At 72.5% G+C, this 55,393-nt stretch carries 53 protein-coding genes, 1 tRNA gene and 1 pseudogene (1 of these 55 cut by a window edge); 27 read left to right on the top strand and 28 right to left on the bottom strand.

Annotated features, from left to right (window positions below; all coding sequences use genetic code 11):
- Window positions 1–360 precede the first annotated feature (360 nt).
- Entirely contained in the window at window positions 361–918 is a 558-nt protein-coding gene (locus HCC30_RS24805; protein ID WP_169445009.1) for a class I SAM-dependent methyltransferase, read from the top strand.
- Window positions 919–1,119: 201 nt separating this feature from the next.
- Here HCC30_RS24805 and HCC30_RS24810 read toward each other — a convergent pair whose 3' ends face one another.
- Complete coding sequence (locus HCC30_RS24810; protein WP_169445010.1) at window positions 1,120–1,512, bottom strand: hypothetical protein; 393 nt, start codon at window positions 1,510–1,512, stop codon at window positions 1,120–1,122.
- A 51-nt stretch (window positions 1,513–1,563) separates the two neighbouring features.
- On the opposite strand from HCC30_RS24810, the gene HCC30_RS24815 reads away from it, so the two are divergent.
- From HCC30_RS24815 to HCC30_RS24825, 3 genes are all read left to right on the top strand, one after another.
- Complete coding sequence (locus tag HCC30_RS24815) at window positions 1,564–2,010, top strand: MarR family winged helix-turn-helix transcriptional regulator (protein WP_169445011.1); 447 nt, start codon at window positions 1,564–1,566, stop codon at window positions 2,008–2,010.
- Window positions 2,011–2,141: 131 nt separating this feature from the next.
- Entirely contained in the window at window positions 2,142–3,182 is a 1,041-nt protein-coding gene (locus HCC30_RS24820; protein WP_169445012.1) for a vWA domain-containing protein, read from the top strand.
- Between the two features lie 133 nt (window positions 3,183–3,315).
- Complete coding sequence (locus HCC30_RS24825) at window positions 3,316–3,993, top strand: ankyrin repeat domain-containing protein (protein ID WP_169445101.1); 678 nt, start codon at window positions 3,316–3,318, stop codon at window positions 3,991–3,993.
- Between the two features lie 88 nt (window positions 3,994–4,081).
- Here HCC30_RS24825 and HCC30_RS24830 read toward each other — a convergent pair whose 3' ends face one another.
- The gene (locus tag HCC30_RS24830; RefSeq protein WP_240979865.1) at window positions 4,082–4,981 is read right to left on the bottom strand and encodes a hypothetical protein; all 900 of its coding nucleotides are present in this window, start codon (window positions 4,979–4,981) and stop codon (window positions 4,082–4,084) included.
- A gap of 370 nt (window positions 4,982–5,351) precedes the next feature.
- On the opposite strand from HCC30_RS24830, the gene HCC30_RS24835 reads away from it, so the two are divergent.
- The 3 genes from HCC30_RS24835 (at window position 5,352) to HCC30_RS29230 (ending at window position 8,185) form a co-directional block, all read left to right on the top strand.
- Window positions 5,352–6,098, top strand: coding sequence for an FHA domain-containing protein (locus HCC30_RS24835; protein WP_169445013.1), 747 nt, complete (start codon window positions 5,352–5,354; stop codon window positions 6,096–6,098).
- Window positions 6,095–7,477 (top strand): protein kinase, encoded by a 1,383-nt coding sequence (locus tag HCC30_RS24840; RefSeq protein ID WP_169445014.1) that lies wholly within the window; start codon window positions 6,095–6,097, stop codon window positions 7,475–7,477. Before HCC30_RS24835 ends, HCC30_RS24840 begins: the two co-directional genes overlap by 4 nt.
- A 90-nt stretch (window positions 7,478–7,567) precedes the next feature.
- Window positions 7,568–8,185 carry a M23 family metallopeptidase gene (locus tag HCC30_RS29230; RefSeq protein ID WP_169445015.1) on the top strand — a complete coding sequence of 206 codons (618 nt, stop codon included), beginning with the start codon at window positions 7,568–7,570 and terminating at the stop codon, window positions 8,183–8,185.
- A 67-nt stretch (window positions 8,186–8,252) separates the two neighbouring features.
- On the opposite strand, the gene HCC30_RS24850 is transcribed toward HCC30_RS29230, so the two are convergent.
- The 5 genes from HCC30_RS24850 to HCC30_RS24870 form a co-directional block, all read right to left on the bottom strand.
- Complete coding sequence (locus HCC30_RS24850; protein WP_346776793.1) at window positions 8,253–9,746, bottom strand: helix-turn-helix domain-containing protein; 1,494 nt, start codon at window positions 9,744–9,746, stop codon at window positions 8,253–8,255.
- 246 nt (window positions 9,747–9,992) lie between these two features.
- Window positions 9,993–10,274: a transcriptional regulator gene (locus tag HCC30_RS24855; protein ID WP_169445104.1), complete on the bottom strand. Its 282-nt coding sequence runs from the start codon at window positions 10,272–10,274 to the stop codon at window positions 9,993–9,995.
- A gap of 20 nt (window positions 10,275–10,294) precedes the next feature.
- Window positions 10,295–10,792: a hypothetical protein gene (locus tag HCC30_RS24860; protein ID WP_169445016.1), complete on the bottom strand. Its 498-nt coding sequence runs from the start codon at window positions 10,790–10,792 to the stop codon at window positions 10,295–10,297.
- 498 nt (window positions 10,793–11,290) lie between these two features.
- Entirely contained in the window at window positions 11,291–11,572 is a 282-nt protein-coding gene (locus HCC30_RS24865; protein WP_169445017.1) for a peptidylprolyl isomerase, read from the bottom strand.
- A 246-nt stretch (window positions 11,573–11,818) separates the two neighbouring features.
- A complete protein-coding gene (locus HCC30_RS24870) occupies window positions 11,819–13,003 on the bottom strand; it encodes an MFS transporter (protein WP_169445018.1) in 1,185 nt (394 codons plus the stop codon).
- Window positions 13,004–13,093: 90 nt separating this feature from the next.
- Here HCC30_RS24870 and HCC30_RS24875 point away from each other — a divergent pair, with 90 nt between their 5' ends.
- Complete coding sequence (locus tag HCC30_RS24875; RefSeq protein ID WP_169445019.1) at window positions 13,094–13,552, top strand: helix-turn-helix domain-containing protein; 459 nt, start codon at window positions 13,094–13,096, stop codon at window positions 13,550–13,552.
- 198 nt (window positions 13,553–13,750) lie between these two features.
- Entirely contained in the window at window positions 13,751–14,101 is a 351-nt protein-coding gene (locus HCC30_RS24880) for a hypothetical protein (protein ID WP_169445020.1), read from the top strand.
- A gap of 85 nt (window positions 14,102–14,186) precedes the next feature.
- On the opposite strand, the gene HCC30_RS24885 is transcribed toward HCC30_RS24880, so the two are convergent.
- Complete coding sequence (locus HCC30_RS24885; protein ID WP_240979866.1) at window positions 14,187–14,504, bottom strand: hypothetical protein; 318 nt, start codon at window positions 14,502–14,504, stop codon at window positions 14,187–14,189.
- A gap of 197 nt (window positions 14,505–14,701) precedes the next feature.
- Between HCC30_RS24885 and HCC30_RS24890 the strand changes: the two genes are divergently transcribed.
- Complete coding sequence (locus tag HCC30_RS24890; RefSeq protein ID WP_169445021.1) at window positions 14,702–16,414, top strand: TIGR03086 family metal-binding protein; 1,713 nt, start codon at window positions 14,702–14,704, stop codon at window positions 16,412–16,414.
- Window positions 16,415–16,439: 25 nt separating this feature from the next.
- Here the strand turns inward: HCC30_RS24890 and HCC30_RS24895 are convergent, their stop codons facing one another.
- Both HCC30_RS24895 and HCC30_RS24900 read right to left on the bottom strand, forming a co-directional pair.
- The gene (locus tag HCC30_RS24895) at window positions 16,440–17,171 is read right to left on the bottom strand and encodes a dienelactone hydrolase family protein (RefSeq protein WP_169445022.1); all 732 of its coding nucleotides are present in this window, start codon (window positions 17,169–17,171) and stop codon (window positions 16,440–16,442) included.
- A 263-nt stretch (window positions 17,172–17,434) separates the two neighbouring features.
- A tRNA-Asn gene (locus HCC30_RS24900) sits at window positions 17,435–17,507 on the bottom strand.
- Window positions 17,508–17,697: 190 nt separating this feature from the next.
- Between HCC30_RS24900 and HCC30_RS24905 the strand changes: the two genes are divergently transcribed.
- Window positions 17,698–18,354 (top strand): class I SAM-dependent methyltransferase, encoded by a 657-nt coding sequence (locus HCC30_RS24905; protein WP_169445023.1) that lies wholly within the window; start codon window positions 17,698–17,700, stop codon window positions 18,352–18,354.
- A 13-nt stretch (window positions 18,355–18,367) separates the two neighbouring features.
- Here the strand turns inward: HCC30_RS24905 and HCC30_RS24910 are convergent, their stop codons facing one another.
- Genes HCC30_RS24910 through HCC30_RS24925 form a run of 4 tightly spaced genes read right to left on the bottom strand, consistent with a single transcriptional unit; the run spans window position 18,368 to window position 24,396 of the window.
- Window positions 18,368–18,835 (bottom strand): hypothetical protein, encoded by a 468-nt coding sequence (locus HCC30_RS24910; protein WP_169445024.1) that lies wholly within the window; start codon window positions 18,833–18,835, stop codon window positions 18,368–18,370.
- A 27-nt stretch (window positions 18,836–18,862) separates the two neighbouring features.
- Window positions 18,863–23,323 carry a DUF6531 domain-containing protein gene (locus HCC30_RS24915; protein ID WP_169445025.1) on the bottom strand — a complete coding sequence of 1,487 codons (4,461 nt, stop codon included), beginning with the start codon at window positions 23,321–23,323 and terminating at the stop codon, window positions 18,863–18,865.
- Window positions 23,324–23,348: 25 nt separating this feature from the next.
- Window positions 23,349–24,050 carry a hypothetical protein gene (locus HCC30_RS24920; RefSeq protein WP_240979867.1) on the bottom strand — a complete coding sequence of 234 codons (702 nt, stop codon included), beginning with the start codon at window positions 24,048–24,050 and terminating at the stop codon, window positions 23,349–23,351.
- Window positions 24,051–24,081: 31 nt separating this feature from the next.
- Entirely contained in the window at window positions 24,082–24,396 is a 315-nt protein-coding gene (locus HCC30_RS24925) for a hypothetical protein (protein WP_169445026.1), read from the bottom strand.
- 413 nt (window positions 24,397–24,809) lie between these two features.
- On the opposite strand from HCC30_RS24925, the gene HCC30_RS24930 reads away from it, so the two are divergent.
- The gene (locus tag HCC30_RS24930; RefSeq protein ID WP_169445027.1) at window positions 24,810–25,115 is read left to right on the top strand and encodes a hypothetical protein; all 306 of its coding nucleotides are present in this window, start codon (window positions 24,810–24,812) and stop codon (window positions 25,113–25,115) included.
- Window positions 25,116–25,189: 74 nt separating this feature from the next.
- On the opposite strand, the gene HCC30_RS24935 is transcribed toward HCC30_RS24930, so the two are convergent.
- Together HCC30_RS24935 and HCC30_RS24940 are read right to left on the bottom strand one after the other, a co-directional pair.
- Window positions 25,190–26,335, bottom strand: coding sequence for a DUF6596 domain-containing protein (locus HCC30_RS24935; RefSeq protein ID WP_169445028.1), 1,146 nt, complete (start codon window positions 26,333–26,335; stop codon window positions 25,190–25,192).
- A complete protein-coding gene (locus tag HCC30_RS24940; protein ID WP_169445029.1) occupies window positions 26,332–26,745 on the bottom strand; it encodes a YciI family protein in 414 nt (137 codons plus the stop codon). Before HCC30_RS24940 ends, HCC30_RS24935 begins: the two co-directional genes overlap by 4 nt.
- A 439-nt stretch (window positions 26,746–27,184) precedes the next feature.
- Between HCC30_RS24940 and HCC30_RS24945 the strand changes: the two genes are divergently transcribed.
- The 3 genes and pseudogenes from HCC30_RS24945 to HCC30_RS24955 all read left to right on the top strand — a co-directional run bounded on the left by HCC30_RS24945 (window position 27,185) and on the right by HCC30_RS24955 (window position 29,384).
- Window positions 27,185–27,535 carry a hypothetical protein gene (locus HCC30_RS24945; RefSeq protein WP_169445030.1) on the top strand — a complete coding sequence of 117 codons (351 nt, stop codon included), beginning with the start codon at window positions 27,185–27,187 and terminating at the stop codon, window positions 27,533–27,535.
- An 802-nt stretch (window positions 27,536–28,337) separates the two neighbouring features.
- Window positions 28,338–28,727 (top strand): annotated as a pseudogene (locus tag HCC30_RS28835) (cytochrome P450); the annotation flags it as partial.
- A gap of 186 nt (window positions 28,728–28,913) precedes the next feature.
- On the top strand, window positions 28,914–29,384 hold the full coding sequence (locus tag HCC30_RS24955) for a GNAT family N-acetyltransferase (RefSeq protein WP_169445106.1): 471 nt from the start codon (window positions 28,914–28,916) through the stop codon (window positions 29,382–29,384).
- A 12-nt stretch (window positions 29,385–29,396) separates the two neighbouring features.
- Here the strand turns inward: HCC30_RS24955 and HCC30_RS24960 are convergent, their stop codons facing one another.
- On the bottom strand, window positions 29,397–29,939 hold the full coding sequence (locus HCC30_RS24960; protein WP_169445031.1) for a hypothetical protein: 543 nt from the start codon (window positions 29,937–29,939) through the stop codon (window positions 29,397–29,399).
- Between the two features lie 453 nt (window positions 29,940–30,392).
- Between HCC30_RS24960 and HCC30_RS24965 the strand changes: the two genes are divergently transcribed.
- Window positions 30,393–31,307 carry a hypothetical protein gene (locus HCC30_RS24965; RefSeq protein WP_169445032.1) on the top strand — a complete coding sequence of 305 codons (915 nt, stop codon included), beginning with the start codon at window positions 30,393–30,395 and terminating at the stop codon, window positions 31,305–31,307.
- Between the two features lie 103 nt (window positions 31,308–31,410).
- Here the strand turns inward: HCC30_RS24965 and HCC30_RS24970 are convergent, their stop codons facing one another.
- A complete protein-coding gene (locus HCC30_RS24970) occupies window positions 31,411–31,812 on the bottom strand; it encodes a hypothetical protein (RefSeq protein WP_169445033.1) in 402 nt (133 codons plus the stop codon).
- 200 nt (window positions 31,813–32,012) lie between these two features.
- Between HCC30_RS24970 and HCC30_RS24975 the strand changes: the two genes are divergently transcribed.
- The 3 genes from HCC30_RS24975 (at window position 32,013) to HCC30_RS24985 (ending at window position 36,713) form a co-directional block, all read left to right on the top strand.
- Complete coding sequence (locus HCC30_RS24975; protein ID WP_346776794.1) at window positions 32,013–33,431, top strand: cellulase family glycosylhydrolase; 1,419 nt, start codon at window positions 32,013–32,015, stop codon at window positions 33,429–33,431.
- 116 nt (window positions 33,432–33,547) lie between these two features.
- On the top strand, window positions 33,548–35,212 hold the full coding sequence (locus HCC30_RS24980) for a tetratricopeptide repeat protein (RefSeq protein ID WP_169445034.1): 1,665 nt from the start codon (window positions 33,548–33,550) through the stop codon (window positions 35,210–35,212).
- Window positions 35,213–35,255: 43 nt separating this feature from the next.
- A complete protein-coding gene (locus HCC30_RS24985) occupies window positions 35,256–36,713 on the top strand; it encodes an MFS transporter (protein ID WP_169445035.1) in 1,458 nt (485 codons plus the stop codon).
- A 31-nt stretch (window positions 36,714–36,744) separates the two neighbouring features.
- Here HCC30_RS24985 and HCC30_RS24990 read toward each other — a convergent pair whose 3' ends face one another.
- Window positions 36,745–37,509, bottom strand: coding sequence for a type 1 glutamine amidotransferase (locus HCC30_RS24990; protein ID WP_346776795.1), 765 nt, complete (start codon window positions 37,507–37,509; stop codon window positions 36,745–36,747).
- Window positions 37,510–37,657: 148 nt separating this feature from the next.
- Here HCC30_RS24990 and HCC30_RS24995 point away from each other — a divergent pair, with 148 nt between their 5' ends.
- Complete coding sequence (locus HCC30_RS24995; protein ID WP_240979868.1) at window positions 37,658–38,623, top strand: TIGR03619 family F420-dependent LLM class oxidoreductase; 966 nt, start codon at window positions 37,658–37,660, stop codon at window positions 38,621–38,623.
- Window positions 38,624–38,839: 216 nt separating this feature from the next.
- Window positions 38,840–40,501 carry an amidohydrolase gene (locus HCC30_RS25000; RefSeq protein ID WP_169445110.1) on the top strand — a complete coding sequence of 554 codons (1,662 nt, stop codon included), beginning with the start codon at window positions 38,840–38,842 and terminating at the stop codon, window positions 40,499–40,501.
- An 8-nt stretch (window positions 40,502–40,509) separates the two neighbouring features.
- Here the strand turns inward: HCC30_RS25000 and HCC30_RS25005 are convergent, their stop codons facing one another.
- The 3 genes from HCC30_RS25005 to HCC30_RS25015 are packed head-to-tail and all read right to left on the bottom strand — an operon-like array spanning window position 40,510 to window position 43,327.
- Window positions 40,510–41,055 (bottom strand): GNAT family protein, encoded by a 546-nt coding sequence (locus HCC30_RS25005; RefSeq protein ID WP_169445036.1) that lies wholly within the window; start codon window positions 41,053–41,055, stop codon window positions 40,510–40,512.
- Window positions 41,056–41,102: 47 nt separating this feature from the next.
- Window positions 41,103–41,822, bottom strand: a complete 720-nt coding sequence (locus HCC30_RS25010; protein ID WP_169445037.1) for a gamma-glutamyl-gamma-aminobutyrate hydrolase family protein — start codon at window positions 41,820–41,822, stop codon at window positions 41,103–41,105.
- Complete coding sequence (locus HCC30_RS25015) at window positions 41,819–43,327, bottom strand: aldehyde dehydrogenase family protein (RefSeq protein WP_169445038.1); 1,509 nt, start codon at window positions 43,325–43,327, stop codon at window positions 41,819–41,821. The genes HCC30_RS25010 and HCC30_RS25015 overlap by 4 nt, the downstream gene beginning before the upstream one ends.
- Before the next feature lie 128 nt (window positions 43,328–43,455).
- Here HCC30_RS25015 and HCC30_RS25020 point away from each other — a divergent pair, with 128 nt between their 5' ends.
- The 5 genes from HCC30_RS25020 to HCC30_RS25040 are packed head-to-tail and all read left to right on the top strand — an operon-like array spanning window position 43,456 to window position 48,188.
- Complete coding sequence (locus HCC30_RS25020) at window positions 43,456–44,946, top strand: aldehyde dehydrogenase (protein WP_169445039.1); 1,491 nt, start codon at window positions 43,456–43,458, stop codon at window positions 44,944–44,946.
- Window positions 44,946–45,863 carry a 3,4-dihydroxyphenylacetate 2,3-dioxygenase gene (locus HCC30_RS25025; protein WP_169445040.1) on the top strand — a complete coding sequence of 306 codons (918 nt, stop codon included), beginning with the start codon at window positions 44,946–44,948 and terminating at the stop codon, window positions 45,861–45,863. Before HCC30_RS25020 ends, HCC30_RS25025 begins: the two co-directional genes overlap by 1 nt.
- A complete protein-coding gene (locus HCC30_RS25030; protein ID WP_169445041.1) occupies window positions 45,860–46,726 on the top strand; it encodes a fumarylacetoacetate hydrolase family protein in 867 nt (288 codons plus the stop codon). Before HCC30_RS25025 ends, HCC30_RS25030 begins: the two co-directional genes overlap by 4 nt.
- A 44-nt stretch (window positions 46,727–46,770) precedes the next feature.
- Window positions 46,771–46,959 (top strand): ferredoxin, encoded by a 189-nt coding sequence (locus HCC30_RS25035; RefSeq protein WP_169445042.1) that lies wholly within the window; start codon window positions 46,771–46,773, stop codon window positions 46,957–46,959.
- Between the two features lie 29 nt (window positions 46,960–46,988).
- Complete coding sequence (locus HCC30_RS25040) at window positions 46,989–48,188, top strand: FAD-dependent oxidoreductase (RefSeq protein WP_169445043.1); 1,200 nt, start codon at window positions 46,989–46,991, stop codon at window positions 48,186–48,188.
- A 237-nt stretch (window positions 48,189–48,425) separates the two neighbouring features.
- Here HCC30_RS25040 and HCC30_RS25045 read toward each other — a convergent pair whose 3' ends face one another.
- Window positions 48,426–48,998 (bottom strand): MarR family winged helix-turn-helix transcriptional regulator, encoded by a 573-nt coding sequence (locus HCC30_RS25045; RefSeq protein WP_169445044.1) that lies wholly within the window; start codon window positions 48,996–48,998, stop codon window positions 48,426–48,428.
- A 198-nt stretch (window positions 48,999–49,196) separates the two neighbouring features.
- On the opposite strand from HCC30_RS25045, the gene HCC30_RS25050 reads away from it, so the two are divergent.
- The gene (locus tag HCC30_RS25050; RefSeq protein ID WP_169445045.1) at window positions 49,197–50,681 is read left to right on the top strand and encodes an APC family permease; all 1,485 of its coding nucleotides are present in this window, start codon (window positions 49,197–49,199) and stop codon (window positions 50,679–50,681) included.
- 132 nt (window positions 50,682–50,813) lie between these two features.
- Here the strand turns inward: HCC30_RS25050 and HCC30_RS25055 are convergent, their stop codons facing one another.
- The 5 genes from HCC30_RS25055 to HCC30_RS25075 form a co-directional block, all read right to left on the bottom strand.
- Complete coding sequence (locus HCC30_RS25055) at window positions 50,814–51,626, bottom strand: class I SAM-dependent methyltransferase (protein ID WP_169445046.1); 813 nt, start codon at window positions 51,624–51,626, stop codon at window positions 50,814–50,816.
- Window positions 51,627–51,958: 332 nt separating this feature from the next.
- Complete coding sequence (locus tag HCC30_RS25060) at window positions 51,959–52,768, bottom strand: acetoacetate decarboxylase family protein (protein ID WP_169445047.1); 810 nt, start codon at window positions 52,766–52,768, stop codon at window positions 51,959–51,961.
- Window positions 52,769–52,974: 206 nt separating this feature from the next.
- On the bottom strand, window positions 52,975–53,673 hold the full coding sequence (locus HCC30_RS25065) for a DUF642 domain-containing protein (RefSeq protein ID WP_169445048.1): 699 nt from the start codon (window positions 53,671–53,673) through the stop codon (window positions 52,975–52,977).
- 44 nt (window positions 53,674–53,717) lie between these two features.
- Window positions 53,718–54,281, bottom strand: coding sequence for a hypothetical protein (locus HCC30_RS29080; RefSeq protein ID WP_169445049.1), 564 nt, complete (start codon window positions 54,279–54,281; stop codon window positions 53,718–53,720).
- Window positions 54,278–55,393, bottom strand: partial view of a glycosyltransferase gene (locus HCC30_RS25075; RefSeq protein WP_169445050.1) — the 3' portion only. The gene runs 210 nt beyond the window's last position; only the last 1,116 of its 1,326 coding nucleotides appear in the window; its start codon lies beyond the right edge, outside the window; the stop codon is at window positions 54,278–54,280. The genes HCC30_RS29080 and HCC30_RS25075 overlap by 4 nt, the downstream gene beginning before the upstream one ends.

The raw sequence follows: 55,393 nt of genomic DNA on the forward strand, positions 1-55,393 counted from the left end.
CGGAAACCCAGGCAGGCCGGAACGCGGAAGGCCGGACACACAGCAGGGCCACCGGCAGCCCAGACAGAACGGCAGGCCCAGGAACCAGGGCCCAGGAGATGAGACCCGGGAAGCAAAGGCCTGGAACAAGGCCCGGAAGCAAAGCCCGGGAAACAAAGCCGGTAGCCGAAGGCCCAAGGCCCCGGAACAGCAGAGCTACGTACGCGACACCGGATGCTGGACGCGCCCCCTCCCCCGCAGCCCGCCATGACCAGCAACCCGAGACCCCCACGGCCAACCCTCCACCGCCCCCGGACACCGCACCGAGGCAGGACGGCACCCGACAGGGGCATGCCCCAAACGGTGTGCCACGGTGACCGCATGGAATGGAACGGTGACGCCTATCAGGCCCGGTTCGACCGCCTCGCCCGCGAAGGAGAAGACGTCCACGCAGAAGCCACACTCGTCCGCTCCTTCGCACCCACCACCGTCCTCGACGCCGGCTGCGGCACCGGCCGCGTCGCCATCGAACTCGCCCGCCACGGCATCACCACCACCGGCATCGACAACAACGCCTCCATGCTCGCCACCGCCCGACGCCTGGCCCCCACCCTCCACTGGCACCAACACGACCTCACCAACCTCAACCTGCAACGCACCTACGACATCGTCGTCATGGCCGGCAACGTCCCCCTCTTCACCCCACCCGGAACACAAGCCGCCCTCATCCACGCACTCGCCCGCCACATCCGCCCCGGCGGCCACCTCATCACCGGCTTCTCCCTCAACCGCGGCTACACCCTCACCGACTACGACACCCACTGCCACACCGCCGGCCTCACCCACCACACCCGCTACGCAACCTGGCACCAAACCCCCTACACCGGAGGCGACTACGCCATCACCATCCACCACCAACCCCCAACCCCAGACCCCTGACCCACCTCCGAGGGACCACAGCCGAGGGGCCACAACACTGACCCACAGCCGCGGCACCAGCCCCGGCCACACCCACCCAGAGACAAGCACTCCGCTGGCATCCGCGTCGCGGAAGCGCGGAAGGACCCCAACACCCAGGGCCACCACCGGCAACAACAGGACGCCCCCGGACAGAAGCAGACGGCCACCCACCGACGAGGGTCAGGCCAACAAACGGCTCCGAGCGCGCCCCCAGATCCCCACCCGGTCAAACACCTCCGCATGCCAAGTACTGGACGTCAACGCCCCTCTGCCCCGGTACCTGCGCATGATCTCGGCATGCGGCCCCCAGCCGACGAACCCCTGCAGGGCGGCCTCGTTGCGCCAGATGGCTACCGCGCCGCAGTGGCGGGTGAAGGGGCGTGCCCATAGCCACATGCCGTATGCGCCTTGCAGGTTGGGCCAGTTGGTGGCGAGGCGGCGGGCTGCGCGGTGGGCGGCGGGGAGGTCTGTGGCGGTGTTGAGGTGGAAGTCGGTGATGCTGACGAGGACGGGGCCGGGCTGGTCGTGGTCGGGGCCGGGGATCCAGGAGGAGCGCAGCAGTTTCGTAGGCATGTGCTTACGGTCTGATTGTGCCTATGGTTTGTCAACGGGTACGTTCGCGGTATGTCCGCCTCTCCCCCGCCCCGGCCCGGCCTCGCTGCGATGGTCGTCCCTCTCGGGCGTGCTCTGATGGCCGCCGAGCGGCCGGTCCTTGATGCTCACGGCCTGACCATGTGGGCGTACACGGTGCTCTCCCATCTGGACGAGACGCCGCTGCGTACGCAGGCCGCGCTGGCCGAGACGATTCACGCGGACAAGACGCGGATCATCGCCGTGCTCGACGATCTCGAGTCCCGTGGGCTGCTCACCCGGCGGCCCGATCCGAAGGACCGTCGGGTGCGGCTGCTCTCGCTCACTCCCGAGGGGCGCCGGCTCCGGGGGGTGGTGCAGGCCGCTGTCCAGGCGGGCGAGGAGCAACTGCTCGGGCGGGTTCCGGAGGCCGACCGGGAGGTGTTTCTGCGGGCCTTGCGTCTGGTGTACGAGGTGAGCCAGGGACGGACGGGAGGCTGAGCCGCGCGCCCGCGTCCAACTCCGCACCGGACCAGGCCTCCTGAGAGGGCACCCTCTCAAGCCGACCAAGATCGATTGTCAGTGGTGGGTGAGACGATCGATGCATCGAGTCGGAAGAGGGGGAGCCTTTCATGTCCGGAACTCAGAACTACATCAATCACGTTGCTCTCGTGCTGGATGCCAGTTCGTCGATGTCGCATCTGAGCGGCAAGGTGGTCGAGGTCGCCGATCAGCAGATCGCGTATCTGGCCCGCCGGTCGAAGGAGCTGGATCAGGAAACCCGCGTCACGGTGTATGTGTTCGCCAGCGATGTGGAGTGCGTCGTCTACGACAAGGACGTGCTGCGGATGCCGTCCTTGAAGCAGCTCTACCAAGTCGGTGGCATGACGGCACTTTTGGCGGCCACGTTGAAGTCGCAGAACGAGCTGGCGCAGACGGCTCAGCTCTACGGTGACCACAGTTTCCTGACCTTCGTACTGACCGACGGGCAGGAGAATGCCAGCCACCGCTGTCCCGACGCCCCGGCCTCGAGCCCACGGGAACTGACCGAGGCCGTGGCGAAGTTGACGCGGACGCAGGAGGACAACTGGACGCTGGCCGTCCTGGTGCCGGACCAGATGGGCAAGCGGGAGGCCATGCAGTGCGGCTTCCCCAAGGACAACATCGCCATCTGGGACGCCACCAGCACCCAGGGGCTGGAAGAGGCCGGGCAGGCCATTCAGCAGGCGACCGAGAATTTCATGGTGGGCCGTGCGCAGGGTATCCGCGGGTCGCGGGCGGTGTTCTCCACCGGGGCCGAGGCGGTCAACAAGGACACCATCAAGGCCGCTGGTCTCACGCCGGTGAAGCCGTCCGAGTACCAGCTGATTCCGGTGGCTCGCGAGGCGGGAATCCGGGAATGGGTCACCGAATGCGGACACACCTACCGCACCGGCTGTGCGTTCTACCAGCTCAGTAAGTCGGAGAAGGTCCAGGCACGGAAGCAGATAGCGGTTCTGGAGAAGAAGACGGACCGCGTCTACACAGGGCCGGAGGCCCGTACTCTTCTCGGACTTCCCGACGCGGAAGTCCGCGTCAAGCCGGACCACAACGACGACTTCACCATCTTCGTGCAAAGCACCAGCGTCAACCGCAAACTCGTACCGCACACCCGGCTGCTCCTGATGATCTGACACCTCTTTCGTGGAATGCCCCGACGGCCGGCCGTCGGGGCATTCCGGGGCGCGGCCGTCGGGGTTCCGTCCGTAGCGCTGTGGGCGGTTCAGGTTTTCCTGAGGGCCTGGGTAGCCTGTGCGGGTGATCAGCATGGATTGGGACGGCCTCACCGACCGCGGCCGCTACGGCAAGGCGTTCTTGGAGGAGCGGGACCGGTTCTCGGACAAGGCCCGGGACGCTGACTGGACAGGCATGTTCGAGGTTTTGGGAAAGAACGCCGGGTGGGTCAACCTCCCCCGGCCCGGGAACCGTACCGGCTTTGCTCCCCTGCATCAGGCGGCTTGGCACGGCGCGGACTTCGCTGTCGTCTCCAGGCTTCTCGCGCACGGTGGCTGGCGCACTCAGCGCACCCGGGACGGGCAGCGTCCCGTGGATGTCGCACGGGAGCGGGGACACACTCACTTGCTGGAACTCCTCGATCCAGTCGTGGTGCGGCCACTGCCTTCTCCTGCGGAGATGCTGGAGGACCGCTTCCACGCTCTGCTCCGAGAGAAGACGGGACGCTGTTTCGAGGAGACCCATCACCTACTGCCTCCGCTGTCTCCACTGACGGAGGGGCCGGCCGTGCAGATCGTCTTCCCCGTCGTGGGGATGATGGGAGGCTTCACCTACCGGCTTGAGGAGGACCGGCTGCGCGTACACGCCCACTCACGGATGGACTCCGACGGCGGGGACCATTACCACGTCACGCCTCAGGGGTGGACCCGCATCAAGCACTCGCGTATGTCTCCCCCTCCCCTGCCGGCCCCGCAAGCCCCTCCGTCCTGACGGAGTCGCACAGCGGCCGCATTTCACCTGCCGTGTAGCAGCACGCCGCCCAAGCCGGGGCGGGTCGTGTCCGGCCAAGAGCGCACCCCTACCCCCGCCGCAGTCGGCGGATTTCCCAGCAGGAGACTGCCGTTACCGACAGTGGGCCGCCGAGGAGGGCGGTGAGGGCGAGTGGTGTCGGGCCCGGTGGCAGGCCGCCCGTCAGGAGGCCGAGGAGGGCCAGGGCCCAGACCAGGACGGAAGTCACCAGTGCGGGCAGTGCCGCGTGCACGGCGGAGAGGTTGAACGCGCGGCGCAGCGCCGGGCCCGACGCGAAGCAGAGGAAGAAGAGTCCCCACCAGAACGGCGTCCAGAGGGCGAAGAGCAGGGCGACGGTGAGCACCAGGAGCAGCAGACCGGGCGGGCCGTGGAACTCGTTGGGCAACAGGTCCATCCCCTCGAACGCCGCCCAGAACGCCAGCGGCACCAGGAACCAGGCGCCGAAGTACCACAGGGCCGACCGTCCGGCCGGCCACAGGTGCGTCCTCATGGTCTGCCGCGCCCCGGGCCTGGCCGTCCCGTAGAGCAGCGCCACCACCGACGCCGCGATCAGCAGTGCCGACCAGGGCGCCAGCAACATCCGGTACACGGTCTGCAGATACGCCTCCTGCACGTCCTGCCGGTCACCGAACACGGCCAGCAGCGCCCCCGACATCACCAGGGCCGTCCAGGCCCGCACCCGCTGCACGCGCAACACCTCGGGGTCCTCCGCGTGCCCTTCCGGGCGCAGCGGGAAGATCCGGCGTGCCGAACGCCGTGCCGTACGGGCCAGTTGGTAGCCGAGGACCAGTGGCACGGTCAGCCACCACAGGCACGGGAGAGCCAGCACCACCCACACCCCCCGTGGCGCGTCCCCCAGCGACGGCCATTCCTCCTCGCGCAGCCGCTGCCACGGCCGCGGTGCGCCGTGCGGTAACTGCCCGGACGGGTGGGGTGCGTCGACGCCCATGGGTGCCCCTTCCACGGTTCGGCCGGTCCCGGCGGTCGCCCGCGGCATCTGCGCAACGGCCCGCCCCGCCCGCCCTTCGCCGTCCTCACGACGGTAGCGACCGGCGCCCCGGGCCGGTGCCCGTTGGCGAGAACCGGCCGTCGGCATCGAGCCGTCGGCGGGCCGCCTGAGCACCGTGCACAGTACGCCGGAGATTTCGAGCAGCGTGCACCTTGGGCGGCGGGAAGGGCGGCTCTAACGTCTTTCGTGGCGGGGTCCGGGCGTTACCCGGGAACGTGGTGCTTCCCGTGCGACGGGTGGTCTTCACGCCAACGGGGCGGAATTCCCCGGCAATTGAGCATGCAGCAGAGTGAACGGGGGACGCGTCACCATGTTCAGCATCATTGTTGTTCCGCCGGGGAGCGGTGCGCCGGACGGGCAGCTCCGGCTCGCCCCCGGGGAGGCTCTCGACTTCGGCCGTACGGTGGCGGACGGCGGCTCCGGGGCCAACCGGCAGCTCACCATTCCGCATCCGGGGGTTTCCCGGCATGCTGGAATTGTCACCGCGTCCGTGGCTTTCTGGTCCCTGAGTAATCTCAGTACGGGCCAGACGTACGTCGTGGAGAATCCCGAGGGCGCGGGCGAGCACATCAAGGTCGCGCCGGGACGCGTGGCCGCGCCGGTGCCGTTCGAGTTCGCACGTGTGGTGCTGCCGGCGAACGGCGAGCTGCTCGCGTTCGACGTCTGGGCGCCGCGTCACGACTACCGCAGCAGTACCGGCGGTTTTCCGGGGCAGACCACGGCGCCGGCTTTCGCTCTGGACCGGTCGACGCGCTACTTCCTCGTGCTGGTCGCGCTGTGCCGCCCGCGGCTGTGCGGTGACCCGTACGCGGTGCTGCCCACCACGGACCAGCTCGTGGACCAGCTCCGGCCGGTCTGGCCCGGGGTGAGCCGCAGTGCGCTGCAGTGGAACATCGACTATCTGGCCGTCAAGCTGCGGCTGAAGGAGCCTGCGGAGTCCGCCGACCGAGGGCCGCGCTGCAACGGGAAGAAGGAGTCGCTGGTTTCGCTCGCGCTGCGGTTCGATCTCGTGCGGGAGTCCGATCTCGATGTGTTGCGCGGGGCGGTGGCGCGATGACGGGGCGCGGCGAGGGGGCGCATGCGGTGGTGGTGCCCGCCGGGTACCGGGTGGGCGGCTGGGAAGTGGGTGAGCCACTCGCGTCCGGCGGCTTCGCCAGCGTCTACCGGGCGCGCCGGGCGGGCGGGGGCGGCGGATCTCTTCCGGAGGAGGCCGCCCTGAAGTTCCTGCCGACCGGCACCCGGACGCCCCGCCAGCTGCGTCACCTGCAGGATCTCGCGCGGCGTGAGCTGGAGATCCACCGCAGGCTGCGGCGTCCGCGGCTGATCCGGATGTACGAGGCCCTCACCGTCGACGATCCCGGGCGGCCCGCGCTGGACGGTGCGACGGTCCTCGTGCTGGAGCGTGCCGAGGTCTCGCTGGACAAGGTGCTGGCCCGGACGGGTCCGCGTCCGCTGGCGGGCGGCCCGCGGCTGCTGGCCCAAGTGTGCGAGGGGATCGCACAGTTGCACCGTGCGGGCTGGGTGCACGGTGACCTCAAGCCCGGCAACGTTCTGCTGATGCCGGACGGCACCGTACGGCTGGGCGACTTCAACCTGGCGGCGGAGATGGAGGGCACCCACGGGTACGCGCCCGCTTTCGCCTCGCCCGACTACACGCCGCCGGAGCTGCTGTGGGGCGAGCTCGACGCGCGTGGCCGGCAGGTCCGCCCGTCGGTCGACGTGTGGGCCTTCGGTGTCGTCGCGCACCTGGTCCTGACCGGGGTTTCGCCGCTGCCGGGCGCGACCGCGGCGGCGCGGCGGGAGGCCCTGGCGTCCTACGCGCAGGGCCTGTGCGAGCTGCGCCTGTCGCCCGAACTCCCCACGGCCTGGCGGGAGATCGTCACCGACTGTCTCGCCCGTACGCACGAGGAGCGCGCCGCGCACGAGGTCGGCTCGCTGCTGCGCCGCGTCGAGTCGGCGGCGGGGACGGGCCGTTCGCCGCGGCTGCCGAGGCTGAGACCGCGCCGCGGCGGCCGCAGACGTCTGGCGCTCGGCAGCGCTCTCCTCACGGCCGCGGTGGGGGTGGGAGGGAGTCTGGTCGCCGCGGACGGGAGGTTCTCCGGCTCCGAGGCGCCCGCCGGCTTCGAGCGGTGTTCGCGGGGCAACGTCTGCTTCTTCTCCGGGAAGGACGGGCGGGGTGAGGTGTGCAACTGGTGGGACAACGAGCGTGACTGGCTGAGCGGACGCGTGGTGTGCGGCTGGGGTGCGGAGAATCCGCCGCGGTCGGTGTTCAACAACGGCTACACCGAGGACGAGCCGTACCACGACGTGCTCTTCTACCGGGAGGCCGACTACCGGGGCCGGATCGGCTGTGTACCGGCGGGTGAGCGGCGGAACCTGTCCGGTGCGGGGGACGTGGTCCGTTCGCTGGAGTGGGAGAGGAGCTGCGCTCCCTGAGAGTTGCGGGGTACGCGCCGTGCGGCGCCGCGCGCAGCATGGTGCGTGTTCACGGAGCAGCACCATCGATGCACACAGGGGGACCTACGCGTGAAGACCACACGGAAGCTGATGCGCCCGGCGCAGGCGGTTGTCGCAGGCTCGGCGGTAGTGGCGCTCGGGGCCGGGATTTCCCCGGCGGGCGCGGCTTCGCCCGGCGCCCCGGCCGTCGAGCGGGAGCCGGTGGCCGAGGCGGCGGCGAAGGGCAAGCCGAAGTTCCAGATGCCGTTCCGGTGCAAGAGCAAGATGCGGCTCGACACCTGGGGTCACAGTCCCGCCCTGGACATGGTCAAGAAGGGCAATCCCGGTTCGGCCGGCAAGGCGGTCGTGTCCTCGTACAAGGGCAAGGTCGTGGGGACGTACTACACCAAGGGTTCGGGCCACACGATCCAGATCAAGCACAAGAACGGCTGGTTCACGGCCTATTACCACCTGAAGGATGACGCGAACACGTACGTGAAGGAGGGCCAGAAGGTCAAGCGCGGCAAGAAGATCGGCCGCATCGGGGCCTCCGGCGCCACCACGCACGCGCACCTGCACTACGAGCAGCGCTACAAGAAGTCCGGGAACTGGACCGGTGAGAAGCACCGCAAGGCGGTCCACTTCAACGGGAAGAAGTACACCGGCGCCAACAACACCTGGAAGAGCGTCACCAGCAAGAACTGCTGACCGTCGCCTCCGGCGGGTTTCCCGCGCTCCGGAACGGGGCGCGGGAAACCCGCTGTCCGGGGCGCGCTCAGACGGCGCGGCTGCTGGTGATGCGGAGGGCGTGGACGAGTTCGTGGATTCCGGTTCCCGAGGTCAGCAGATCGAGGCCGAGTACGGCCTCGGTGGTGCGGAGATGGGCGCGGACGGTGTTGCGGCTGATGCCCATCCGGTGCGCGGCCCGCTGGGCGTCGGCGTTCGCGTCGATCCAGGCCTGGAGTGTGCGGCGGTGCTGGGGCCGGAGAGGGCGCAGGAGGCTCCCCGCCCAGGCCGCGGCGGGTTCGACGCTCAGCAACTCCTCCAGGGGCGGGGGTGGTTGCTCGCCGTCGGGTTCGGGCCCGGTGAGCGAGTCGCTGAGCGCGAAGGCCAGATGGATCTCGGCGCGGGTGCGGACGTCGGTGAGGTCGAGGCCGAGGGCGTCTTCCACCTGGCCGATGTACGTGGTGACGGTGTTGCGGCTGAGGTTGAGCAGCCGGGCCACGCCTGCGCGGGGCATGCTCAGGGAGAGGTGGGCGATGTCGGTGCTGGCCGGCGGGACCTGCGCCAGGGGCCGCAGTACGGCGCGTGCCCAGGCGAGGGCGGGCCGGTGGGGAAGGATGCCGTCCAGGGAGGTCTGGCCGTGGTGGAAGGCGACGCGGTCCGGGGTGGTGCGGGCGGCGGCCAGGGCGTGGTTGGCCTGGCTGTAGGCCTGGGCCGTCGAGCCGAGGGGCTGCGGGCCGCTGATGCCCAGCGCGTAGCGCGGATTGTCGCGGACGAGACGGCGCAGGGTCTGCTCCAGCCCGTGTGCCTTCCCGCTGCCGCCGCCCACTCCCGCGTCGTCGGGAATGAGGCAGATCAGGTGCTCCTTGAAGACGGGGCAGTGCACCAGCAGTCCCGGCCCGTGGTAGCCGGAGGGGTCCTGGTAGGCGCGGGCGATCCCATCCCGGTCGGCGGACGGGCAGCGCAGCAGGTGGATGCGCAGCCGGTCGGCGTCCAGCAGCGGCGGCACGGCGCCCGTGGTCATCCGGCGGGCCAGCAACGGGTCCCCCGCGAGCAGTGCGTGCAGCACGGCGAAGCGGACCTGGTGCGCCTTGTGCTGGTAGCCGCGCCAGGTTCTGTCGCGTGCGCCGGCGCTGCGCAGCAGTGCGACGACGCTGCCGGTGTGTGAAGCCAACACCACGGTCTCCGGGGAGGGTTGCGAAGCGCTGGCGAGGACCAGAACCGGCCGCGGCGGGTGCGACTCCAGCGCCTCGCAGCGTACGTGCCACTCCCCCGCGCTCGTCGCGGCCGCGGCCAGCTGCCCGCCGGCGATGCGTGCGAGCACCGGGGAGAGCGAGGCCAGCACTTCGCGGGGGAAGCCGGCGGTGGACGACTCCACGGTGTCCGCGTCGTCCGCGACCAGCGCGAGATGGGCGCCCGTCTGCCGCTGCAGCCCGTCCAGGACCTTCCCGACGTCCGGCTCACCCCCGTGCGCCATCTGGCTCCGCGCCTCCCGCAGCAGCTTGTCCAGCCGTCCGTCCCGCGACCGCGCCCCCGGTTCGCCCACGCCGCCATCCCCCTTGGTCGATGTGCCCTGTTCCTACCCTGCTGCGGCGTGAACGCCGCATGGTGACGCCGACGCGCCCTTCACGGTCGCGTCGCTCCACCGCTCGCGTGGGCGGGCGGCCGGTGACCGGGGTGCCGGGCGGCGGACTCGACCGTGACGGGCGCCGTCGTGGGGGATGCGCGCCGCCACCGGCCTCCGGCGGGTGGCGAATGGCGCCAACAGCCGTGCCGGGCTGGGCCGTTCCGGCTACGTGCCGACGATGGCGCGCAGCGCGTCGATGTGGGCCCGGTACGCCGCGCGTCCTTGGCGGGTGAGTTTCAGCCACACCCGCTGCCGAGTGTCGCGCACGGCCTTGCGCTGCTCGATGTAACCGGCGTCCATGAGCACGGTCACGTGCTTGCTGAGCACGGACGCCGAGACGTCGAGCTGCTCCTGCACCACGGCGAACTCCGCCTCGCCCGCGGTGTCCAGGACCGCGCAGATGCGAAGCCGGTTGGGCGCGTGGATGGTGGCGTTGAAGCCGCTCATCGGGCTGCCGGTGCTCGCGCTCACGACGCCTTCCGGTGCAGGTGGACGAACCGGAGGTGGAAGGCGAGGGAGACGGCCGCCCCCACGGCAGCGGCGGCGAACAGCCACAGCGGCTGTCCGGTGTACCGGAACGCGTAGCCGCTGCCCAGCACGAGCACCGGCAGTCCGACGATCGCCGGCAGTGTGACGTGCCGGGGCAGGACGTCCATGCGCAGCGCCACGCCCGTCCTGGCCCGCCAGCGCCTGCCCGCAACGGCGAAGAGCGCGAGGAAGACCGTCTCGCTCACGAACATGGTGACGGTCCACGCCCACTGCGGCATCAGCCACTCGGGCTCGGCCAGCACACCACCCAGCGTGACCGGCAGGACGACGAGCATGGCGGTGGTGATCACGACGAACCACACCGGCCACGGCGTGGCGGACCGTGCGGCGACGGACGCGCGGACCCGGTCGGTACCGGCCAGGGCGGCACGCGCCTCCTCAGCCGATGGGCGGACAGCTTCCCCGTTGGTTTCCATGCCGGAAACTGTAGCGGCCGGTTTCCACACCGGCAAACGTAGAGTTTCCGTACCGGAAACTGATGGTCCAACACCCGGGCAGGCCGACCGAGTTCACCACCGACCCTTCCCCCTCCGCGTGACCAGAGCCCGCTCCAGGCCGAGGACCGTGCCGAAAAGGTCGGTGTGCAGGGGAACTGGGTCACGCTCGCCCCGGGCCGGTCGGGTGCCTCCGAGGCCACGTGTGCACCGTGGAGCACGAGCGTGGGCGGCATCGACCGGGGCGGCCGGGCCGCCTGGGTCCGGGGGCCGGCATCAACTCGGCCGAGAGGAGGGGGGCTTCCGGTCTCGTCGCCGGTGACCGCGTCGGCGGGGATCGGTGGACTGAGGCGAGGGGAGCTCGCTACCGAGCGTCATCCCCAGCCCCGCCCGTACGTGAGCCCCCCACGCACACACCCGGGCGCCCGCCACATGGAGACATGGCGAGCGCCCGGGTGTCGTCTCAGGTGCGGGTCCTGATCAGTCCTGCCGGCTGGTGACCTCGAGGAGGTGGTAGCCGAACTGGGTCTTCACGGGGCCCTGGACCTCGTTGACGGGCGCGCTGAAGACGACGGTGTCGAACTCGGGGACCATCTGGCCGGGGCCGAAGGAGCCGAGCTCGCCGCCCTGGCGGCCGGAGGGGCAGGTGGAGTTGGCCTTCGCCAGCTCGGCGAAGTCCGCTCCGCCCTCGATCGCCGCCTTCAGCTCGGTCGCCTTGTCCTCGGAGGGGACGAGGATGTGCCGCGCGGTTGCCGTGGCCATGGGGGTACTCCTTTGCATCGGAATGTGGATCCCCCGAGACTCTCACGAACGCCGAACCGACACGCACCAGGGCAAGGGCTCACCGCCCGGCCCCCTGCCGGGACGGACAGCGCACCGGGTCGTGCGACGGTCGGCCGGTCGCGTGCGCACGCCCCTCCCGCGGCCCGATGGCGGCTTGAACCCGGCTACGGGGGGCCGCGTGTACGGAACAACAAGCAGGCTGTCACCACGAGTTCTCGCCACGCCCTACTTCGCAGCCCCCGCCCGCACCGGAACACGAAGCAGCCGCTCCGTCCCCCACACGGCCAGCGCGCAGCCCGCGAATCCGGCCCCGAGGAGGCTGGCGTACGACCAGCCGCCGGCGGTGAAGGCGGCGGTCGTCGTGGCCGCGCCGAGGGCGGAGCCGAGCGAGTAGAAGACCATGTAGCCGCCGATGACGGTGTCGGCACGGTCCGCGTACACGGCGGTGAGGTGGTGCTGATTGCTCACGTGCACGGCCTGGACGGCGAAGTCGAGGATCACGATGCCGAGGACGAGGAGCCACAGGGACCACGGCAGCTGCGCGATCGCCGCCCACGAGAGGACGAGCAGGACGAGGGCGAGACCCGTGACCGGAACGGCCCGCCCCGCGTCGGCCCACCGTCCCGCGCGTGCCGCGCCGAGCGCGCCGGAGAGTCCGACGAGGCCGAACAGTCCGATCCCGCTCTCGCCGAGCTGCCACGGCGGGCCCGCCAGCGGCAGGGACATCCCGCTCCACAGGGTCCCGAAGGACGCGAAGAGGAAGAACGCGATCAGTCCGCGCGTCAGCAGGGTGCGCTGCCCGAACAGTCCGCCGCCGAGCGCGAGGACGGCCCGCCCGTACCGGACGGACCGGCCGGGACGCATCTCCGCGGGCAGTACGGCGAGGACGAGGCCGGCGAGCCCGAGGGACAGCACCGCGAGCACCGCGTAGCAGCTCCGCCAGCCCCACACCTCGGCGAGCGAGCCGGTGACGACCCGCGAGCCCAGGATGCCGACGACGACGCCCGAGGTCACGACGCCGATGTTCCGGCCGCGTTCGGCGGGCGGCGAGACGGACACCGCGTACGCCACGGTGGTCTGCACCACGACCGCGAACAGCCCGGCCACCGCCAGCCCCGCGAACGCCGTGCCCGGCCCCGACGCCGAGGCCGTCAGGGTCAGGCCCGTCGCGGTGACCGCCAGGTGCACGGCGATGAGCCGGCGCCGGTCGGCCACCGCATCGGCGAGCGGCACCAGCAGCACCAGCCCTGCCAGATAGCCGAGTTGGCCGGTCGCGACGATCCAGCCGGTGAGCCCCGGCGGCAGGCCGAGATCGCGTCCCATCACGTCGAGGACCGGCTGCGCGGCGTAGACGCCGGCCACCGCCACACCACAGACCACCGCGAGCAGTAACCGTCGCCACGCGTCCATCCCGCTCCCCAATCAGTAGCGTATTGCAACTGATTGGACGCTACGGCATGCGGCATGATGGTTTCAATCCGCAACCCATTGGGAGGTGTCATGCCACGCCCGGCCGACCGCGTGCCGAACCCCGACTGGACCGACCCCGACTGCCCCGTCGCCCGCACCCTGGACCTCGTCGGCGACCGGTGGAGCCTGCTCGTGATCCGCGACGCGATGGACGGGGCACGGGCGTTCACCGAGTTCCAGCGACGCACCGGCATCGCCCGCAACATCCTCACCGACCGCCTCCGCAAGCTCACCGCCCACGGACTCCTCGCCCAGCGCACCGCCCCCTCGGGCCGCCGCCAGGAGTACGTCCTCACCGACGCCGGCCGCGCCCTGTTCCCCGTGATCCTCACCCTGCGCCAGTGGGGAGAGCACCACGCCTTCACCCCCGACGAGCCCCACTCCACCCTCCTCGACCAACACGGCACCCCCGTACCGCAGTTCACCCCGACCGGCTCGGACGGGACACCGCTGGACGCGGAGACGACGCATGTGGAGAAGGCGCGGTAGCCCGGTGGCAGGACGCCGGTGTCCCGGGCATCGGACCACCTGTGCGGCGCGCCCCCAGGGCGGGGCGATTCCTCGGGACACGACATGGCAGAGGTCTGCCGTGATCAGCGCCGGGGAGACAGGGCATCGCGCCAAGACGTCGGCCCGTGCCCGGCGTACGTCGTGATCAGTCCGTCGGAGCGGATTTAAAGTGGCCCGATGCCGCTTGTCGAAGTTGTCCACGCGCCCGGTGTGGCCGAATCGAGCCTTCGCGAACTGGGGTCGGTGCTTCCGCACCTGGTGTCGAAGGCCGTGGAGTGTCCCGAGGAACCGTATGACGGGGCCTTGCGGCCGGGTGATGTGGAGATTCGTTTCCGAAAGCTCAGCCCGTTGGACCGCAGCGGCCTGGACGTGGTGATCGAGGTGAAGTCCAAGTGGTTCGAAAGCAGGGCCGCCAACCGGCAGGAACGCGTGGACAGGCTTCACAAGGACATCAGGACCTCGACCGGGCTCCGCGATTTCGGCATCTACTTGTCGCTCCCGTCGGCCGCGTGGTCGCAGGGAGACTGAACCGGCACCACAATGAGGTTCGCCCCGCTCGCCCTGACCTCCCCCTCCAGTACGTCCCTGGGTACGCTCCTCGGACGCTGAAGGATCAGGTTGCGTCCGCGTCGATGCCCACAGCACCCACCGAGGTCAACGACCGCCCGAGGCTCCCGGTGAGGATGCGGGGGTGTCGGCGCCACCACCACAGGTCGGGGCCGGGGAGTCGGTGGAAGTGGGCGAGTGCTTGGCCGTCGTCGTCGACGGTCGAGGCCCGGTAGCGGTCGTCGAGGGCTTCGATCCGCAGGGTCCAGAGCTGGACGATGTGTTCGTCCAGCAGGAGCCAGGCTTCGTGCAGCCAGTTTCTGCAGCAGAGGTCCTTGGTGTACTCGTCGATGGTGTGCACCAGCGCGGCCCACGCCGCTGTCATTCCGCTGACGGTGAATGCCGTTCGCCGGCCGCGCTGATGCAGCAGCTCTCACGCCGAATTCCCTTCCGGCGAGCGGGATTTACCCCCTGGCTTCGGAGCGCGGGACAGCGCGCACGTCCCCGGCCCGGCCGGGAAGACCACCGGCGCCCTCGAAGCTGCTTGACTCTCCCACCGAGGGAGAGTCGAAGGTGGGGCGCATGAGCAGCGACGACGCGTCGGGGCCGACGTGGAGCATCGGGGACGTGGCGCGGGAGGCCGGGCTGTCGGTGAAAGTGGTCCGGCACTGGTCGGATGTGGGCGTCGTGACGCCGGTCGGCCGGAGTGCCGGCGGCTATCGCCGGTACGACGCCGCCGGTCTGGCCCGGCTGCGCCTGGCCCGCACGCTGCGGGACCTGGGGATGGGGCTCGGTGAGATCCGGGACGCGCTGGACCGTGAGGACGGGCTCACCGAGGTCGCGGCCGCACACGTCGAGGCACTGGAGACGCAGATCCGACGGCTACGGGCCCACCAGGCCGTCCTGCGCACCGTCACCCGTCGCACCACGCACGAAGGACTCGCCCTGATGACGCGTACCGCCCACATGTACCCCGACGAGCGGCGCAGGCTCGTCCACGACTTCCTCACCGGCACGCTCGGCGATCTGGACGTCCCCCACTTCCGTGAGGGGCTCCTCGCGGCCGGGGCCTGCCTTCCGGACGATCCCACCGACGAACAGGTGGAAGCGTGGCTGGAATTGGGCGAGTTGGTCGCCGGCGGGGAGTTGGGGCCCGCCATGCGGCGGCTCGCGGAGTACGCCGCCCGTCAGGGGAAGGGGGTGCGGGACGCCGCCGTGGCGGAGGAGATGCGCGCGCTCACCGACACCTGGACGGCGCGCGTCCGCGAGGCGGTGCGGACCGGCACGGCGGCCGACTCCCCCGCCGCCGACCAGGTGGTCGCCGACGTCATCGCCGCCTGGCTGCCCAGTCGCGCCAACTCGGCGCCCGGCGTGAGCACCGACGACGCCGAGGCCCGCGCGCTCCTGCGCGAGCAGCTCACCGCCGCGGCCGAACCCGCCGTGGAACGCTTCTGGCACCTGCTGTGCGTCCTCGGCGGCCGCCCCGCACCCGCCGGGATCGCCGAGGAAGGACGGTGGCTCGTCACCGCCCTGCGCACCAACCCCGCGCCCGGCGCGCGCGACGCCCAGCTCGAAGCCCTGTACGCGGACGGCACCGACCCGTGGCCCGGCGGCGTCCTCGACGCGTTCACGCGCGTCCAGGACCGCGTCGCGGAACTCGTCCGCGCAACGACGCCCGGTCAGTTCGGTCTGCCGACCCCCTGCTCGGCCTGGACCGTACGCGATCTGCTCGACCACCTGGTCTGGGAAAACATCATCTGGGGCGGCCTGGCGCAGGGCTCCGCTCCCGACGGCGGACCCGACGAGGACCACCTCGGTGACGACCACATCGCCGCCTTCGAAACCGCCGCCGCCGAGGCCCGCGCCGCCTTCCTCCAACCGGGCCTGCTGGACCGCTCCTTCGGCCCCGCCCCGGGCCGCCGCCTGGTCGAACAGCTCCTCATCGAACTGCTCGTCCACGCCTGGGACCTCGCCACCGCCCTCGGCCACGACCCCGGCCTGGAGCCCAAAATCGCCCACGCGGCCCTCCCCGTCGTCCACGACATCTACGGCCCCCTCCCCCGCACCCCCGGCGGCTCCCTCGCCCCACCCCGGCCCGCCCCCGCCCACGCCCCGGCCCTGGACCAGGTGGCGGCGTTCCTCGGGCGGCGCGTCGGGGGGGGTGAGCGGGTTGGGGGGCCGCATACCGTACGGGCCCGAATGGGGCCTGTTCATGCGGGCTTCGAGGGAGCCGGCCCAATTCGCCGGCAAGCAGAGGGCCCACCACGCTCCCGTCCGAACCCCTGGGCCACGTAGGCCACTTCACGCCCCAACCCGGGGCTCAGTGCCTCAACGTCCGTCCCAGAAGGGGCAGTAGGCGGTTCCAGTGGTGTTGCAGGGCGGTGGGGTTGTAGGCGTCGGTGTCGGACATGGTGAAGCCGTGGGTGGTGTCGGGGTAGATCTCTGAGGTGTGGTGGACGCCTGCGGTGTTCAGGGTGTGGTTGAGGTCGGTGAGGGCTTCGGGGGTCATGTCGCCTTCGGCGTGGGCGAGGTGGGTCTCGGCGGTAATGGTGGTGAAGAGGTCGGGGCCGTCGGCGGTGACGGGGCCGTGGAAGGCGGCGAGGGCGGCCACCTGGGTGGGGTGGGCGGCGGCGGTACGTACGGCGAGGAGGCCGCCGATGCAGTAGCCGGTCACCGCGACCGGGCCCGCGGCGGCCTCGGGCTGGGCGGTGAGGAAGCGGAGGAACGCGTCGGCGTCGCTCAGGGCGCGGTCGGCGGTGTGTGCCTCGATCAAGGGCATCAGCCGGGCGAAGACCTCGGGGCGTTCCTTCTCCCCGATGTACTCGGGGAGTTCGATCACCGGTGCCGGGCCGTGGCGGTAGAAGAGGTGGGGGACGAGCACGTAGTAGCCGTGTCCGGCCAGTTCGCGGGCCATCTCGCGCAGTACGGGGCGGATGCCGAAGCCGTCGGCGTACATCAGCACGCCCGGGTGCCGCTCGCCGTTGTCCGGGAAGGCGGCGAACGCGTCGGCCAGGCCGTCCGCGGTGGGGATCGTGAGCGTCTTGGTGAGCATGGATTCTCCTGTCGTGGTCGAGGTGTTGAGCCTTGATCGACACGACGGAGGCGGAGCCCGTGCTCCTGGGCCGGACGGCAGGGCCGCACCGGCCCGTGCGGTGCTCAGCGGAGCACCGGGTCACCGATCCGTGTGTGGCGCGAAGCCGTCCCGGTAGTCATGGCCGGGCAGCTTAGCGCAGGCACGCGAGGGCCTGGTCGCGGCGTCCTGGAACGGCGGGCAGCACGAAGAGAGGGCCCCTCGGTAAGGGGCCCTCTCGTTTGCTCCCGCGACTGGACTCGAACCAGTAACCTGCCGGTTAACAGCCGGCTGCTCTGCCGATTGAGCTACACGGGATTGCTCGCCTGGTACCCGCCGTCCGATGCCGGGGGCGCGTCCTCGCGGTGAACAATATTAGCGCACGCACACGCGGGCTCGTGCCGGGTCCACGGTCCGGTCCCCTCGTCGTCTTTTCCGCCCGTGCGGGACGCGGTCGCAGTGGGGTTTTTCCATGGCAGTGGCGCGAGAGCCCTGATGGAGTGGCGGGATGACGACGCTGCCCTACCGCGTGCTCCGGGCGCTGGAGGAGTTCAACGCGGCCCACCCGTGGGATCACAACGCGCACTACCACCCCTGGATCCTGCGGCAGCTCCCCCGGCGCTTCGGGAACGCGCTGGACGTCGGTTCCGGGAGCGGTGAGCTGGCCAGGCTGTTGGCCGGGCGGGCCGACGCGGTGGACGGGATCGACGCCGACCCGCAGATCACCGCCCGGGCACGGGAGTTGACGCCCCGGGACGCGCCCGTCGGCTTCACGGTCGCGGACGCGCTGACGGGAGTCCCCGCGGAGTCCTACGACGTCATCACCTGCGTCGCCACGGTGCACCATTTGCCGTTCACCGAGGCACTCACCGTCTTCCGCCGGCACCTGGCGCCCGGCGGAACGCTGGTGCTGCTCGGGCTGGCCCGCCCGGGCACGCCTGCTGACTACCTGCTCGGCACGGTCGCCGCCCCGCTCAACGCCGCCACGGGCCTGCTGAAGAACCGGGGGCACGCGGCACCGCCCCCGGTCTCGATGACGGCGAGGACCCGTCCGGCGGAGATGAGCTTCCCCGAGATCGTCCGCGAGGCCACGGCCGTCCTCCCCCGCGCGCGGCTGCGGCGGCGGCTGTTCTGGCGCTACAGCCTGGTGTGGCGCCGTTGTTGAGGGTGGCCAGGGGTCAGGCGAGGTCCTGGGCGACGGTCACCTGGGCCGGGGTCTCGTTGCCGAGGGCGGCCAGGAGGTCCGGGAGCGGGAGGGAGGCGTACCAGTCGGCGAATTCCTCTCCCGTTCCGCGGAACCACCAATGCGCGTCCGAACCGAGTGCCTCCAGCGCGGGCACGGGGGTGTAATGCAGTTCGCAGGAGACCTGGAGATATCCCTCGCCCTCTTCCGCATCCTCGGGGAGTTCCAGTTGCCGGGTGAGGTTGAGCGTGAACATCCGGCTTCCGGTGAGGCTGGTCACTCCGTATTCGAAGAGGCACCCGTCGGCGTCCTCGTTCTCCGGGACGGGGAAATCGGCGCGGGCGAAGCGGGAAAAGGCCCGCAGTGCCGGGTGCGGCTGGCGGTCTGCCGCGTTCGCCGTTTCCTCGTCCAGGAGTTGACGGTATACGTCCGAGGCCTCCGCGATGCGAAACATGGGTCCCACGTGCTCCGTTCTGAGTCTGCTGAAGGTTTAGGGCCACGGGCCGGAAAGGAGGCCGGTCCGGATCTTGTCCAGGACGGCGTGCGCTTCCGTCGCGTTCCGCGCTCCCGCCATGAGCCTGTTGACTTCGTCGTAGTACGCGTTCGTGTGCACTTTGGAGTGTACTGCCGTGCCGTTCGGGTTCGCGGAGGCCGAACCCCTCGGCAGGAAAGCGCCGTTCCTCGCGTCGTTGATGTCGATTCCGAACCGCTGCAGCTGGGCCCGCGCCGGCGCCGCTTTCGCGGAACCGCTGGCCACCATGTGGTGCGCGGCGGTGTCCGGTGGCCGGGTGATGTTGTTGGCGACCATGTTGTCGCCCAGCACCTTCGCGTTCCCCGAGCAGGTGTTGGGCGCCAGGCCGAGCGGGTCGAGCCAGGTGAGCGGGTTGTGGACGTACGCGAGCGGGTTCGGGCCGGGGAGGAGGCCCAGCGGGTCGGGGGTGGTGTAGCGGGCGGTTTCCGGGTCGTAGTGCCGGAAGTGGTTGTAATGGAGGCCGGTTTCGGGGTCCTCGTACTGGCCGGGGAAGCGCAGCGGGGTGTGCGCCGTGGCGTCCCGGTTGCGGGTGGTGGTGCCCCACAGGGTGGTGCGGGAGCGCCAGGCGATGTGGCCGGTTTCGTCGACGAGTTCGGTGGGGGTGCCGACGAGGTCGGTGACGAGGGCGAAGAAGCGGGAGTCGTACTCCCCCTGGGTGAGCTCCCGTCCGTGGCGGGGTTTGCGCTCCAGCTGGGTGAGGGGGCGGTGGTCCTCGTGGTCCCAGGTGAGGGTGACGCCGGTGGCCGAGTCGGTCTGTTCGGCGAGGCGGGTGCCGTCCCAGGTGAAGTGGACGGCCTCGGCCACCGAACCGTCGGCGTTCATGCGGTACTTGGCGGTGCGGCGGCCGAGCGGGTCGTAGGTGTACGACCACAGGACTCCGTCGGGGGTGGTGCAGGAGACGAGGCGGTCCTCGGTGTCCCACCGGTAGTGCCAGGTGTCCGGCTTGCGGGACAGGCGGCGCTTCTGGCGCAGGAGCATGCGGCCCGCGCCGTCGTGCTCGTAGCGCACGTCGCCTGCGGTCTCGATGCGGGTGCCGGTGTAGGTGCGGGCGCCGCGGGCCTCGGCGCGGCCGGCCTTCTCCGGCCAGGTCGCGTCGGTCTGGTTGCCCGCCGGGTCGTAGGCGTAGGACTCGGTCCAGCCGCCGGCGGTGACGGTCAACGGGTGCCCGGCCGGGTCGAGTTCCATCTGCTGGACGGTGCCGGTGACGGACTCGGTGACGGCCGTGAGGTGGTCGTCGGCGCGGTAGGCGTAGCCGCGGTCGCGGAGGGTGCGGCCGGGGGTGACGAGGCCGTGGGCGACGGGGCGGCCGGCCGTGTCCCAGGCGGTGGTGGCCCGCACGGGCGCGGCCTCGGTGCCCCAGATGCGGGCCAGTTCGCGGCCGAGGACGTCGTGGGTGAAGTCCACCCGGTGCCCGTCGGTGGTGAGGGAGACGCGGTTGCCGACGGCGTCGTAGCCGAGTTCGGTGACGGCGCCCGTGGGGGTGGTGCGGGAGGTGCGGCGGCCGAGGTGGTCGTAGGTGTAGCGGGTGGTGCGTCCGTCCACGGTCTCGGTGAGCGGACGGCCCATGAGGTCGCGTTCGAACTCCAGGGTGGAGTGCGGGGATTCGGCCCGGAGGAGTGCTCCGCCGGGGTCGTAGGTGTACGACGTGCGTACCCCGGCGGTGGTCTTGGCCCGGAGCCTGCCGACGGGGTCGTAGTCGTAGGTGATCGTCTCGCCCAGCGGGGTGGTGCGGGCGACGACGTGGCCAGCGGCGTCGTGGGTGTAGGTGACCTCGCGGCCGTCGTAGTCGGACTCGGCGACCAGGCGTCCGGCGCTGTCGTAGGTGTAGTCCCAGCTGAGGCCCTGCGGGTTGCGTACCCGGGTGAGGCGCAGCTCCGGGTCGTAGGTGAAGGTGCGGCGGACACCGTCGGGGCCGGTACGGGCCACGGGCCGGTCGAAGTGGGTGTACTCGGACGTGCTGACGCCGCCTGCGGGGTCGGTGCTGGTCAGGCAGTTGCCCTCGCCGTCCCAGGTGAGGTGCGCGGTGCGGCCGTCGGGGGTGGTGCGGCTGGAGAGCAGGCCCTCGACGGTCCAGGCGGCACGGGTGACCGCGCCCAGCGGGTCGGTCACCGCGGTGGGCCGGCCGAACGCGTCCCGTTCCACGGTGACGGTGCTGCCGGAGACGTCGGTGACGGTGAGGGGCAGGCCCGCCGGGTCGGTGACGTGCGTGAGGACCGCTCCGGAGGGGTCCGTCTCGGTGGCCGGGGCGCCGTTGGGGTGGTGGGTGCAGCGGTGCGTGCTGCCGTCCGGGGCCGTCACCTCGGTCGGGTTGCCGCTCTCGTCGTAGGCGTACCGCCAGGTCGTCCCGTCGTGCCCGGTCGAGGTGAGCGGGAGGTTGAGTGCGTTGTACGTCGCCGTGGCGCGGGTGCCGGACGGGAGTTCGACGGCCGTGGGGTTGAAGGACCGGTCGTACTCGTAGCGGGTGGTGTGGCCGAGGGGGTCGGTGCGGGCGAGGAGGTGGTCGTAGCGGTCCCACTCGGAGGTGGTGGTGTGGCCCAGCGGGTCGGTCTCGCCGGTGACCTGGTACAGCTCGTTGAGCTGGTAGACGGTGGTGGCCCCGCAGGCGTCGGTGTAGTACGTCCTCCTCAGGTCGGGGTCGTAGGCCCAGCGGGAGGAGAGGTAGCCCTCGGGGCCGAGGGTCTGGGTGACGCGGTGGTCGTCGTCGTAGACGTAGCGGTAGGTGGAGCCGTTCCGGTCGGTCCAGGAGGTGATGCGGGAGCGGTCGTCGTAGCCGAACTCCATGGGTTTGCCGGAGGAGTTGGTGACGTGGGTGAGGTTCCCCGCGTCGTCGTAGGCGTAGGACATGACCTGGACGGGGCCGTCCGGCGTGGTGACGGACAGCCGGGTGATGCGGCCCACGGGGCATTCGAGGGTGACGCGGTAGCCGCCGGTGTGGGTCAGTTCCGTCGGGGTGCCGTCCTCCTCGCGGAGGACGGTGGCCGCGTTGCCGTTGCGGTCGTGCCAACGGGTCAGCCAGTACAGGCTGTTCTCGTACGCGGGGCGGCCGCCGTCGGTCGGGGCGGGGTGGCCGGCGAAGACGTGGACGACGCCGGTGTGCGGGTCGGTGACGTGGTAGACCGACTCGCCCGCCTCGCCGGTGCCGGCCGCGGTCAGCGGGAGGCGGGGGCCTTCCTCGGGCCAGACCTTCCCGTCCGTGCCGCCGGGCAGCCGGGGGTAGGTCAGGACGGAGCCGTCCTCGCGGGCCCAGAACACCCGTCCGGTGTCATCGGCCTCCAGGCGCTGGTCGAGGGTGGAGGCCCAGGAGGGGCCGAAGAACTGGCCGTAGCGGTAGGTCGAGAGGTGGGTGCGGGAGACGGTCAGCGGCAGGATGCCGGGGAGCTCCAAGTCGGTCTGCGGCAGCAGCATTTCGCCGCTGGCGACGTCGACGGGGTCGGTCCGGCAGGTCTTGATTCCGCCGGACCTGCCGTCGACGCGGATGTCGACCTTGGACGACTTCATCGGTCCCGGCTTGACGCCCTTGATGGCCGAGCCCAGTCCCCCGAGCCCCTTGAACAGGGCGGCGCCTCCGGCGACCATGCCGACGACGCCGAGCACGATCTCGCCGATGTTCCACTCGCCCGTCTCGGCCATGATGGAGATGTTGATCCCCAGCGAGGCGGCCCCGGCCACGATGCTGCCGATGGTCAGCGCGATCCCCAGGCCCTGGAGGCCCGGCACGAGCAGGGCGATGACGCCCAGTACCGCGCTGATGATGCCGAGGGCCGTGCTGAACGCCTTCTTGATCTTGTCCCAGAGGCTGTAGCCCTCGACGGACTCGCCCTTGGCCTCGTCCAGCGCCCGGGCCGCGACGCCCGCGTCCTCCTCGCGCACCTGCCGCGCGTCCTCGGCCAGCAGCCGGGCGGCGTCCAGGTCGGCCTGCGCGTCGTCGGCCCTGGCCTGCGCCGACGACTGGCTGCTGCGCGCCTCGTCCAGCGCGCGGCGGGTGCTGGCCCGCGCCTCCTTGTCGTCCGGCGGCGGGTCCTGCCCGTCGAGCCGGCCGATGTCGGCCCCGGCGGCGCGCACCACCTCGGTCGCCGACTCCAGGCGCTGCTTGGCGTCGCGCCCCTGCTCCAGCGCGCCGTCGGCCTTGCGCTGCTGGTCGCGCAGCGACTCGACGTACGTGCTCAGCGCGCCGGCCGCCTGGTCGTAGGAGTCGTGCAGTTTGCGGACCTGTTCGGCGAGGTCCCCGAGCTTCTCGCGGAGCTTGTCCATGGACTTGCCCTCGCCCACCTGGTTCCCCTCCAGTCCGGAGACCAGGGGCAGGGCGTCACCCGCGTCGTTCGCCACCGAGCGGTAGCTGTCGGCGAGTCTGCCGAGCATGTCCGCATCGCCCGGCGTCGGGTCGTCGGAGAACCCGAAGACGTCTTCCCATTCGGACACCGCAGGTCGGACCATGGCCGCGACCTCACTTCCCTTCGTGTCCGGCCGCACCGGCCGTGGTCGTGGTGTCCGCCGTGCTGTCCGCCGCGTCGAAGCGGAAGGACGCGGCGATCGCGTCGAAGACCTCGTAGAACTGCTCCGCGAGGTCCACGTTCGGGGTGGAGCAGGCGAGCAGGAGGTAGTCCCGGCTGTGCGGGACGGGGATCAGGGTGTGCCGCATCGCCGTGGGTACCCGGTTCCCCTTGATGTCGACGTCCTCGACCCTGGTGATCCGGCCGACGGCGCCGACCCCGGGCAGCTCCAGCAACTCGACCTCGCCGGGCGGCAGTCCGGTGCCCTCCGCGGCGGTGGCGACCTGCATGCCCGCGCCGACGACGAGGTCGGCCAGGTCCTCGGACTCGCCCTCCGGCACGGTCATCCGCAGCACGACGGCGGTGGCGCTGAGCACCAGCGGGGCGGTGCCGGCCTTGAGGATCCTGAGCATGCCGGAGGCCTGCAGCGCCCCCTGCCCGTACGCCTCGCGTGCGGTCTGCCGGGTGGTGCGGATCAGGCTGTCGAGCTGCTCGCGGGGCAGTTGCGGCGCGCCCTCGGCCTGGGACTCGATCTGCCGGCGGATCGACGCGTCCCGGGTGGCCGGGTCGAGGTCGAGGTGCCACCAGGAGTCGGGGAACCTCAGTCCGTAGCCCACGGGCGTGGTACCGGAACGTTCCGTGACCGGCTGCGTCATGACTCGATTCCCTTTCGCATGGCGCCTGTTGTCACGCTTCCTGCTGGGACTCGTCCAGCGATGCGCCGGTGTCCTCGTCCGTCTGCGTGAAGTTCTCGGCGATCTTGTCCGTGTTCTCGGCGAAGGTGTTCACGTTGTCGTGGACCCGCTCGTGGCCCGCGGCCCACGCCTTGTCGAAGCCGTCGAGGGCGTCCGCGAGGACCCCGTCGCCGACGAGGTCCTTGAAGGAGTCGGCCTGGCCCGTGGCGTGGTAGAGCGTGGCGGAGCTGCCGAGCATCTCGCCGATGTTCTTCAGCTCCGCGACGGTGTCCTTCAGGTCCTGCACGGGCACGCTGATGCGACCCACCGGTACCTCCCCTCCTGTGCCGTACGTCCGGCCCCGTCCTCCGTCGAGGGCGGGGCCGGATGCGCCGGGCACGTCAGCCGACGGAGCCGGCCGTCGCGGTCAACTCACCGGCGCCGCGCGGCTCCTGGACCGCCGTCGGACCGGTCCGCCGGCGGGTCTCCGGTGCGACAGTGCTGCCGCACAGACCATTACGCGGCGCACCGCTGATCGGTTCACCGCGTTCCGGAACCGTGACAAAGATCGCCCACGGCACCACGTCGCCGCCCTGCCCTGCGCCAACTCCGCTGCCGAGTCTGCCTGTTGAAGCTGTGAATCGTTTCCCGGCGGTTCGGCGGCCGTCCCGGCTCCGTGGTCGGATGGCCGGGGGGGGCGGTTCCACGCCTCTCACCCACCAGAACGGAGGAGCACTCCGCATGCTGACGGAGGACCGGGCGCGCGAGGCAGCGCTGGCGTTCCTCGACGGCCTGTACGCGGGCGAGTACACGATCGTGCTGCCGGAGGGGTGCGCCCGCGAGCACCGGTGGGCCTGGGGCGTGGTGTTCGACACCCAGGAGCACATCGACACCGGCGACGTCATGCGGGCCCCGCTGTCCCGTCTGCTGTACGTGCCGCAGGACGGTTCACCCGTCGGCTTCGTCCCCACCGCGTTCCAGGTGGACGAGACCACGGCGTTCCTGGAGACCGGTGTGACGCCCGAGCGGCTGCGTCCGGGGGCCTGAGCGCGCAGGGGTCCCGTGCAGTGGGCGGCCTGCCCGGGTCCTACAGATCCCTCGCCTTGCGCCGACCGCCCCCCTCACCCGCGCAGCCGCGCGTTCAACCGGGCTGCCTGGCGGGTGAGGTGGTCGCGTTCGGGGAGGGTGGGGGCCGTGCGGGCGGCCCGGGTGTAGAGGCGGGCGGCGGTGGTGAGGTCGCCGTCGCGTTCGTGGAGGTGGGCCGCCACGGCGGTGTGGCGGGGCAGGGCGGGGTCGAGGGGGGCCAGGGCGGTCAGGCCGGCGCGCGGGCCTTCGGCCTCGCCGACGGCCACGGCCCGGTTGAGGCGGGCGACGGGGCTGTCGGTGAGGCGGACCAGTTCGTCGTACCACTCGACGATCTGCGGCCAGTCGGTCTCCTCCGCCGTCGGGGCGTCGGCGTGCAGCGCGGCGACAGCGGCCTGGGCCTGGAACTCGCCGAGCCGGTCGCGGGCCAGCGCGGTCTGGAGCAACTCGACGCCCTCGGTGATGAGTCGGGTGTCCCAGAGTCCGCGGTCCTGCTCGGCAAGCGGGACGAGGCTGCCGTCCGGTGCGGTCCGGGCCGGGCGTCTGGCGTGGTGGAGCAGCATGAGGGCGAGCAGCCCGAGGGCCTCCTCGTGGCCCCTCGCGCGCGCGAGCCGGCGGGTGAGGCGGATGGCCTCGGCGGCGAGGTCGACGTCGCCGGAGTAGCCCTCGTTGAAGACGAGGTAGAGGACGCGCAGCACGGTGGCGAGGTCGCCGGGCCGGTCGAGGCGGACGGTGGAGACGGTCCGTTTGGCGCGGCTGATGCGCTGCGCCATGGTGGCCTCGGGCACGAGGTACGCCCGGGCGATCTGCCGGGTGGTGAGGCCGCCGACGGCGCGGAGGGTGAGGGCGACGGCGGAGGCGGGGGTCAGGGACGGGTGGGCGCAGAGGAAGTACAGGCTGAGCGTGTCGTCCGCGGCCCCGCCCGGGCCGGGCGGGGGCTCGGCGTCGGCCCGTTCCTCGCGCCGCCGCCGTGCGGTCTCGGAGCGGACGGCGTCGAGGTACTTGCGCCAGGCCACCGTGACGAGCCAGCCCTTGGGGTCGCGCGGCGGGTCCTCGGGCCAGGTGCGGACGGCCTCGACGAGGGCGTCCTGCACGGCGTCCTCGGCCGACGCGAAGTCGGCTCCGCGGCGGACGAGGACGCCGATCACCGCGGGCACCAGCTCCCTGAGCAGCGACTCGTTCACTCGGCGGCGGTGGCCGTCGGCTGCTCGCCGTAGAACGGGCGGACCTCCAGCCATTCGTGGATCGGCTCGCCCCCGGCGCCCGGGGCGGCGGACAGCTCACCGGCGAGTTCGAGGGCGCGGTCGTAGGTCTCGACGTCGATCACCATCCAGCCGGCGATGAGGTCCTTGGTCTCCGCGAACGGGCCGTCGGTGACGGGCGGCCGCCCCTCGCCGTCGTACCGGACGAAGGTGCCCTCCGGGGAGAGCGCCTGGCTGTCGACGAACTCGCCGGTGTCCTCCAGCCGGGCGGCGAAGTCCCGCATGTACTGCACGTGGGCCGTGACCTCCTCCGGCTTCCACTGGTCCATCGGCACGTCGTTGACCGAGGCCGGCGCGCCCCGGTAGTGCTTCAGCAGCAGGTACTTGGCCATGATCTTTCTCCTTGGTGAGGTGCGGCCGGTGCGGCCGCGTTCGCTCCGGGGACGGAGCCGCACCCGACGTCTCGACATCCCCGGGGGAGATTTTTCCGGGGGATTTCTCCTGGGGGTGGCTTCCGCAGGGGCGGGGCGTGTCAGCGGGGCCGGTTCCTTCGCGTGGCGGTCACGTGCGGGGGGGGGAGTCCGCCGTACGGGGCGGTGGTGTCCGTGCTCAGGGTCCGGTCGGCGGCGCTCCTCACGCGCGTGCGGGCTGACCACCACGGGACCGGGCCCGCCGGTGACGTGCCACGCGGCGACGACGTGCGCCGGCAGTCGAGCGGGGGCTCTTCGGGTGACCTCCTCTCCGTCCGGGAAAGGTACCGGCACCGGTACGGATGGTGGCCGGTTTCCGGGGAGGCGGTGAACTGTCCGCTGTTGGGGCTAAGTTGGCCGGATGGCTGACGTACTGGTCATCGGTTACGACCCCGCGGCGATCCCCGGCGCGGACGGGGACGCGCTGCGGGCGGCGCTGGACACCGAGCTGGCCCGGTTCGGGGAGCACGGGATCGACGCGGACGCCGCGCTGGTCGTCCACGACGGGTCGGCGGGGGCGGTGCTCGCCGGGGCGCTGACCGAACGGGCCTGGCGGGTGGTGGTCATCGGCGGCGGCATCCGCAAGGACGAGGGGCTGCTGCCGCTGTTCGAGCAGACGGTGAACCTGGTCCGCCGCCACGCCCCGCAGGCCGCGATCGCGTTCAACTCCCGTATCGGCGACAGCGTCGAGGCGGCGCTGCGGTGGCTGTGACGGAGTGCGCGCGGCGCTGATCCCGGGAAACCCTGCGCCGGCCGCGGGGCACGTGCGAGGCTCGGCGGGACGTGCGTGAACCGGGCCCGCGCCGCCGGGCGTCCGGGCCGTCCGTCCCCTGGAGGCCCGTGTGCCCGCGATACCGGTCAGCGAGGTCGATCTCTACACGCCCGCCGCGCGGGCCGACCCGTACGCGCTCTACGCGGAGCTGCGGGCGCTCGGCCCCGTGGTGCACCTCCCCCGGTACGACCTGTACGCGCTCCCCCGCTACCGGGACGTACGCGCCGCGCTCATGGACTGGCGGACGTTCTCCTCGGCGCGCGGCGTGTTCGTCGATCCGGGGATGAACGCGCGGCTGGCGGGGATCACGCTGTGCAGCGACCCGCCCGAGCACACCGCGATGCGCGCGGTACTGGGCCGTCCGCTGCGTCAGGACCGGATGCGGGAGATCGTCCCGGTGATCGAGGCGGAGGCGGAGCGGATCGTCGCCGAACTGCTCGGCCGGGGCCGGTTCGACGCCGCGACGGAGCTGGCCGCGCGGCTGCCGATGGCCGTGGTCTCCGACCTCGTGGGCCTGCCCGCCCGGGGGCGCGCGCGGATGCTGGAGTGGGCGGCGGCCATGTGGGACATGCAGGGCCCGGCCGACGGGCGTTTCGCGCGGGCGGCGCCCGTGGTCGATGAGTTCATGGACTTCGTCGCGCAGGAGGCGGTGCCCGGGCGGATCGCGCCGGACGGCTGGGCGGCGCACCTCCACCGGGCGGCGGACCGCGGCGAGTTGCCGCGCGAGAAGTGCCCCGCGCTGATGCTCGACTACGTGACGCCGAGCCTGGACACCACGATCCTCGCGATCACCGGCACGATCGCGCTCTTCGCCGAACACCCGGACCAGTGGGACCTGTTGCGGGCCGACCGTTCACTGATCCCGCACGCGATCAACGAGTCGCTGCGCCTGGAGTCCCCCGTCCCGCAGTTCAGCCGGGTCCTCACGGAGGACCACGCGATCGGCGGGGCCGCCCTCCTCTCGGGCAGCCGGGTGGCGCTGCTCTACGGTTCGGCCAACCGCGACGAGCGCCACTACCCCGACCCGGAACGCTTCGACATCACCCGCCGCCCCTCGGACCACCTGGCCTTCGGCCGCGGCGAGCACGTGTGCGTCGGCATGCACCTGGCCCGCCTGGAGCTGAGCGCCCTGCTGCACCGGCTGGCCGACCGGGTACGCCGCTTCGAGACCGTCTCCGCCGCCCCGCTGGTCAACAACGGGCTGCGCGGCCTGGCCCATTTGGAGGTCGTGGTGCACACGGATTCGCCGGCGCAGGCTCCGCGTGCGAACGCGAGGCGTCCGCAAGGGAGTGGGACGAAGGAGGCGGGGGATGCCCGGGTGATCGTCAGAGCTGCGCGGGAGCGGGACGTCCCCGGCCTTCTCCGCCTGGCGGCCGAGGTCGAGGAGTGGTTCGGGCCGATGGTGGAGAATCCGGGGTTCCGGGAGGCCGTGGCCCGGCACGTCCGCAGGTCCACCGCGCTGGTCGCCGTGTCGGGTCCGCACGTCCTCGGCGGGCTGCTGTCCGGCGGCCGGGCGCCGGTGCACCGTGTCCACTGGCTCGTCGTCGCGGAGCGGGAGCGCGGGAAGGGTGTGGGGCGGGCGCTGATGGCGGAGGCGGACCGGCGGTTCGCGCGCGGGGCGGACGCCGTCGAAACCGTCGAGGTGGTCACCTTCGGCGCCGACCATCCGGGGGCGGTCACCAGCGGTGCGCGGGTCTTCTACGAGCGGCTCGGGTTCCTGCCGGGCGAGGCCGCGGAGCCGGGCCCGGAGGGCGGTTCGCGTCAGGTCTACCGGCGGTCCCTCGGCTGAGGGCCCGGCGCTTCAGTCCTCCTCCGCCTCCGCGCCGGAGAGTGCCTCGGCGATCATGCGGGTGGCGAACTCGGGGTCGTCGGTGATCCGGTTGACGTGGTCGGCGAGGAGGAAGGCGGTGACCTCCAGGGGTGTCATCTCGGTCTCCGTCCAGTAACCGTACTGTTTACGCCACAGGTTGGGGCTGAGGCCGGTTCCGGCGGCGATGAGCAGGCCGGCCATGGTGGGGATGGCCTCGGGCGAGACGCTCTTGGGCATCATCCGCATCGTGGCGACGAGGGTGGGCACGACGTACTCGATGACGTCCTTGTCGTGGTCCTCGTACGCGGCGCGCAGCCACTGCATGTACATGTAGATGAGCGTGCAGGCGCCGTCCAGCAGGTCCTCGAACCCGCCCGCGCTCACCGAGGCGGCGAACTGGTCGGTCAGCGCCTGCTGTTCGGCATCGCTCAGCCGCTTCTCCGCGCTGATCTCCTTGAGCCGCGAGTCGACCATCATGAGCGCCGCCCCCACATCACCGGCCGGCGCGTGCACGGGATCGCAGGGCGATGACACAAACTCCTCCTCGGTCGACGTTCCGCAGCGCAACGTGCCCGCACAGTAACCCACCGCCCGGACACAGATATGACGAATCCCGCGAAAAGATCGCGGGAGAGCGTACGGGGCCCGCCGAGCGTCAACTCCGGCTCTGGCCGCGGAATCCGTGACGGCAGGACCTTTGTCCTGGCCCCAACCGGGCTGCGGTGCGGGTACGTTGCCCCCATCATCGCGCATCAGCGGATCCGCTCCGCTCGTCACCACTCGGGAGAGATGTCCGTGCGACCCGCCCCGTCCTTCGTCCGCTCCTTACGGGAGAGCCTGCGACGCTCCGCCCGCAGGCGCAACGGCCCCCCGCCGCCTTCGGCTCCACCGGCCGTCCCACCGGGTCCGCCACGCGAGCGCAGCGCCTTCGATGCCGCGTGGGACGACTACGTCCCCGAGGCACGGGATCTGCCACGCAGGGCGAAGGTGAGGGTCACCGCTTGGCGCGTGGCCATGGCCGTGGTCGTCCTCGTCGCCGCGGCGTTCGTCACCCAGCGCCTCGACCTGTGGCACACGGAGAGCGCCAAGCGCGCGGAAGACGTCGCGGAGAAGGCGATCGACGCGGAGGAGGCGCCGTTCACCGCCCATGTCAGCCGCTTCCGGGAGGACACCTCCATGGTGCAGGCGGGCAGGTACGTGCTGGACCGGCCGCTCACCGCCGCCGAGCGGCAGAAGGCCGCCTCGTTCGCCATCGACACCACCGAGATGGACACCTTCCTGCGGTCGATCGGCGCCCGGCGCCTGGGCGACCCCAGCAAGATCCCGCACAACGTCGACACCCCGCCGTACGCGGACGCGTCGTCCTTCAATCTGCAGCTGCACAGCTCCCGCAAGTCGACCCTGACGATCACCGACCTGCGTGCCAAGGTGCTGCGCTGCAATCCGTCCCGCGCCCGCGCGGTCTTCGAGCGCCACCCCGAGGGCGAGGCGGCCTATACCGGCGTCCTCTACGACCTGACCAAGGAAGGCTCCGCGGCCGTCACGACACAGGCGACCGGCAGGGAGACCGAGGAACTGGGGCAGCCGTTCTTCCGGAACAACGTGATCAACCTCGGCGGCGGGGAGGAGCCGGCGAACCTGCGGGTGGAGAGCCTGACCAGCGGCCGTTCCTGCGCGTGGGAGCTGCTCGCCACCTACTCGGACGAGACGGGCACGCACACCCGCGCCATCCGGGACAGCGGGAAACCGTTCTTCACCGAAGCCGCGCCCGTGAGCCCCGACCAGTACTGGGTCGCGGCGATGACCGACACCGAGGACGGCGAGTGGGCCGATTGCGCGACCGGCAAGCCGTCCTCGGATGTCGTGAAGTACACCTGCGAAGGCTCCAGGCGACAGAACTAGCCCCCCGCGCCAGGGGCCTGCCGACGGCCCGCCGGAGGTGAACGGAGCTTGCTCCGCCGCCGCGGGAGCGGCCCGGTTCCCCCGGGCCGCTCCCGCGCCCCGCTCAGCCCCGGTACTCCCAGTGCTGCATGACGGCGACCTTGGGCATCCAGCAGGTGGCGGTGGAGGTCTGGCGGTGGTTGACCCATTCGCCGGTGGTGCGGGTGCCGCTGCCGGTCTTGGGGTCCTCGCAGCTGACGACGGCGCGGTACTGCTTGGGCGAGTCGACGTCGCAGCGGTAGTTCACGGCCGTCCAGATGCCGCGGTAGTCGCTCCAGATGCGGCAGCCCGGCGGGACGCCCTTCGTCTGGACGCCGCCCTCGTCCGCGAAGGAGACGGCCGGGCGGGTGGGCTGGGCCGACTGCGGCGTCGCGCCCGCCGGTGCGGCCGTCGCGCCGAGGGCGCCGGCGGCGGCCAGCAGGGTGAGGGCGGTGGTGGTCGCCTTGCGGCGGATACCGAGGGTCATGCGGTGCTCCCCGTGGATCGGTGTTCGTCTTCTGACGCCCCCTACACGTGCGCCGCGATCGTCCGTATGACCCACCGGAAGGTGATCTGGCCCACAGTGGCGGTCAGTTGGCCGGGAAGTCGTCCGGAAGCGTTCTTGATGGGGCGTCAGGTTGCTGGTGTGATCCCGGGGCCGGGACATCGTCGTGCGGAGGTCTGCCCGTGTACCGACGTCTGCTCGCTGGGATCGTGACGCTCGTGTGCTGCGCCGTGGTCGGCGCGGGAGGGGGCCCCGCCACGGCCGCCGGGAAGGCGGACACCGGCGGGCCGCCGTCGCCGCCGCGGCTGACCGACGAGCGCGGACGCGTGCTCACGCTGCGCGGGTGGAACGTCGAGGACAAGACGCACCGGGGCGAGGAGGCGCTGTCCGCCATCACCGAGCGGCACTTCCGGGACCTGCGGGAGCGGGGCTTCAACTTCGCCCGGCTGCTGGTCTTCTGGGACGATCTGGAGCCCCGGCCCGGCCGGTACAGCGAGGACTACCTGGCGAAGATCGAGCGCATCCTGGACTGGGCCGAGCGGCACCGTATCCATGTCCTGATCGACGCCCACCAGGACGTGTTCGGCCCGGCGTTCGGGCACCGCGGCATCCCGGAGTGGGCCACCAGGACCGACGGTCTGCCCTTCGAGCCGCACCCGGACGACTGGTTCGCCGAGTACTTCGAGCCGGCCGTGCAGCGCGCGTTCACCCACCTGTACGAGGACGCCGATCTCCAGCGGGCCCAGGCACGGATGTGGCGGGTGCTGGCGGAGCGGTTCGCCGCGCATCCGGCCGTGCTCGGCTACGACCTGATCAACGAGCCGATGGGCGAGCTCCGGGCCGGTGAGGACATCCCCACCGCGGCCCGCCGGATCGAGGCCGAGCAGCTCACCGGCATGTACAACCGCCTGGCGGACGCGGTCCGTTCCGTCGACCAGGAGAACTGGATCTTCTTCGAGCCGACCCCGGTCGTGGGCGAGGGCGTGCCCACGGGCCTGGGCCGCGTCGACGACCCGAAGGCGGTCTACGCCCCGCACTTCTACAGCACCGCGATGGAGGCGGGCGCCGACTACGACCCGTCGGCCGGCTGGATCGAGGCGTACGAGGCGGCGGTGCGCGTCTATCCCGAGCGGTACGGCGTGCCGGTGGTGGTCGGCGAGTGGGGGCCGCTGAACAGCGGCCTGCCGAACATGGGCCGCTTCTACCGGGACGCGCTCGCCTCGCTCGGCCGGTACAGCTCGGGCTGGGCGGGCTACGTCTGGTGCTACGGGGGCGGCTACTGCGCCGTCGACGAGCAGGGCCGCTTCCGCCCCAACAAGGAGCGGACGGCCGCCCCGTACGCCCCGGCGGTGGCGGGCGCGGTCACCGAGGACGTGTACGACCCGGACGCCGGGACGTACCGGCTGACGTACCGGGCGGGGCACGGCGTCACCGAGCTGCGGGTCCCGCCCCGTCCCGGCGGGTGGCGGGTGCGGGTGACGGGTCCCGGCTGGACGGCGACGCCCGGGCTCCCCTCGGACCGGGCGGCGACGGCCCGGGTGCACGCCCGTCCGGGCGCGACGGTGACGGTCACCGTGACGCCGGGGCACGGCTCCGGCTGAGCGCGGGTGTCCCCCCGTCCCCCGGGATCGTTCTCCGCGTGGGGAGGGCGGAGTTTCCGTGCGTACCGTGCGCCCCTCCCCCGCCGCCCGACCGACCGTTCCCGCTGGAGAGACGGATGGACTACTACGACCTCGGCACCCACTCCCGTCCCGTCACGACTTCCTCGGCGTCCGCGCAGCTGTGGTTCGACCGTGGCCTGATCTGGGCGTACGCCTTCCACCACGAGGAGGCTCTCGCCTGCTTCGAGGCGGCCGCCGAGGCGGACCCGGAGTGTGCGATGGCGTACTGGGGCATCGCCTTCGTGCTCGGCCCGAACTACAACAAGCCCTGGGAGGCGTTCGACGAGGAGGACCTGTCCCGTTCCGTCGGCCGCGCCCACCGGGAGGCCGAGCGCGCGCACGCGAAGGCCGCGGCCGCCACCCCCGTCGAGCGGGCCCTGATCCGGGCGCTGCGGAGCCGGTACCCGCGGGCGGAGCCGGACGGGGACTGCGCGGCCTGGAGCGTGGCCTACGCGGACGCCATGCGCGCGGTGCACGACCTCGCCCCCGACGACCCGGACGTGGCCACGCTGCACGCGGACGCGCAGATGAACCTCACGCCGTGGCAACTGTGGGACCAGCGCACCGGGTTGCCCGCCGAGGGCGCGCGCACGCCGGAGGCGAGGGCCGTACTGGAGCGGGCGATGGACTCGGGGCCGGGCGCGCACCATCCGGGCGTGCTGCACCTGTACATCCACCTGATGGAGATGTCCCCGACGCCCGAGGCCGCGCTGACGGCCGGGGACCGGCTGCGCGATCTGGTGCCGGACGCGGGCCATCTGCAGCACATGCCGACGCATCTGGAGGTGCTGTGCGGGGACTACCGGCGGGTGGTCTCGGACAACTCGCGGGCGATCGCCGCCGACGAGAAGTTCCACGCGCGGGCCGGGGCGATGAATTTCTACACCCTGTACCGCTCGCACAACTACCACTTCAAGATCTACGGCGCGATGTTCCTCGGCCGGTCGGCCACCGCGCTGGAGACCGTCGAACAGCTCGAAGCCTCCATTCCGGAGGAGCTGTTGCGGTGGGGCAGTCCGCCGATGGCCGACTGGCTGGAGAGCTTTCTCGGCATGCGCGTCCACGTGCTGATCCGCTTCGGCCGCTGGGACGACCTGCTCCGCCTGCCGCAGCCGGCCGACCCGGAGCTGTACCGCGTGACCACGGCGATGCGGCACTACGGGCGCGGCGTCGCGCTCGCGGCCACCGGGCGGACCGGCGAGGCCGCCGCCGAGCGGGAGCTGTTCCGCGCGGCCGTCGCCCGGGTGCCGGCGACCCGCATGCTGTTCAACAACACCTGCGCCGACATCCTGGCCGTCGCCTCCGCCATGCTGGACGGCGAACTGGCGTACCGGGAGGGCGACTTCGACACCGCCTTCGCCGCCCTGGAGCGCTCGATCGCACTGGACGACGGCCTGCCGTACGACGAGCCGTGGGGCTGGATGCAGCCCACCCGCCACGCCTACGGCGCCCTGCTGCTGGAGCGGGGCCGCGTCGCCGAGGCGGAGGCCGTGTACCGGGCCGACCTGGGCCTGGACGACACGCTGCCGCGCGCCTGCCAGCACCCCGCGAACGTCTGGTCGCTGCACGGGTTCCACGAGTGCCTGGTGCGCCTGGGCAAGGACGCGGAGGCCCGGATCGTGGCGCAGCAGCTGCAGTTCGCGGCCGCCCTGGCGGACGTCCCCGTCCGGGCGTCCTGTTTCTGCCGCCTGGAAACGGACGGCGGGAAGGGCTGCTGCTGAACGTCATTGACCTCAGGTGCTCCTGAGGTTCTACGTTCGGCGCATGTCCAGTACTTCTGATCCGAACGAGAACGAGGCCGCTGCTCACGGGAGTTGGCGCGACTTACTGGGGGGCCGGAACCGCCGGGTGGCCGTGGTCCTCGCCGGCGGTGTGGGGCTGTACGCGACCAATGTGTTCCTCACGACGAGTCTGCTGCCCGCCGCCGTGGAGGAGATCGGCGGCCGCAGGTTCTACGCCTGGGTGACGACCGTCTTCCTGCTGGCGTCGGTGATCTCCTCGACGCTGGTGAGCACGCTGCTGCCGCGGCTCGGCGCGCGCCGCACGTACTTCCTGGCGCTCGGTTCCTTCGCCCTCGGCACGGTGACCTGTGCGGCCGCGCCCGCCATGGAGGTGCTGCTGGCCGGGCGGTTCGTGCAGGGGCTCGGCGGCGGCCTGCTCTGCGGCCTGGGGTACGCGCTCATCCGTGCGCTGCTGCCCGAGGGCCTGTGGTCCCTCGGGACGGCGCTGGTGTCCGCCATGTGGGGCGTGGGCACGTTCCTGGGCCCCGCGGTCGGCGGCGCCTTCGCGCAGTACGACATGTGGCGCGGCGCGATGGTGGCGCTGCTGGTCGCGACGGGGCTGGTGACCGTCCTGGTGCCGCTGGCGGTGCCCGCGGCACGGAACGGTGACGTCCCTCCGGTGGCCTCGCCGCTCACCGTGGGGCTGCTGGTCGGTGCCGTGCTGCTGGTGAGCCTCGGCAACATCGTGAGTTCCACGGCCCTGCTGGTCGTGCTGCCGGCGGGAGCACTGGCCGGGCTGTTCCTCGCCTTCGCGCACGACAGGCGGCGCGGGGGCCGCATCCTGCCCCGCTCCGCGTTCTCCTTCTCGTCCCCGCTGCCCTGGTGTTACGGCGCCATCGCGCTGCTGTCGGTCGCCTCGCAGATCGAGGCGTTCATCCCGCTGTTCGGGCAGCGGCTGGCCGGGCTGGCCCCGCTGCTCGCCGGCTTCGCCGGTGCCGCGATCGCGCTGGGCTGGACGCTGGGCGAGATCCCGAGCGCGACCGTCGCGGGACTGCGGGCCAGGAGCCGCGTGGCGTCCGCGGGTCCGCTGCTGATCACGGTCGGCTTCGTGACGGCCGGGCTGGTGACGGCGGAGGCCATGGGCGTCGGGGTGACCGTCGTCTGGGTGGTGGCCCTGCTGGTCGGCGGCGCCGGTGTCGGTATCGCGTGGCCGCATGTGGCGACCCGCGTCATGAGCGGTGTCGCCTCCGACGACGAGGGCGACACGGCCGCCTCGGCGATCAACACCGTGCAGCTCGTCTCGAACGCCATCGGCTCCGCCGTCGCGGGCGTCCTCGTCCACCTCGGCGGCCCCGCGCCCGCCGGCCAGGCCCGCCTGGCGCTCTGCGGGATCGGGCTGGCGGGCGTACTGGGCGCCTGGTGCGTCTGGCGGGGGACGGCGGCCTGGCGCCGGAAGGCCGCGCCCGAGCTGCCCAAGACCGCGGTGCGGACGGAGGGTTGAGGGTGCCGGTCGCCCGCGTCCGCGTACCGGTTCAGCGGGTGGTGGCCACCTGTGCCAGGAAGGCGTCGACGAGGGCGGCGGTGCGGGCGCGGTAGTCCGGGGTGGCGGCGGCGAGGCCGGTGACCAGCGCGTCGCAGGCCGCGCGGTCCAGGCCCGCGGCGCCGGCGGCGAGAGCGTAGCCGCCGTTGTCGAACCAGGACTGGAGGGTGGCGGGGGTCAGTTCGGGGTGGAACTGGACGCCGAGGCTGCGGCCGAGGGTGAACGCCTGCGGGCAGACCTCGTTGCGGGCGAGTTCTTCGGCGCCCTCGGGGAGGGTGAAGCGGTCGCCGTGGAACTGGAACCAGGGCCCCGGGCCGAGCAGTTGGGGCCGCTGGGCCTCCAGCTCGGTCCAGCCGAGTTCGAAGCGGCCCGCGGGCCGTACGCTGCCGCCGAGCGCGGCGGCCAGCGCCTGGCCGCCGAAACATATGCCGAGCACGGGCACGCCGGCGTGGTGGGCCTCGCGCAGCAGCCGGAGTTCGGCGGTGATCCAGGAGTTCATGCGGGTCACCGACCAGGGGGCGCCGAGCGGGACGATGAGGTCCCAGGCGGTGGGGTCGGCGGGGAAGCCGGCCTCGGCGGCGTCCAGGTCGGGGGTGTCGTAGCGCTCCTCGGGGACGACGGTCATCTCGACGAGCCGGTAGCCGCGTTCGCGCAGCCTGGTGCCGACGTGTCCCGCTGACGAGCAGTGGTCGTGGTGGATGACCAGCGCGGCCGGCTGCCGTTGGCCGGTTCCTGCCGCCGTGGGTGTGCTGCTCACCGGTGCGCCTCCTGGGTCGTGTCGGTGCGGACGGTCACTGTTCCCTTCCCACGGCGCCCGCCTTTCCCACCGTGCCCGCCTCTTGTCGGCGTGGCCGCCCCAGCTTACCGTTTGGCCTCAAATCATCACCCCGTCCGGAGAGGTTCCCATGCCGCTGCCGCAGCCGCACCCGCGTCCCGCCGCACCCCGGATGACGCTCGTGCTGACCGAGAACTGGACGATGACCGGGGGCCGTTGCGATCTGGACGCCGTGCTCCGCTGGGCCCGCGAGGCCGAGGAGGCGGGCTTCGACTCGGTGATGCTCAGCGAGCACATCGTGCTCGGCCCGGACTCCGGCGCGCGGGGCCTGATGCCGAACCCGCGCGAGTACGCGCTGCCGGGCAACCAGGACCCGGACACCCCCTGGCCCAGCTCGGTGGTGCTGCTCTCCGCGATGGCCGCGGTGACCGAGCACATCCGGCTCGCGGCCGCCGCCGTGCTCGCCCCGCTGCGCCACCCGCTGCTGCTGGCCAAGGAGCTGGCCACCCTGGACCTGCTCTCCCACGGGCGCCTGGTGGTGCTGCCGACCGTGAGCTGGTCGAAGGACGAGTACGCGGCACTCCAGGTGCCCTTCGCGCGGCGCGGCAGGCTGCTGGACGAGCACCTGGCGGCGTGGGAGGCGCTGTGGCGGCCGGGCCCGGTGACCTTCGAGGGCGAGCACTACCGCTTCCGTGACGTCCACCTGGAGCCCAAGCCGTTCCGCCCCTCCGGCCCCGAACTGTGGTTCGGCGGCGCCACGTTGCACGAGCCGCTGCTGCGCCGGCTGGTGCGCCACGGGGACGGTTTCAACCCGCTCGGCCGCCCCCGCCCGGAGGAACTGGCGAGGCTGCGCGCGGCGATGACCGAGGCCGGGCGGGACCTCGCGGACCTGGAGATGATCGGCGGCACCCGCGCCGCCTTCCCCGACGACGCATCGGTGGCCGGTCTGGACGCCGCACTGGAGAGCATCCCGGCACAGCTGGAGCAGGGTTTCGGCACCTTCTGCGTCAAGCCCTCGCAGTTCACCGACGACCCGCGAGACGTGGCCCGGTTCTGCCGCGAGGTGATGCGCAAGGTGCACGCACTGACCTCCTGACGGCCGCACCGCACAACCCACGGCCACCTCGTACGGGCCCGTACGGATTACCGTCGCACCTCTTGGCAGGCACCCTCCCCCGCGCTTACGTTTGGCCTCAAATGAGATCCGAGCCAACAGGTGCCGGACGCAGGGCACTTGGTCCCGCCCCCGTCCAGGAGGTCCGCCGTGCCGACTCCCGCAGATCTGGTGCTGTACGGCGGCACCGTGCTCACCATGGACGCCGCCTTCTCCCGCGCCGAGGCACTGGCCCTCCGGGGCGGGCGGGTGCTGGCCGCCGGGAGCGAGGCGGAGATCCGCGCCCTCACCGGGCCGCGCACCACCACCGTCGACCTGGCCGGGCGCACCGCGCTGCCCGGCATCAACGACTCCCATCTGCACGCCGCCGCCTTCGGCGCCTCCCGGCCCCCGCACTCCCTGGACTGCGGCTCCGCGGCGGTCTCCTCGCTCGCCGGGCTCGCCGAGGCCGTCCGCGAGCGGGCCGCCGCCCTGCGGCCCGGTACCTGGCTCACCGGCAGCGGCTGGGACCCCGGCTACCTCGCCGAGTGCCGGGCCGACCCGCGCCGCCACCCCACCGCGGCCGACCTGGACGCCGCCTCGCCCTCCCACCCCGTCGCCCTGACCGACTTCTCCGGGCACAACGTGCTGCTCAACTCCCGTGCCATGGAGCGCGCGGGGATCACCCGGCACACGCCCGTGCCGCCCGGCGGCGTCATCGAGCGGCACCCGGACGGCACGCCCACCGGCCTGCTGCGGGAGAGCGCCAAGGACCTCGGGTACGCGGCCGTCCCCGCGATGACCGGCGAGCAGCGGGAGTCCGCGATCCGCACCGCCGTACGGCTCTGCCACGCCGAGGGCATCACCTCGCTCACCGAGCCGGGGCTCGGCCCGGGCGGCACCTCCCTCTTCCTCGGCGCCGCGCACACCGACACCCTGCGCGCCTACGCCCGGCTCGCGGCCGCCGGTGAACTGGGCGTGAGGGTCAGCGTGCTGCTGCTGCCGCTGGAGATGGGCGGCGCCGCGTCCGGCCTGCCCGAGCGGCTCGCCGAACTGGAGGGGATCTGCGCGGACGCCGACCCGCGCCTGCTGAACGTCCTCGGCGTGAAGCTCTTCGCCGACGGCATCCCGCCCGCCCGCACCGCCTGGATGCACGAGCCCTACGAGGAGAGCGCCGGCGGCGGCCGCGGCGGCCTGTGCCTGCACGGGCACAGCCACGCCCAACAGGTCGGCGAACTGCGGGAGATCGTCCGGTACGCGCACGCCGCCGGCCACCAGCTCGGCGTCCACATCACCGGCGACGCCGGGATCGACGCCGTGGTCGACGCGTTCACCGAGGCCCAGCTCGAACACCCCAGGCCGGACGCGCGGCACTACCTCATCCACGGCGACTTCGCCTCGCCCCGCGCCCTGCGCACGCTCGCCGCGCACGGCTGGGGCGCCAACATGAACCCGGGCGTCAAGGACACCGTCGCGGACCTGATGGTCGGCGTCGCCGGTCCGGAACGGGCCGCCTACCAGTGGCCGGTGCGGGACGCGGTGGCCGCCGGGATCGCCGTCACCGCCTCGTCCGACGCCCCCGTCACGCACCCCGACTGGCGCCGCGGGGTGGCCTCGATGATGCTCCGCGAGTCCCGGGCCTCCGGCCGGGTCAGCGGGCCCGAACAGCGCGTCGGTCTGGAGACCGCGCTGCGCGCCTACACCACGCACGCCGCGCGCCAGGACTTCGCCGAGACCTGGAAGGGCACCCTGACCAGCGGCGCGGCGGCCGACGTCTGCGTCGTCGACGGGGACCTGCCGCACGCAGGACCGCACGAGATCGCCGAACTCCCGGTCGCGCTCACCGTGTTCGACGGGGAGATCGTGCACGACGCGCGCTGAACCGGCCGTCAGTCCCCTCCGCCGACGCCGCGCCATGCGTCCTCGAGGACGGCGAACAGTTCGGAGTCGCGCCAGCCGTCCCGGATCAGGGCGGTGTGCCGGAGGCGGCCCTCCCTGGTCATGCCGAGCCGGCCGAGCACCCGGGCCGAGCCGAGGTTCCGCGGGTCGCAGGTGGCGTACACGCGGTGCAGGCCGAGCCCGTCGAAGGCGCGCGCCAGCAGCCCGGCGCCGATCGCCGTCCCCACGCCCCTGCCCCAGACCCGGGGATGCACGGCGTAGGTGATCTCCCCCTGCCGCTGCGCCCGGCTCCGGACGTGCAGCTCCCCCATGCCGACGACGTCGCCGCCGGACCGCGCCGCGTACGCGTACCGGTGCTGCGGTGACCGTTCCCAGGCCGCGGCGGCCTCCGCCACGAACGCGCGGGTCTGTGCCTCGGTGTTGGGCCCCCAGGTCTGGTAGCGGCAGACCTCGTCGAGGGAGGCCCAGGAGTGCACGGCCCGCCAGTCCGCCGGTTCGATCCGGCGCAGCGTCACGGCACCCCGGCTGCTCCCCATATGCCTGACGGACGTACGGGGAGCGCGCGTCGGTTCCTCCTGCGCCGTCAGCGGGCGGCTTCCACCAGGGCGGTGAAGAGGGCCTGCTGTGCCGGGTCGGTGGCGGCGGTGTCCTCCGGGTGCCACTGGACGGCGGTGAACCAGGCGCGGCGGCCGGGGAGTTCGAGGGCCTCGGGGGTGCCGTCGGCGGCCCGGGCCGTCACGGTGAGGCCGCGTCCCGGGGCGTCGACGCACTGGTGGTGGTGGCAGGAGACCTCGGCCTTGTCCGTGCCGAGGACGCCGGAGACGCGTGAGCCGGGGCGCGTCGCGACCGGGTGGACGAGGTGCCGGTGGGCGCGTCCCGGGCCGCCCATGTCCTGGCGCAGGGTGCCGCCCAGCGCGATGTTGACGGCCTGGAGTCCGCGGCAGACGGCCAGCACGGGCAGCGGGGAGGCGAGGGCGGCGCGGGTCAGCGCCAGGTCGAAGGCGTCCTGCTCCTCGTCGACGTCGTACACCGCCGCGTGCACAGCGGCCTCCGCGCCTGCGTAGTGGTGCGGCGCGAAATCGCCGCCGCCGGGGAGGAGGAGAGCGTCGCAGCGGGCGAGGCGCGCGGCCGCCTCGGCCTCGTCGGCCCGGCCGCCGGGGGCGTGCGGGAGCAGCATCAGGGGCTCGCCGCCCGCCCGGTACACGGCTTCCGCCAGGGCGCGCGCGGTGACCACGGCCGCGTACCTGAGGACGGCGGTGTCCGGCGAGAAGCGCTGCGGGAGCGCGATCAGGGGGCGGGTCACAGCCGGATCCAGGTGGTCTTGAGCTCGGTGTACTTCTCCAGCGCGTGGGCGGACTTGTCGCGCCCGTTGCCGCTGTGCTTGTAGCCGCCGAAGGGGACGGTGAGGTCGCCCTCCTCGTAGCAGTTGACCCAGACGGTGCCGGCCCGCAGCCTCCGGGCGACGGTGTGTGCCGTGGTCAGGGAGCCGGTCCAGAGCCCGGCGGCCAGGCCGTACTCGGTGTCGTTGGCGAGGCGGACGGCCTCCTCGGCGTCGCGGAAGGTGAGCACGGAGAGCACCGGGCCGAAGATCTCCTCCCGGCAGACCGCGGCCGACGGGGCGACGCGGTCGAGGACGGTCGGCGCGTAGTAGCTGCCGCCGGGGACGCGTTCCAGCCGGGTGCCGCCGGTGCGGAGCCGGGCGCCGCCCGCTACCGCGCCGTCGACGTGGGACTGGAGGACGCCGACGCAAGCCTCGCCGGACTGGGCGCCCATCCCGGTGGCCGGGTCCAGCGGGTCGCCGACGCGCAGCGCCCGGGCCCTGGCCACCACGGCGTCCACGACCCGGTCGGCGACGGACTCGTGGACGAGCAGCCGGGAGGGCGCGGTGCACATCTCGCCCTGGTTGAAGAAGATGCCCCAGGCGGCGGTGGCGGCTGCCACGTCCAGGTCGGGGGCGTCGGGGAAGACCAGGTTGGGAGACTTGCCGCCCAGCTCCAGCCAGACCCGTTTGAGGTTGGAGTCGGCGGCGTGGTGCAGGAAGTGCCGTCCGACGGCGGTGGATCCGGTGAAGGCGAGGACATCGACGTCCGGGTGGAGGCCGAGGGCGCGGCCCGCGGTGGGGCCGTCCCCGGCGATCACGTTCAGCACGCCGTCGGGGAGGCCGGCCTGCTGCGCGAGTTCCGCGAGGAGCAGCGCGGAGAGCGGGGTGACCTCGGAGGGTTTGAGCACCACCGTGCAGCCGGCGGCGAGCGCCGGGGCGAGTTTCCAGCCGGCGAGGGTGAGCGGGAAGTTCCAGGGGACGACGGCGCCGACGACGCCGGACGGTTCGCGGGTGACGAGCGCGAGTGCGGCGGGATCGGTGTGCGGGGACTCGTCGGCGAGCTTGTCGGCGAGCTGGCCGTAGAAGCGGAACGTGGCGGCGAGGGCGCGCAGTTCGACGCCGTACGCCTCGCCGACCGGTTTGCCGTTCTCCAGGGTGACGGTCAGGGCGAGCCGGGTGCGGTGTTCCTCGGCCTCCAGGAGTCCGGCGAGGCGGAGCAGGACGCGGCCGCGGTCGGCGGGGGCGAGGCGGGGCCAGGGGCCGTGGTCGAAGGCGCGGCGTGCGGCGGCGACCGCGAGGCCGGTCTCCGCCGGGCCCGCGTCGGCGACGTCGGCGAGATGGCGGCCGTCGCGGGGCGAGGTGACGGGGAAGGTGGCGCCGCCGCCGGGTTCGGCGCGGCCGTCGATGTGGTGCGTGGTGCGGAAGGTGGCCTTCTCGGCGTGCGCGGTCCAGTCCTGGTGGCTGCGGGTGGCCAGGGCGTCCGGCATGGTGCTGCCTCCTGGTACATATCGTTTGGGCTCAAACATAGCCCGGACTCCCGTGCGCCGACAGGGGGTTGACCGCCGCCATCGCCACCCATACTTTGTTTGAGCTCAAACGATATGGAGGTCTCGCGATGGCACCCATCCCGCAGCAGGACCCGGTGGCCCGGGTCGCCGGGGTCCCGGTCGACACCCGGCACTGGATCGGCGGCGAACGCGTCGCCTCCGCCGCCGCCTTCCCCGACCACTCCCCCGTCGACGGCGCGCTCCTCGCGCACGTCGCGCGCGGCGGCGAGGCCGAGGCGCACGCCGCCGTCACAGCGGCACGGGACGCCTTCCCCGGCTGGGCCGCCACCCCGCCCGGGGAACGCGCCCGCGTCCTGCACCGCATCGCGGACGGCATCGAGGCCCGCACCGAGGAGCTCGCGCGGGTGGAGACCGCCGACAACGGCGCCCTCCTGCGCTCCCACCGGCGCGGTGTGATGCCCCGCGCGGCGCAGAACCTCCGCCACTTCGCCGACCGTCTTCTCACCCTGAACCACGAGGACTTCGAGACCCGGGGCCACAGCAACCACGTCAGCTGGGACCCCTCGGGCCCCGCCGTGCTGATCACGCCGTGGAACGCGCCGCTGATGCTCGCCACCTGGAAGCTCGGCCCGGCGCTGGCCGCGGGCTGCACGGTGGTGCTCAAGCCCGCCGAGTGGGCACCGCTGACCGCCTCCCTCCTCGCCGGCATCGCCCACGAGGCCGGCCTCCCCGCCGGGGTGTTCAACCTGGTGCAGGGGTACGGAGCCGAGGCCGGGACCCCGCTGGTGTCCGACCCGCGGGTGCGGCGGATCTCCTTCACCGGCTCCGTCCCCACCGCCCGGACGATCGCCGGGCACGCCGCCGCGCACCTCGTCCCTACCAGCTTCGAACTGGGCGGCAAGTCCCCGCTGCTGGTCTTCGCCGACGCCGACCTGGACCTGGCGGCCGGCCTCGCCGTCGAGCAGTACGACAACGCGGGCCAGGTGTGCCTCGCCGGGACCCGGCTGCTGGTCGAGGAGTCCGTGCGGGACGTCTTCCTGGAGAAATTCCTGGCCAGGGCACGGGAGTTGACGCTCGGCGACCCGCGCGACGAGGCCACCTCCATGGGCCCGAACATCCATCCGCGCCACCTGGAACGCGTGGACGGCTTCGTCCGGCGGGCCCTCGCGGCCGGGGCCAGGCCGCTGCTCGGCGGGGAGCCGCACACCGCCCTGGCCGAGCGGCTGGGCGGCACGTACTACCTGCCGACGCTGCTCACCGACGTCGCCCAGGACTCCGAGATCGTCCAGGAGGAGGTCTTCGGCCCCGTACTGACCCTCCAGACCTTCGCCGACGAGGAGGAGGCCGTACGGCTCGCGAACGGCACCCGCTTCGGCCTCGCCGCGACCCTCGCCACCGGCGACCCGGAGCGCGCCGAACGGGTCGCCGCACAGCTGGTCGCGGGCACCGTGTGGACCAACTGCTTCTTCGTACGGGACCTTTCGGCGCCGTTCGGCGGCTCCCGCGAGTCCGGCATCGGCCGCGAGGGCGGCGACTGGTCCTTCGACTTCTACTGCGACCTGAAGACCACCGTCACCGCACCGGCGGGGTGGTCCTGATGGGCGAGATCGCCGGCGCCGGGCTGCTGGCCCACGTACCCACCATCGTGCTGCCCGAGGCCGTCCGCAGGGAACTCAACGACGGGCAGGAGATCTCCCTCGTACCCGGGCTGGAGCGGCTGCGCGAGGACGTCTTCGAACGCGCCGACTACGACACCGTGGTGGTGCTCGACTCGCACTGGGCCACCACCGTGGAGTTCGTCGTCGCCGCGCAGCAACGCCGGGCCGGGCTGTTCACCTCCGAGGAGCTGCCGCGCGGGATGCGCCGGATGCCCTACGACTACCCGGGCGACCCCGAACTCGCCCACTCCGTCGTCCGGTTCGCCGGGAAGCACGGCACCTGGATCACGCCCGTCGACGACCCCTGCCTGCCGGTGCACTACGCCACCATCAACCTGTGGCACCACCTCGGCCGGGGGCTGCCGGACAAGCGGTGGGTCTCGGTCGGCGTCTGCCAGACCGGCGACACCGAGGACCACCTGCGCCTCGGCCGGGCCCTCGCGGACGGCATCGCGGCACTGCCCGGGCGGCGGGTGCTGCTGATCGCCTCCGGCGCGCTCTCGCACACCTTCTGGCCGCTGCGCGAACTCCGCGCCCACGAGGCGTCCGACCCGGTGCACATCCGCACCCCCGAGGCCCGCGCCGCCGACCTCCGGCGCATCGGCTGGCTGGAGCGCGGCGAGCACGCGCAGGTGCTGGACACCATGCCGGAGTTCCTCCGCCACAGGCCCGAGGCCCGCTTCGGCCACTACCTGATGATGCTCGGCGCCCTCGGCGAACACGCCTGCACGGCACCGGGACGCGCCTACAGCGCCTACGAGAACTCGGTCGGCACCGGCCAGATGCACCTGTGGTTCGACCGCCCGTCCGGCGGCTGGACGGCGCCCCGGCACGCAGCGAAGGAGAGCACCGTATGAGCGAGCGCGAGTCCACCGTCGAGTACCGCCGCGTCCTGCTGGACGGCGCGGCCGCCCTGGTACGGGTGGCCGGTGAGGAGCTGGTGGCCGGGGACGGACGGCGGGTGAAGGCCGCCGAGGCGGTCCATCTGCCGCCGGTGGTGCCGTCGAAGGTGATCGCGGTGCACCTCAACCACCGTTCCCGGGTGGAGGAGTTCCGGACCGGGCTGCCGCCCGCGCCCACCTACTTCCACAAGCCGGTCTCCGCGCTGAACGCGCACGGCGGCGCCGTCGTCCGACCGGAGGGCTGCCGGTACCTCAACTACGAGGGCGAGATCGCCGTCGTGATCGGCCGGACCTGCCGGAACATCTCCCGGGACGAGGCCGGCGCGCACATCGCCGGCTACACCCTGGCCAACGACTACGGGCTGCACGACTTCCGGGACACCGACGCCGGTTCGATGCTGCGGGTCAAGGGCTCGGACACGCTCTGCCCGCTCGGCCCCGGCCTCGTCACCGGCTGGGACTTCCGCGACAAGTGGCTGCGCACCCTGGTCAACGGCCGGGTGGTGCAGGACGGTTCGACCGCCGAGATGGAGTGGGACATGCACTATCTCGTCGCCGACATCGCCCGCACCATCACCCTGCACCCCGGTGACGTGCTGCTGTCCGGCACCCCCGCGCACTCGCGCCCGGTCCGGCCGGGCGACGTGGTCGAGGTCGAGGCGGAGGGCCTGGGCCGGCTGACCAACCGGATCGTCACCGGCCCGGCGCCGGTGCGCCCCGAGGTGGGCGCGCAGCCGACCGCCTCCGAGGAGGTGCTCTCCACCGCCCTCGGCGGCGACTGGGAGTTCCGCGGCGTCCGCGCGCCCCGCCGCTCGTGAACTCCCCTCCATCCGGCCGCACTTCCTCTCGAAAGGATCACGCCATGAAGGTCATCGTCGACATGGACGTCTGCCAGGACCACGGCCAGTGCGTCTTCGCCGCGCCCGAGGTGTTCTCGCTGGACGCCGACGGACGGCTCGGCTTCGTCGAGCACCCGGACGCGTCGCTGCGCGAGGAGGTCGAGGACGCGGCGGACGTCTGCCCGCTCCAGGCCATCCGCGTCGAGGACTGATCCCGCCCGCGACGTGAGGAGGAGACGTCATGGCCGCCGAGCACCCCGCCCCGGCCGCACGCCGCATCGCCGTCGTCGGCGCCTCGCTCGGCGGTCTGCGCGCCGCCGAGCAACTGCGCGCCGCCGGCTGGACGGAGCGCCTCACCGTCTTCGGTGACGAGGCGCACCCGCCGTACAACCGTCCGCCGCTGTCCAAGGAGGTGCTGGCCGGGAAGGCCGCGCCCGGCTCCACCGAACTGCGCCGCCGCGCCTCCACCGAGGACGTCGAATGGCGGCTCGGCACCGCCGTCACCGGCTGCGACCTGGCCGGACGCCGGCTCACCCTGGCCGACGGCTCGGCCGAGCCCTTCGACGGTCTCGTCGCCGCCACCGGCATCCGCCCCCGCCGGGCCGCGCTGCCCACGCCGGACTCCGCGCCGCCCCGTCACACGGTGCGCACCCGGGAGGACGCGGCGGGGCTGCGGGCCGCGCTCGTCCCCGGGGCCCGGCTGGTGGTGATCGGCGCCGGGTTCGTCGGCATGGAGACCGCGGCCACCGCCCGCACACTGGGCTGCGAGGTGACCGTGACGGCGCCGGAACGGCTGCCCATGGAACGGGCGCTGGGCGCGCTGCTCGCGGAGGCGCTGCTGCTCCGGCACCGGGAACGCGGGGTGCGCTTCGCGCTGGGCCGCACGCCCGCCGCGTTCACCGCTGGCGGCGTCCTCCTGGACGACGGTACGGAGCTGCCCGCCGACGTGGTGGTCGAGGCGATCGGCTCACTGCCCAACACCGAGTGGCTGGCCGGAAATCCGGGCCTGGACCTCTCGGACGGCGTCCTCGTCGACGCGGCGCTGCGCGCGCCCGGGTACCCGTGGCTGGTCGCGGTCGGCGACGTCGCCCGCTTCCCGAACGCCCGCTACGGGGGTCCGGCCCGCCGCGTCGAACACTGGGCCGTGCCGGGCGACTCCGCGAAGCACGCCGCCCGCTCCCTGGTCGCCCACCTGAACGGGACGCCGGACGGGCGGCCGCCGTTCGCGCCCCTCCCCTCCTTCTGGAGCGACCAGTTCACCCTCCGCCTCCAGTCCTTCGGCGCCCCCGCCCTCGCCGACACCACCCGGCTCCTCTCCGGCACCCCCTCCCCCGACCTCCTCGTCGCCGCCTACCGCGCGGGCACCCTCATCGCCGTCACCTCCCTCGGCGGCCCCCGGGCGGCAGCCGCGGCGGCATCGCTCCGGGGGGAGCTGGGGTAGGGGGTGGGGCTTCTCGGGCTCACCCCGCTTGCCGCGGCGCGGAGTTGGGATCCCGCCCCGCTTGCCACGACGCGGGGTGCCGCCTCCTTCGCGGGCCGGCCCCGCTTGGGAGAACTGCGCCCAGGCGCAGGGCTGGCAAGCGCAGCGCCCCAGCCCCGGCGCGGGGTGCTCAACCGGCGTCACGGACCACCCCGTACGACGTGGTAAGCGCAGTTCCCCGCGCCCCTCACGGGGGCCCTACGCCCGCCGCCGGCGCCCGCTGCGGCGCCGCGGCGGGGCCGCGCCGTCGAGGAGGTGGAGCCGCCGCTCCTCCCCGTGCTCCTCCGTGTGCACCACGATCTTCCGCAGCAGGTCGGCCAGAATCCGGTTCTCCGTGTCCGTGAGCGCCTCGGTGACGAAGGCCTCCTCCGCGTTGAACGCCGGGAACAGCTCCGCCATCACCTCCTCGCCCTCGTCGGTGAGCCGGAGCAGCGCGAGGCGCCCGTCGTCGGGGTGGCTGTTGCGCTCCAGAAGTCCCCGTCCGGCGAGGGTGCGGGCGACGCCGGTGAGGGTGCCCTTGGAGATGCCGGCCTCCTCGGCGACGTACCGGGTCTCCATCTCGCCCCATATCCACACCACCCAGAGCACGACGAAGGACGTCCAGGTCAGTCCGGCGTCGCGGAGCACCGAGTTCTCGAAGTGCTGGCGCACCGCGGCCGCCGCGCGGTAGATGTTCGAGACCGAGGCCTGGCGTTCCAGCCGTACCGGGGTGTTGCCCAGCTTGGCGGCCACCGCCTTCTCGGTCTCGCGGATCGATCGTGACTCGGTCACCCGGTCTTCTCCCTTGCCGCTCGACAGACACGCCCGTACGATCGGCGCCGCCGATATCCGTACGGGATCAAACGATAACGCTTTCCGGCCCCGCTCCGCCCGCGAGCCGCTCTCTCCCCGCGCAGCCGCCCCGGCCACCGCACCGCGCCGACGAGACCGCCGCGCCCATCCTGCCCCGTCTCCCCTCTGGAGTCCGGCATGCCTCTCACCCCCTCCGCCACGGACGGCTCCCCCGCCGTGGCCGGACCCCCGCCCTCCGCTCCCGCGCCGCAGCGCCGGATCGGGGTACCGGGCATCGTCTTCTTCATCGTCGCAGCCTCCGCGCCGCTGACCGTCGCGGCCGGCGGTTTCACCCAGGCCCTCGGAGTGACGGGGGTGCTCGGCATCCCCGTGCTGTACGCCGCGATCGCCGTCGTCCTGGCCCTGTTCACCTCCGGCTACGCGGCGATGAGCCGGCACATCACCGGCGCCGGGGCGTTCTACGCGTACGCGGCACAGGGCCTGGGCCGCCCGGCCGGAGTGGGCACCGCCTTCGTCGCGCTGGTCGCGTACAACGCGATGCAGGTCGGCCTGGCCGGGCTCTTCGGCGCCACCACGGCCGAGTTCGTCGAGGCCAGGACGGGGGTGGAGGTGCCCTGGTGGGCGCTGGTGCTCGCGGTGACGGCGCTCGTCGGGGTGCTGGGCTACCGGCGGGTGGACGTCAGCGCGAAGGTCCTGGCGGTGCTGCTGGCGGTCGAGTTCGCCGTGGTACTGGCCTTCGACCTGGGCCAGCTGGGCCACGCGCCGCAGGGTCTGTCGACGGTGCCGCTGACTCTCCACTCCGCGCTGGACGGACAGTTGGGCGTAGCACTGTGCTTCGTCTTCGGCTCGTACATGGGCTTCGAATCGGCCGCGCTCTACTCCGACGAGTGCCGCGACCCGAAACGCACCGTGGCCCGGGCCACCTACACGGCGGTCGCGGTCGTCGGACTGTTCTACGCCTTCTCGTCCTGGGCGATGATCGTCGGAGCGGGCCCGGACCGGGCCGTCGGCATGGCCCAACAGCAGGGCCCCGAGCTGCTGTTCACCCTGGGCTCCGACGCCCTCGGGCCGCTCTTCGCCGACCTGTCCCAGCTGTTCCTGATCACCAGCATCCTGGCCTCGCTGGTGTCCTTCCACAACGCGGTGGCCCGGTACGTCCGTTCACTCGGCCGCGAACAGGTCCTCCCGCGCGGCCTGGGCGCGCTGCACCCGCGGCACGGCTCCCCGTACCGGGGCTCGCTGCTGCAGACGGTGGTGACGGTCGCGGTCACCGTCGCGTTCGCCGCCGCCGGACGGGACCCGGTGGCCGACGTCTTCACCTGGCTGACGAACCTGGGCGCGGTCGGGGTGATCCTGCTGATGCTGGTCACCTCCGTCTCGGTCGTCGCCTTCTTCGCCCGCCGCCAACACCTGGGCACAGGCGAGCGCCTGTGGCACCGGGTGGTCGCCCCCGTGCTGGCCGCCATTCCGCTGGCGGTCATCTTCTGGCTGGCGCTGTCCACCTTCTCCGTCCAACTGGGCGTCGCCCCCGGCAACCCCCTGCGCTGGATCCTCCCCGGCCTGATCGTGGCCTCCGCCGCCGCCGGCCTCGCCTGGGGCCACCACCTCCGCCGCTCCCGCCCCACGGCCTACGCCCGCATCGGCACCAGCCGCGCCGAGTAGCGCAGGCCCGGCAACCGGGGCGGAGCCCCGAAAAGGGGCGCGGGGAACTGCGCGACCAGCCACGACGCACCCGCACCTCAGCAACGCGGGCGAAGCAGCCGACCCGGCCGGATGGAGGCGCGACTCAGCAACTCACCCCTGCCGGGCGGGACTTGCGGCATCCTTCCGGGCGACGGCGAGCACGGCCATGTGGTCCCGGTCACCGGCCCCGGGCAACAGCTCCTCCTGGTTGAGGGCCAGCCCGTGATGCGCGATCAGGGTCAGCCCCGAGGCGTCGAGCAGGCGGCCGGCGGTGGCGAGGGGGAGGTGGAACTGGGGTTGCCGGAAGGTGGTCCGGTTCCACGTGCGGGCGTCACCGCTGGAGAAGTGGTCCACCTGCACCTCCATCAGCCGCTCGTCCGCCGGGTAGCCGCGCATGACCACCATGCCGCCCGGACTCTCGTGAACCCACGGACCGGACAGCAGGGACTCGCGCAGCCCCAGCGTGTACAGGTCGAAGAGGAACAGCCCGTCCGGGCGCAGCAGCCGGTAGACGCCGTCGAACGCCGCCCGCAGTTCGCGTTCGTCGTGCAGGTAGTTGAGCGGGCCGCCGAGCATGACCGCCACGTCGAACGGGTCGAGCTCGGGCAGTTCACGGAGATCGCCCGGGACGAAGCGCACCGTGGACGCGCCGGGTTTGGCCGCCGCGACCTTCAGCATGCCGGTGGAGCAGTCCACACCGGTCACCGAGAATCCGGCCTCGGCGAAGTGCAGCGTGCCCTTCCCCGTTCCGCAGCCGAGATCCACGAGACGGTCCCCGGGCGCACCGTGCCGGTCGATGAGCGTGCGGTACCGGGCGCATCGCGCCCCGTCGTCGTCCGTGGCGTAGATCGCGTCGTAGTCCTCGGCCAGGCGGTCGTAGCTGTGACGGGTCGTGGAGGAGAAGGATGCCGATCGTGCGCTCACTGTGCCGCAACTCCCCGATGAGAGGTTCTTCCTGACGAAAGACCTCCCGGCCCGCGAGGACGCCGGGGCGATGACGCAGGGTCTCCGGTGGGTCTGCTTGCCTCCCGGCCTTCCCCCCCCTCCCCCGGATTCCGCAGCCGGCCGACGGCTTCCACCCGATCGGGGGACGCGTAACCGGCCGCGGCCCGTGCGGGCACCACGGTGCACAACGTGCCCTGGTACACGGCGAGTTCGGCCGCCCTCGGGGCCGGACGACGGGGTCCCCGTGCGGCGGGCTCGTCACGGCCCGGCCCAACTCCCCGCGTCACATGCCCGGTTCGGCCCCGGAACATCTACCAGCCCGTCACCGTGCCCGCTTCGGCGGCGAGGAGGGTGCCGCCGTCCCAGACGACGCCGACCTGACGGTAGTAGGCGCCGAGCGGTTCCTCGACGGTGAGGGCCGCGAGTTCCTCGGTGGGCGCCTCGAAGAGGTCCAGTTCGGCGTCCCCGGACCAGGCCGGGCCCGCCTCGGCGTCGGCGGCGCCGGAGGCGACCAGTTCGTCGAGGGCGAGGCCCTTGCCGTCGATGGCGGGCAGCCAGCGGTGGTGGGCCATCGGGTGACCGTTGACGAAGCCGTTGTGCGGCGACGGCTCGCGCAGCGTCACCACCGTCTGGGCGAGGCGGCGGTCGGCGGCGGCGAGGGTGGCGCCGAAGCGGGCGCCCGCCTCGATGCGCGGGGCCGGGCCGTAGGGGTGGGGGCGGGTCATGTGGATCGAGCCGAGCTTCTTCGGGTAGCCCTGGTGGTTGCCGCGGGCGACGGCGAAGTCCTTGTCCACCCAGATGTAGACGCACCGCGAGTAGGTCCGCCCGGCGTACGCGCAGCGCACCACGGCGAAGCACTCCTTGTACTGGGCGCGTACGGGGTCGAGCAGTTCTTCCCCGCTCCCGCCGCAGGACTGCCAGTCGGCCCAGATCAGGGCCACCGCACCGGGGTCCTCCTCGGCCAACCCCAGGGGCGCGGGCAGGAGTTCACGTACCCGTGCCGGGTCGGTGCGGTATTCGACGGTGAGCAGGTCGCCGGAGTAGTGCCACGGCGGCGCGAGGATCAGGGACGAGCGGCCGGTGGCGGTCTTGGGCTGGTAGAAGCCACGGACGGTGGACATGCTGGCACTCCCGGGGACGAGGGATCTCGTTTGGGCCCGTACGATATGCGCCGCGGCGGCACCTTGTCACGGGGGCCTCCGCACCCGGGACGTCCCACCGGCCTTCGGCCCCGGTGTGCGGAGTGCCGGCGGTCACGGGCACCGGAACCGGCCGGCCGCGGGGCGTCCCGAGAGGCGTCCCGCGGCCGGGGGCCACCGGGGCGGCGTCAGGACGCCCTGCGGCGGCGTGCGCGGCGGATCAGCAGCCAGACCGCCCCGGTGACCGCGGTTGCCGCCGCGGCCACGTCGGGGGCGACCATGTTGATCGGGTCCGTGTCGTTCGGTTCCTCGGTGGCCCTGACGTTGGTGAGCGCCGCTCCACATCTGCTGCTGGTCTCCGGCAAGGAGGTGAACGACAGCGTGTAGGTGTCCTTCGTGGCGACGAAGGTGTAGGTCTGCGGTGTCCAGTCGGGAGGCCGGTTCGACGTACGGCGGGGCGGGTCGATGGTCTTGGGTTCTTCCCCGTCCACGCCGACGGTGAAGGGGACGTTTCCGCCGTACCAGGTGTTGCAGCTGCCGTAGGGAGAGCGGGTGGAGTCGAAGGTGATGGTCACGGTGGAGCCGGGGGTGACCGTGAGGGTGCGCTCGATACCGCCCGGCGAGTATTCGCGGTTCAGGTCGATGCACTGGGTTCCGGCGGGGTGCTCGCACAGCGAGGCCGAGTACAGGTCGACACCCGAGCCGGTGGTCGTCCAGCCTGTGATTTCCGTGCTGTTGCCGTAGACGTTGCGGTAACTCGAGGCCAGGTGAGGGGAGTCGAAGGAGCCGTTGGACACCGGGACCGGGTCCGCGTGGGCGGCTGTCGCCGCGGCCAGGAGCGCGGCACCGGCCGCGACCGCGGCGAGAGGGGCGGATCTGTGTTTCATGCGGTGGCCTCTTTCTCTTGCAGGGCGGGACGGACCGGGCGGCATCAGGTGCGGTCGGCTTCCGCGTCCGATGCGGTGGGATGCGGGCGGCTGAGCGCGAGGAGGAAGGCGGCGAGGGCGGCGGCCAGGGTGACCAGGGAGAGCAGCGTGCCCAGGTAGCGGTGGCCGAGGGCGTAGCCGGTGTCGCGGCCGGCCAGTGCCACCAGCCCGTACAGGGCGCAGATGCGCAGTTGGTTGCCCAGGACGGCGACCAGACTGGCCACTGCGGCCGCGGCGACCACCGCCCAGGCGGGGCGGCGCCGGGTGATCGCGGTGAGGGCCGCGGCGCCGCACCACAACAGGGTGACGATGTAGACGGATGTGCACTGGCTGGTGATCCGGCCGCCGAAGACCTGCAGAGGTTCCAGGAAGAGCCATACCTGTGGCGCCTGGGGGTTGGCCACGGCGCGGTGGCCGGTGACCGCGGCGACCACGTGAGCGGCGAGTTGTGCTTCACCGACGCGGAAGCGGTGCTCGCCCAGGACGAGGGCCAGCGCCAGGGCGGCGCACCCCAGGGCGCCGGTCAGCCGGGTCAGCCGGTGCAGCACGGTGCGGAGAGCGGAGGTCACTTGGGCAGCGCCCCCGCCGGTGCGGGCGCGGTGTCGAGGACGCGGCGGGTCTTGTCCCACCCGTGCCGTCGGCGCAGCATGCGCAGCAGCCCGCGCCAGACGGCGGCGTAGGCCACGTAGTTGGCCGGCAGGAGCACGTGGCCCAGCAGCAGACTGCGCAGGAGCGAGCAGTCGCCGGCGCGGCGCCGGTAGAGGCAGGCGGCGATCAGGTTGGGGAAGAAGGAGACGACGTACCAGAGCAGGGCCGCGGGCACGGTGGAGAGACCTTGACCCCACAGTTGTCCGTGACTGAGGTGGAAGACGGTGACGGCGAGGGTGAGGTGGAAGAGGACGGACCAGCCCAGCACCAGCACCCAGGGCACCAGGAGGTACATGGTGACCTCCAGCAGAGCGAGGTGCCCCACCCGCAACGAGGCCCACAGTTCGGGCAGTCGGGTCACGGCGGTCATGTGGCCCTGCATCCAGCGGGTGCGCTGACGGGCCAGCCGTCGCCAGGATTCCAGCCCCTGCTGCTCGACCCAGGCATGCGGGGTGGAGGTCAGTTTCCAGCCCCGGGTGACCAGGGAGACCGTCAGGTCGAGGTCTTCGGTCAGGGCGCTGGACCAGGGGTGGTCGCTCACCGTGAGCAGCGCCGACAGGCGGGTGAACTGACCGTTGCCGCCGAGGCTGACGGTGGAGGTGGCGATCCGGCCGAACTGGGAGACGGCGGCCAGGCCCCAGAACTCCATGTCCTGCACCCGCGTGATCAGGCGGTGGCGGTTGACGATCCGCACCGGGAGCTGGGCACCGCCCACCCGGGGGTCGTCGAACAGTTCCAGGACCTGGTCCACCGCCCGTACGGACAGTCTCCCGTCGGCGTCCATCACGCCGATCACCACATCGTGGGGCGGCAGGCCGCGGAGGGCGATGTCGGCGACCACGTGGCGAAGCCCGGCGTTGAGGGCGGCCCCCTTGCCCTGGCGGGCCTCGGGGGCGGTGCGGGTGATCACGGTCAGGCGGCCCTCGGGGCACGCGCCACGCGCTCGCGGCACGGTGGCGTCCGCGCATCCGTCGTCGATGAGGACGACGTGGGCGCGGGGGTCGGCAGCGCACAGCTGCGTGACCGTACGGGC

This window comes from Streptomyces sp. HNM0574, assembly GCF_012726235.1.
Classification (GTDB): domain Bacteria; phylum Actinomycetota; class Actinomycetes; order Streptomycetales; family Streptomycetaceae; genus Streptomyces.

Bases quoted from the DNA above. Each gene is read 5' to 3' on its own strand.
- HCC30_RS24805 (WP_169445009.1), top strand. From the start codon at position 361: ATGGAATGGAACGGTGACGCCTATCAGGCCCGGTTCGACCGCCTCGCC.
- HCC30_RS24810 (WP_169445010.1), bottom strand. From the start codon at position 1,512: ATGCCTACGAAACTGCTGCGCTCCTCCTGGATCCCCGGCCCCGACCAC.
- HCC30_RS24815 (WP_169445011.1), top strand. From the start codon at position 1,564: ATGTCCGCCTCTCCCCCGCCCCGGCCCGGCCTCGCTGCGATGGTCGTC.
- HCC30_RS24820 (WP_169445012.1), top strand. From the start codon at position 2,142: ATGTCCGGAACTCAGAACTACATCAATCACGTTGCTCTCGTGCTGGAT.
- HCC30_RS24825 (WP_169445101.1), top strand. From the start codon at position 3,316: ATGGATTGGGACGGCCTCACCGACCGCGGCCGCTACGGCAAGGCGTTC.
- HCC30_RS24830 (WP_240979865.1), bottom strand. From the start codon at position 4,981: ATGGGCGTCGACGCACCCCACCCGTCCGGGCAGTTACCGCACGGCGCA.
- HCC30_RS24835 (WP_169445013.1), top strand. From the start codon at position 5,352: ATGTTCAGCATCATTGTTGTTCCGCCGGGGAGCGGTGCGCCGGACGGG.
- HCC30_RS24840 (WP_169445014.1), top strand. From the start codon at position 6,095: ATGACGGGGCGCGGCGAGGGGGCGCATGCGGTGGTGGTGCCCGCCGGG.
- HCC30_RS24855 (WP_169445104.1), bottom strand. From the start codon at position 10,274: ATGAGCGGCTTCAACGCCACCATCCACGCGCCCAACCGGCTTCGCATC.
- HCC30_RS24860 (WP_169445016.1), bottom strand. From the start codon at position 10,792: ATGGAAACCAACGGGGAAGCTGTCCGCCCATCGGCTGAGGAGGCGCGT.
- HCC30_RS24865 (WP_169445017.1), bottom strand. From the start codon at position 11,572: ATGGCCACGGCAACCGCGCGGCACATCCTCGTCCCCTCCGAGGACAAG.
- HCC30_RS24870 (WP_169445018.1), bottom strand. From the start codon at position 13,003: ATGGACGCGTGGCGACGGTTACTGCTCGCGGTGGTCTGTGGTGTGGCG.
- HCC30_RS24875 (WP_169445019.1), top strand. From the start codon at position 13,094: ATGCCACGCCCGGCCGACCGCGTGCCGAACCCCGACTGGACCGACCCC.
- HCC30_RS24880 (WP_169445020.1), top strand. From the start codon at position 13,751: ATGCCGCTTGTCGAAGTTGTCCACGCGCCCGGTGTGGCCGAATCGAGC.
- HCC30_RS24885 (WP_240979866.1), bottom strand. From the start codon at position 14,504: ATGACAGCGGCGTGGGCCGCGCTGGTGCACACCATCGACGAGTACACC.
- HCC30_RS24890 (WP_169445021.1), top strand. From the start codon at position 14,702: ATGAGCAGCGACGACGCGTCGGGGCCGACGTGGAGCATCGGGGACGTG.
- HCC30_RS24895 (WP_169445022.1), bottom strand. From the start codon at position 17,171: ATGCTCACCAAGACGCTCACGATCCCCACCGCGGACGGCCTGGCCGAC.
- HCC30_RS24905 (WP_169445023.1), top strand. From the start codon at position 17,698: ATGACGACGCTGCCCTACCGCGTGCTCCGGGCGCTGGAGGAGTTCAAC.
- HCC30_RS24920 (WP_240979867.1), bottom strand. From the start codon at position 24,050: ATGACGCAGCCGGTCACGGAACGTTCCGGTACCACGCCCGTGGGCTAC.
- HCC30_RS24930 (WP_169445027.1), top strand. From the start codon at position 24,810: ATGCTGACGGAGGACCGGGCGCGCGAGGCAGCGCTGGCGTTCCTCGAC.
- HCC30_RS24940 (WP_169445029.1), bottom strand. From the start codon at position 26,745: ATGGCCAAGTACCTGCTGCTGAAGCACTACCGGGGCGCGCCGGCCTCG.
- HCC30_RS24945 (WP_169445030.1), top strand. From the start codon at position 27,185: ATGGCTGACGTACTGGTCATCGGTTACGACCCCGCGGCGATCCCCGGC.
- HCC30_RS24970 (WP_169445033.1), bottom strand. From the start codon at position 31,812: ATGACCCTCGGTATCCGCCGCAAGGCGACCACCACCGCCCTCACCCTG.
- HCC30_RS24980 (WP_169445034.1), top strand. From the start codon at position 33,548: ATGGACTACTACGACCTCGGCACCCACTCCCGTCCCGTCACGACTTCC.
- HCC30_RS24985 (WP_169445035.1), top strand. From the start codon at position 35,256: ATGTCCAGTACTTCTGATCCGAACGAGAACGAGGCCGCTGCTCACGGG.
- HCC30_RS24995 (WP_240979868.1), top strand. From the start codon at position 37,658: ATGCCGCTGCCGCAGCCGCACCCGCGTCCCGCCGCACCCCGGATGACG.
- HCC30_RS25000 (WP_169445110.1), top strand. From the start codon at position 38,840: ATGGACGCCGCCTTCTCCCGCGCCGAGGCACTGGCCCTCCGGGGCGGG.
- HCC30_RS25005 (WP_169445036.1), bottom strand. From the start codon at position 41,055: ATGGGGAGCAGCCGGGGTGCCGTGACGCTGCGCCGGATCGAACCGGCG.
- HCC30_RS25015 (WP_169445038.1), bottom strand. From the start codon at position 43,327: ATGCCGGACGCCCTGGCCACCCGCAGCCACCAGGACTGGACCGCGCAC.
- HCC30_RS25020 (WP_169445039.1), top strand. From the start codon at position 43,456: ATGGCACCCATCCCGCAGCAGGACCCGGTGGCCCGGGTCGCCGGGGTC.
- HCC30_RS25025 (WP_169445040.1), top strand. From the start codon at position 44,946: ATGGGCGAGATCGCCGGCGCCGGGCTGCTGGCCCACGTACCCACCATC.
- HCC30_RS25030 (WP_169445041.1), top strand. From the start codon at position 45,860: ATGAGCGAGCGCGAGTCCACCGTCGAGTACCGCCGCGTCCTGCTGGAC.
- HCC30_RS25035 (WP_169445042.1), top strand. From the start codon at position 46,771: ATGAAGGTCATCGTCGACATGGACGTCTGCCAGGACCACGGCCAGTGC.
- HCC30_RS25040 (WP_169445043.1), top strand. From the start codon at position 46,989: ATGGCCGCCGAGCACCCCGCCCCGGCCGCACGCCGCATCGCCGTCGTC.
- HCC30_RS25050 (WP_169445045.1), top strand. From the start codon at position 49,197: ATGCCTCTCACCCCCTCCGCCACGGACGGCTCCCCCGCCGTGGCCGGA.
- HCC30_RS25060 (WP_169445047.1), bottom strand. From the start codon at position 52,768: ATGTCCACCGTCCGTGGCTTCTACCAGCCCAAGACCGCCACCGGCCGC.
- HCC30_RS25065 (WP_169445048.1), bottom strand. From the start codon at position 53,673: ATGAAACACAGATCCGCCCCTCTCGCCGCGGTCGCGGCCGGTGCCGCG.